This window comes from Burkholderia sp. LS-044, from assembly GCF_004803625.1.
Taxonomy (GTDB): domain Bacteria; phylum Pseudomonadota; class Gammaproteobacteria; order Burkholderiales; family Burkholderiaceae; genus Burkholderia; species Burkholderia cepacia.
Window position 1 is genome coordinate 226929 of the sequence record NZ_SSWO01000008.1, and the last position, 56571, is coordinate 283499.

The 56571-nt window shown below is 65.0% G+C and carries 54 protein-coding genes and 1 pseudogene (1 of these 55 cut by a window edge); 29 read left to right on the forward strand and 26 right to left on the reverse strand.

Annotated features, from left to right (window positions below; genetic code table 11):
* The 6 genes and pseudogenes from treS to E9536_RS22100 all read right to left on the reverse strand — a co-directional run.
* On the reverse strand, positions 1-1262 hold the 5' end (the start) of the coding sequence (gene treS, locus E9536_RS22080) for a maltose alpha-D-glucosyltransferase (RefSeq protein WP_060350146.1). It extends 2152 nt beyond the left edge of the window; the window shows 1262 of its 3414 coding nt (coding positions 1-1262); it begins with the start codon at positions 1260-1262; the stop codon falls past the left edge of the window.
* Positions 1262-4651, reverse strand: a complete 3390-nt coding sequence (locus E9536_RS22085) for a maltotransferase domain-containing protein (protein ID WP_136470641.1) — start codon at positions 4649-4651, stop codon at positions 1262-1264. Before E9536_RS22085 ends, treS begins: the two co-directional genes overlap by 1 nt.
* A 154-nt stretch (positions 4652-4805) precedes the next feature.
* The gene (locus E9536_RS22090) at positions 4806-5294 is read right to left on the reverse strand and encodes a phage protein NinX family protein (protein ID WP_027792545.1); all 489 of its coding nucleotides are present in this window, start codon (positions 5292-5294) and stop codon (positions 4806-4808) included.
* Positions 5295-5322: 28 nt separating this feature from the next.
* Positions 5323-5520, reverse strand: a pseudogene (locus tag E9536_RS42150) (endonuclease); the annotation flags it as partial.
* Between the two features lie 37 nt (positions 5521-5557).
* Positions 5558-5896 (reverse strand): hypothetical protein, encoded by a 339-nt coding sequence (locus tag E9536_RS22095; RefSeq protein WP_027792546.1) that lies wholly within the window; start codon positions 5894-5896, stop codon positions 5558-5560.
* Positions 5893-6588 carry an MgtC/SapB family protein gene (locus E9536_RS22100; protein ID WP_027792547.1) on the reverse strand — a complete coding sequence of 232 codons (696 nt, stop codon included), beginning with the start codon at positions 6586-6588 and terminating at the stop codon, positions 5893-5895. The genes E9536_RS22095 and E9536_RS22100 overlap by 4 nt, the downstream gene beginning before the upstream one ends.
* A gap of 191 nt (positions 6589-6779) precedes the next feature.
* On the opposite strand from E9536_RS22100, the gene E9536_RS22105 reads away from it, so the two are divergent.
* Entirely contained in the window at positions 6780-7022 is a 243-nt protein-coding gene (locus E9536_RS22105; protein ID WP_027792548.1) for a DUF6566 family protein, read from the forward strand.
* A 178-nt stretch (positions 7023-7200) separates the two neighbouring features.
* Here the strand turns inward: E9536_RS22105 and E9536_RS22110 are convergent, their stop codons facing one another.
* From E9536_RS22110 to E9536_RS22120, 3 genes are all read right to left on the reverse strand, one after another.
* Positions 7201-7605 carry a hypothetical protein gene (locus tag E9536_RS22110; RefSeq protein WP_080981938.1) on the reverse strand — a complete coding sequence of 135 codons (405 nt, stop codon included), beginning with the start codon at positions 7603-7605 and terminating at the stop codon, positions 7201-7203.
* A 2-nt stretch (positions 7606-7607) separates the two neighbouring features.
* Positions 7608-8762, reverse strand: coding sequence for a DUF6402 family protein (locus E9536_RS22115; RefSeq protein WP_247873491.1), 1155 nt, complete (start codon positions 8760-8762; stop codon positions 7608-7610).
* Positions 8763-9478: 716 nt separating this feature from the next.
* On the reverse strand, positions 9479-10153 hold the full coding sequence (locus E9536_RS22120; protein ID WP_021161534.1) for an HAD family hydrolase: 675 nt from the start codon (positions 10151-10153) through the stop codon (positions 9479-9481).
* A gap of 216 nt (positions 10154-10369) precedes the next feature.
* Between E9536_RS22120 and E9536_RS22125 the strand changes: the two genes are divergently transcribed.
* From E9536_RS22125 to iaaH, 4 genes are all read left to right on the forward strand, one after another.
* The gene (locus E9536_RS22125; protein ID WP_136470643.1) at positions 10370-11578 is read left to right on the forward strand and encodes a sugar transporter; all 1209 of its coding nucleotides are present in this window, start codon (positions 10370-10372) and stop codon (positions 11576-11578) included.
* Positions 11579-11797: 219 nt separating this feature from the next.
* Entirely contained in the window at positions 11798-12232 is a 435-nt protein-coding gene (locus tag E9536_RS22130; RefSeq protein ID WP_136470644.1) for a hypothetical protein, read from the forward strand.
* Positions 12229-12942: a helix-turn-helix transcriptional regulator gene (locus E9536_RS22135; RefSeq protein ID WP_136470645.1), complete on the forward strand. Its 714-nt coding sequence runs from the start codon at positions 12229-12231 to the stop codon at positions 12940-12942. The genes E9536_RS22130 and E9536_RS22135 overlap by 4 nt, the downstream gene beginning before the upstream one ends.
* A gap of 102 nt (positions 12943-13044) precedes the next feature.
* Positions 13045-14502, forward strand: coding sequence for an indoleacetamide hydrolase (iaaH, locus tag E9536_RS22140; RefSeq protein WP_136470646.1), 1458 nt, complete (start codon positions 13045-13047; stop codon positions 14500-14502).
* Between the two features lie 230 nt (positions 14503-14732).
* Here iaaH and E9536_RS22145 read toward each other — a convergent pair whose 3' ends face one another.
* The 3 genes from E9536_RS22145 to E9536_RS22155 form a co-directional block, all read right to left on the reverse strand.
* Positions 14733-15902: a helix-turn-helix domain-containing protein gene (locus E9536_RS22145; protein ID WP_247873492.1), complete on the reverse strand. Its 1170-nt coding sequence runs from the start codon at positions 15900-15902 to the stop codon at positions 14733-14735.
* Positions 15903-16078: 176 nt separating this feature from the next.
* Positions 16079-17206, reverse strand: a complete 1128-nt coding sequence (locus E9536_RS22150; protein ID WP_136470647.1) for an NAD(P)-dependent alcohol dehydrogenase — start codon at positions 17204-17206, stop codon at positions 16079-16081.
* 14 nt (positions 17207-17220) lie between these two features.
* Positions 17221-18693 carry a benzaldehyde dehydrogenase gene (locus tag E9536_RS22155; protein ID WP_124673670.1) on the reverse strand — a complete coding sequence of 491 codons (1473 nt, stop codon included), beginning with the start codon at positions 18691-18693 and terminating at the stop codon, positions 17221-17223.
* 974 nt (positions 18694-19667) lie between these two features.
* Between E9536_RS22155 and E9536_RS22160 the strand changes: the two genes are divergently transcribed.
* Entirely contained in the window at positions 19668-19901 is a 234-nt protein-coding gene (locus E9536_RS22160; RefSeq protein WP_009691834.1) for a hypothetical protein, read from the forward strand.
* A gap of 186 nt (positions 19902-20087) precedes the next feature.
* On the opposite strand, the gene E9536_RS22165 is transcribed toward E9536_RS22160, so the two are convergent.
* Both E9536_RS22165 and E9536_RS22170 read right to left on the reverse strand, forming a co-directional pair.
* Positions 20088-20513 (reverse strand): hypothetical protein, encoded by a 426-nt coding sequence (locus E9536_RS22165; RefSeq protein WP_136470648.1) that lies wholly within the window; start codon positions 20511-20513, stop codon positions 20088-20090.
* 139 nt (positions 20514-20652) lie between these two features.
* Positions 20653-21162: a DUF2199 domain-containing protein gene (locus E9536_RS22170; RefSeq protein ID WP_124817549.1), complete on the reverse strand. Its 510-nt coding sequence runs from the start codon at positions 21160-21162 to the stop codon at positions 20653-20655.
* A 509-nt stretch (positions 21163-21671) separates the two neighbouring features.
* On the opposite strand from E9536_RS22170, the gene E9536_RS22175 reads away from it, so the two are divergent.
* From E9536_RS22175 to E9536_RS22215, 9 genes are all read left to right on the forward strand, one after another.
* Complete coding sequence (locus E9536_RS22175; RefSeq protein WP_136470649.1) at positions 21672-22808, forward strand: muconate/chloromuconate family cycloisomerase; 1137 nt, start codon at positions 21672-21674, stop codon at positions 22806-22808.
* Positions 22809-22860: 52 nt separating this feature from the next.
* Positions 22861-23805: a catechol 1,2-dioxygenase gene (gene catA / locus E9536_RS22180; protein WP_136470650.1), complete on the forward strand. Its 945-nt coding sequence runs from the start codon at positions 22861-22863 to the stop codon at positions 23803-23805.
* 117 nt (positions 23806-23922) lie between these two features.
* Entirely contained in the window at positions 23923-25281 is a 1359-nt protein-coding gene (locus tag E9536_RS22185; RefSeq protein WP_027792558.1) for a Rieske 2Fe-2S domain-containing protein, read from the forward strand.
* Positions 25278-25766, forward strand: coding sequence for a benzoate 1,2-dioxygenase small subunit (gene benB / locus E9536_RS22190; protein WP_027792559.1), 489 nt, complete (start codon positions 25278-25280; stop codon positions 25764-25766). The genes E9536_RS22185 and benB overlap by 4 nt, the downstream gene beginning before the upstream one ends.
* A gap of 39 nt (positions 25767-25805) precedes the next feature.
* Positions 25806-26828, forward strand: a complete 1023-nt coding sequence (gene benC / locus E9536_RS22195; RefSeq protein WP_059693416.1) for a benzoate 1,2-dioxygenase electron transfer component BenC — start codon at positions 25806-25808, stop codon at positions 26826-26828.
* Positions 26825-27601 carry a benzoate diol dehydrogenase BenD gene (gene benD / locus E9536_RS22200; RefSeq protein ID WP_136470651.1) on the forward strand — a complete coding sequence of 259 codons (777 nt, stop codon included), beginning with the start codon at positions 26825-26827 and terminating at the stop codon, positions 27599-27601. The genes benC and benD overlap by 4 nt, the downstream gene beginning before the upstream one ends.
* A 110-nt stretch (positions 27602-27711) precedes the next feature.
* Positions 27712-28110 carry a RidA family protein gene (locus E9536_RS22205; protein ID WP_059693420.1) on the forward strand — a complete coding sequence of 133 codons (399 nt, stop codon included), beginning with the start codon at positions 27712-27714 and terminating at the stop codon, positions 28108-28110.
* Between the two features lie 236 nt (positions 28111-28346).
* Positions 28347-29159, forward strand: a complete 813-nt coding sequence (locus tag E9536_RS22210; RefSeq protein ID WP_136470652.1) for a creatininase family protein — start codon at positions 28347-28349, stop codon at positions 29157-29159.
* A 61-nt stretch (positions 29160-29220) separates the two neighbouring features.
* Positions 29221-30399, forward strand: a complete 1179-nt coding sequence (locus E9536_RS22215; RefSeq protein WP_211097482.1) for a YncE family protein — start codon at positions 29221-29223, stop codon at positions 30397-30399.
* A 57-nt stretch (positions 30400-30456) separates the two neighbouring features.
* On the opposite strand, the gene E9536_RS22220 is transcribed toward E9536_RS22215, so the two are convergent.
* Positions 30457-31167 carry a response regulator gene (locus tag E9536_RS22220; protein ID WP_136470653.1) on the reverse strand — a complete coding sequence of 237 codons (711 nt, stop codon included), beginning with the start codon at positions 31165-31167 and terminating at the stop codon, positions 30457-30459.
* A 671-nt stretch (positions 31168-31838) separates the two neighbouring features.
* Between E9536_RS22220 and E9536_RS22225 the strand changes: the two genes are divergently transcribed.
* The 9 genes from E9536_RS22225 to E9536_RS22265 all read left to right on the forward strand — a co-directional run bounded on the left by E9536_RS22225 (position 31839) and on the right by E9536_RS22265 (position 47072).
* A complete protein-coding gene (locus tag E9536_RS22225) occupies positions 31839-32351 on the forward strand; it encodes a low affinity iron permease family protein (protein WP_059693426.1) in 513 nt (170 codons plus the stop codon).
* 5 nt (positions 32352-32356) lie between these two features.
* Entirely contained in the window at positions 32357-32647 is a 291-nt protein-coding gene (locus E9536_RS22230) for a hypothetical protein (protein ID WP_136470654.1), read from the forward strand.
* Positions 32648-33123: 476 nt separating this feature from the next.
* Positions 33124-42270 carry a contact-dependent inhibition toxin BcpA gene (gene bcpA, locus E9536_RS22235; RefSeq protein WP_168799556.1) on the forward strand — a complete coding sequence of 3049 codons (9147 nt, stop codon included), beginning with the start codon at positions 33124-33126 and terminating at the stop codon, positions 42268-42270.
* A 67-nt stretch (positions 42271-42337) separates the two neighbouring features.
* Entirely contained in the window at positions 42338-42535 is a 198-nt protein-coding gene (locus tag E9536_RS22240) for a hypothetical protein (RefSeq protein WP_124817538.1), read from the forward strand.
* Between the two features lie 119 nt (positions 42536-42654).
* Positions 42655-44394: a ShlB/FhaC/HecB family hemolysin secretion/activation protein gene (locus E9536_RS22245; RefSeq protein ID WP_136470655.1), complete on the forward strand. Its 1740-nt coding sequence runs from the start codon at positions 42655-42657 to the stop codon at positions 44392-44394.
* A 197-nt stretch (positions 44395-44591) separates the two neighbouring features.
* Positions 44592-45446, forward strand: a complete 855-nt coding sequence (locus E9536_RS22250) for a DUF746 domain-containing protein (RefSeq protein WP_348772165.1) — start codon at positions 44592-44594, stop codon at positions 45444-45446.
* 56 nt (positions 45447-45502) lie between these two features.
* A complete protein-coding gene (locus tag E9536_RS22255) occupies positions 45503-45958 on the forward strand; it encodes a hypothetical protein (RefSeq protein ID WP_247873493.1) in 456 nt (151 codons plus the stop codon).
* Between the two features lie 488 nt (positions 45959-46446).
* Positions 46447-46815, forward strand: a complete 369-nt coding sequence (locus E9536_RS22260; RefSeq protein ID WP_136470657.1) for a hypothetical protein — start codon at positions 46447-46449, stop codon at positions 46813-46815.
* Positions 46812-47072, forward strand: coding sequence for a hypothetical protein (locus tag E9536_RS22265; RefSeq protein WP_226113495.1), 261 nt, complete (start codon positions 46812-46814; stop codon positions 47070-47072). The genes E9536_RS22260 and E9536_RS22265 overlap by 4 nt, the downstream gene beginning before the upstream one ends.
* Before the next feature lie 23 nt (positions 47073-47095).
* On the opposite strand, the gene E9536_RS22270 is transcribed toward E9536_RS22265, so the two are convergent.
* On the reverse strand, positions 47096-47635 hold the full coding sequence (locus E9536_RS22270; RefSeq protein ID WP_060317581.1) for a GNAT family N-acetyltransferase: 540 nt from the start codon (positions 47633-47635) through the stop codon (positions 47096-47098).
* Positions 47636-48006: 371 nt separating this feature from the next.
* On the opposite strand from E9536_RS22270, the gene E9536_RS22275 reads away from it, so the two are divergent.
* Complete coding sequence (locus E9536_RS22275; RefSeq protein ID WP_136470658.1) at positions 48007-49008, forward strand: AraC family transcriptional regulator; 1002 nt, start codon at positions 48007-48009, stop codon at positions 49006-49008.
* Between the two features lie 274 nt (positions 49009-49282).
* Here the strand turns inward: E9536_RS22275 and E9536_RS22280 are convergent, their stop codons facing one another.
* From E9536_RS22280 to E9536_RS22290, 3 genes are all read right to left on the reverse strand, one after another.
* Positions 49283-49825 carry a carboxymuconolactone decarboxylase family protein gene (locus E9536_RS22280; protein ID WP_136470659.1) on the reverse strand — a complete coding sequence of 181 codons (543 nt, stop codon included), beginning with the start codon at positions 49823-49825 and terminating at the stop codon, positions 49283-49285.
* Positions 49826-49964: 139 nt separating this feature from the next.
* A complete protein-coding gene (locus tag E9536_RS22285) occupies positions 49965-50186 on the reverse strand; it encodes a hypothetical protein (protein WP_021158205.1) in 222 nt (73 codons plus the stop codon).
* A 63-nt stretch (positions 50187-50249) separates the two neighbouring features.
* Positions 50250-50513 (reverse strand): HPr family phosphocarrier protein, encoded by a 264-nt coding sequence (locus tag E9536_RS22290; RefSeq protein WP_059693440.1) that lies wholly within the window; start codon positions 50511-50513, stop codon positions 50250-50252.
* A gap of 357 nt (positions 50514-50870) precedes the next feature.
* On the opposite strand from E9536_RS22290, the gene E9536_RS22295 reads away from it, so the two are divergent.
* Both E9536_RS22295 and E9536_RS22300 read left to right on the forward strand, forming a co-directional pair.
* Positions 50871-51215 (forward strand): zinc ribbon domain-containing protein YjdM, encoded by a 345-nt coding sequence (locus E9536_RS22295; RefSeq protein ID WP_021158207.1) that lies wholly within the window; start codon positions 50871-50873, stop codon positions 51213-51215.
* 40 nt (positions 51216-51255) lie between these two features.
* Entirely contained in the window at positions 51256-52092 is an 837-nt protein-coding gene (locus E9536_RS22300; RefSeq protein WP_136470660.1) for a spermidine synthase, read from the forward strand.
* Between the two features lie 44 nt (positions 52093-52136).
* Here E9536_RS22300 and E9536_RS22305 read toward each other — a convergent pair whose 3' ends face one another.
* Both E9536_RS22305 and E9536_RS22310 read right to left on the reverse strand, forming a co-directional pair.
* Entirely contained in the window at positions 52137-52322 is a 186-nt protein-coding gene (locus E9536_RS22305; RefSeq protein ID WP_021158209.1) for a ribbon-helix-helix protein, CopG family, read from the reverse strand.
* A gap of 96 nt (positions 52323-52418) precedes the next feature.
* Complete coding sequence (locus E9536_RS22310; protein ID WP_027792573.1) at positions 52419-53177, reverse strand: YoaK family protein; 759 nt, start codon at positions 53175-53177, stop codon at positions 52419-52421.
* A 251-nt stretch (positions 53178-53428) separates the two neighbouring features.
* Between E9536_RS22310 and E9536_RS22315 the strand changes: the two genes are divergently transcribed.
* Both E9536_RS22315 and E9536_RS22320 read left to right on the forward strand, forming a co-directional pair.
* Positions 53429-53779: a hypothetical protein gene (locus E9536_RS22315; protein WP_027792574.1), complete on the forward strand. Its 351-nt coding sequence runs from the start codon at positions 53429-53431 to the stop codon at positions 53777-53779.
* Positions 53776-53988, forward strand: coding sequence for a twin transmembrane helix small protein (locus E9536_RS22320; RefSeq protein WP_006489184.1), 213 nt, complete (start codon positions 53776-53778; stop codon positions 53986-53988). The genes E9536_RS22315 and E9536_RS22320 overlap by 4 nt, the downstream gene beginning before the upstream one ends.
* A 178-nt stretch (positions 53989-54166) precedes the next feature.
* On the opposite strand, the gene E9536_RS22325 is transcribed toward E9536_RS22320, so the two are convergent.
* From E9536_RS22325 to E9536_RS22345, 5 genes are all read right to left on the reverse strand, one after another.
* The gene (locus tag E9536_RS22325; protein WP_027792575.1) at positions 54167-54484 is read right to left on the reverse strand and encodes a hypothetical protein; all 318 of its coding nucleotides are present in this window, start codon (positions 54482-54484) and stop codon (positions 54167-54169) included.
* 73 nt (positions 54485-54557) lie between these two features.
* Positions 54558-54794 (reverse strand): hypothetical protein, encoded by a 237-nt coding sequence (locus tag E9536_RS22330; RefSeq protein ID WP_027792576.1) that lies wholly within the window; start codon positions 54792-54794, stop codon positions 54558-54560.
* Between the two features lie 261 nt (positions 54795-55055).
* A complete protein-coding gene (gene rpsU / locus E9536_RS22335) occupies positions 55056-55268 on the reverse strand; it encodes a 30S ribosomal protein S21 (RefSeq protein ID WP_021158214.1) in 213 nt (70 codons plus the stop codon).
* Between the two features lie 33 nt (positions 55269-55301).
* A complete protein-coding gene (locus tag E9536_RS42670) occupies positions 55302-55511 on the reverse strand; it encodes a hypothetical protein (RefSeq protein WP_136470661.1) in 210 nt (69 codons plus the stop codon).
* 47 nt (positions 55512-55558) lie between these two features.
* Positions 55559-55843, reverse strand: coding sequence for a hypothetical protein (locus E9536_RS22345; protein WP_027792578.1), 285 nt, complete (start codon positions 55841-55843; stop codon positions 55559-55561).
* Between the last annotated feature and the right edge of the window lie 728 nt (positions 55844-56571).

A 56571-nucleotide genomic window follows, 5' to 3' on the forward strand; every position in this document is an offset into this window, starting at 1 on the left:
ATGTTGTCGCCCATCCCGAGTTCGTCGCCGTAATAGATCACCGGCGTGCCGGGCATCGACAGCAGCAGCGAGTTGATCAGCTCGATGCGGCGCCGGTCGCGTTCCATCAGCGGCGCGAGCCGGCGCCGGATGCCGAGGTTCAGCCGCGCGCGCCGGTCGCTCGCGTAGGTCTGCCACAGCAGGTCGCGCTCGGAGTCGGTGACCATCTCGAGCGTCAGCTCGTCGTGGTTGCGCAGGAACACGGCCCACTGGTTGCTCGGCGCGAGCGCCGGCGTCTGCCGCATGATGTCGACGATCGGGAAACGGTCCTCGCTCGCGATCGACATGTAGATGCGCGGCATCAGCGGGAAGTGGAATGCCATGTGGCATTCGTTCTCGTCGCCGAAATACTCCTGCACGTCCTCCGGCCACTGGTTCGCTTCGGCGAGCAGCATCCGGTTCGGGTACTCGGCGTCGATCGTCGCGCGGATCTGCTTGAGGATCGCGTGCGTCTCGGGCAGGTTCTCGTTGTTCGTGCCTTCGCGCTCGACCAGATACGGCACCGCGTCGAGCCGCAGCCCGTCGATGCCGAGGTCGAGCCAGAAGCGCATCACCTGCAGCACCTCGCGCACGACGGCCGGGTTGTCGAAATTCAGGTCGGGCTGGTGCGAATAGAAGCGGTGCCAGTAGTACTGGCCGGCGAGCGGGTCGTGGGTCCAGTTCGACGTTTCCGTATCGAGGAAGATGATCCGCGTGCCCGCGTATTTCGTGTCGGTGTCGGACCACACGTAGTAGTCGCGGTGGTTCGAGCCCGGTTTCGCGCGGCGCGCGCGCTGAAACCACGGATGCTGGTCCGACGTGTGGTTGATCACCAGCTCGGTGATCACGCGGATGCCGCGCGCATGGGCTTCGCGAATGAAGCGCCGCACGTCGGCGAGCGTGCCGTAGTCGGGATGCACGTCGCGGTAGTCGGCGATGTCGTAGCCGTCGTCGCGGCGCGGCGACGGGTAGAACGGCAGCAGCCAGATCGTGTCGACGCCGAGTTCAGCGATGTAGTCGAGCTTCGCGATCAGGCCGGGGAAATCGCCGATGCCGTCGTTGTTCGAGTCGTAGAACGACTTCACGTGCACCTGGTAGATGATCGCGTCCTTGTACCACAGCGGATCGTCCGCGCAGAGCGCCGGTGCGCGGCGGCGTGCGCGGCGCCGGCGCGGCGTGCCGGCCGGCTCGAGCGACGGGAACTGTGCGCGACGTACGTCGTCGAGGGAATCTTCGCGTTTCATCATCCATGGGCTCCCGAAATGGGCCGGGCGTCGCCCGGTTCGCGCGCCGCCGCCCGCGCGGCGCCTGGAGACGGCGTGAGCCGCCAGATCGCATACGGCCGCACGTGCGGATCGAGCGAGACGTACTGGCGATGCCCGCGCCAGGTTTCCGCGTGCGTGGCGTCCTGTTCGAGCGCGTCGAGCGGTTCGCCGTCGACGAGCCCGAAACCGCGCCACAGCGATGCGTCGAGCGTGAAGTTCGCGACCTGCGGATGCCACGGGTCGGTGCTGATCGCGACGGCGACCACGCTGTCGAACGCCGGTGTCGCCTTCACGAACACGAGCACCGCGTCGTTGTCCGCGTCGGCGAACGTGATGCCGAGGTGCGTCTGCAGTGCCGGGTGAGCGCGGCGCGCGCGGTTCAGCCGCGCGATCTCGGCGCCGATGTGCGCGGCGCGGCGCCAGTCGCGCGCGCGCAGCTCGTACTTCTCCGCGTTCGCGTATTCCTCGCTGTCCGGCAGCGGCGCCGATTCGCCGAGCTCGAAGCCGGAGTACATGCCCCACGACCCGGCCAGCGTCGCCGCGAGCGCCGCGCGGATCACGAACTGCGTGCGCGGCGCGTTCTGCAGGTGGCGCGGGTTGATGTCGGGCGTGTTGACGAAGAAGTTCGGGCGGAAGAACTCGCGCGCGGGGCCGGCCGTCAGCTCGGTCAGGTAGTCGATGAATTCGCGCTTCGACTCGCGCCACGTGAAGTACGTGTACGACTGCGAGAAGCCGACTTTCGCGAGGCGATACATCATTCCCGGCCGCGTGAACGCCTCGGACAGGAACACGACGTCCGGATGCCGGCCGCGCACGTCGTCGATCATCCACGCCCAGAACGGCAGCGGCTTCGTGTGCGGGTTGTCGACGCGGAAGATCCGCACGCCCGCGTCGACCCAGAACAGGATCGCGTCGCGCAGCGCGAGCCACAGGTCGGGCAACGCATCGGGCGCGTAGAAATCGGGGTTCACGATGTCCTGGTAGCGCTTCGGCGGATTCTCCGCGAAGCGCAGCGAACCGTCGGGCCGCCACGCGAACCAGCCCGGATGCGCGGCGAGCCACGGATGGTCGGGCGAGCACTGGATCGCGAAATCGAGCGCGATCTCGAGCCCGTGACTGCGCGCGGCGTCGACCAGCGCGCGGAACGATTCGAGCGTGCCGAGCTGCGGATGCACGGCCGTGTGGCCGCCGTCCGGCGAGCCGATCGCATACGGGCTGCCGACGTCGTCGGGGCCGGCCGTCAGGCTGTTGTTGCGGCCCTTGCGCGCGGTCGTGCCGATCGGGTGGATCGGCGGGAAATACAGCACGTCGAAACCCATGTCGCGGATGCGCGGCAGGTGCGCGATCACGTCGTCGAACGTGCCGTGCCGGTCCGGATCGTCGCTCGCCGAGCGCGGAAACATCTCGTACCAGCTCGAGAAGCGCGCCGCGCGGCGCTCGACGTCGACCGGGAAGGGCGTCGTGTGCGTGACGAACGGGCGGTAGCGCAGCGCCGCGAACGCATCGGCGAGCGGCGCCGCGCCGAGTTGCGCGAGCCGCGCGTCGGCCGGCGCGTCCTTGAACCCGGCGGCCAGCTGTTCCATCCGCGCGAGCGCGCGCGCGTCGAGCGGGTCGGCGAGCCTGAGCGCGGTCGCGAGCAGCAGCTGCGCTTCGCGCAGTTCGAGCGTCACGTCCTGGCCGGCCGCGTCTTTCTTCGCGACATCGTCGACGAGCGACGCCCAGTCGTCGCGCCACGCGATCACGCGAAACTCATGGCGGCCGAGCCGGTCGAGCGTGACGCGTGCGTGCCAGCCGTCGTTCGGTTCGGCTTCGAACGGGATTTCGCGCCAGTCGTCGTCGCAGGCGGCGCGCCACTGCAGCGCGGCCGCGAGATGCGCGTGCCCGTCGGTGAAGATCGATGCATGGACGACGAGCGTCTCGCCGATCACGCGCTTGACCGCGAAGCGGCCGCCGTCGACCGATGGCTCGACGTGCTCGATCGCGATCCGGTCGGCCGCGAGCGCGGCGGACAGCGCGCCGCGCTCGCGCGCGGCGTCGGCGCGTGTCGTGGCGGGCGGGGCCGGCCACGCATGCAGCAGCGCGTATGCGCCGGGTTCGAGCGTGAACGGCTCGAGCGCGGCGGGCGGATTGGCTTGCGCACCGTCGTGCGTGACGACCCGCGTGAATCCGCCCGGCACACCGGGCAGGATCGTCGCGGGGTCGACCGTTGCCGCCGCGTCGAGATCGGGATTCAGGGCGATCAGCAGCGCGGCTTCGTCGTGTTCGAGCGACGGCCCGATGCCGCGCAGCAGCGCGGTCGCCGCCGCGCCGGGCGCGCTCAGCTGCACGATCTCGCCGCGCGCGGCCGCGACGGGCGTGGCGCGGCGCCACGCGTTCGCATCGGCGATCGCGCCGGACAGGTCGAAGCGCGCGCGCTCGAACGCGGCGCGGTAGCGCGCTGCATCGGCGTCGCGCGCCATCAGCGGCACCGTGACGCCGCGTTCGAAGCCCATCGGCACGAGCCAGCCGGTGCCGACGGCCGCGGCCGCCCACAGCGCGCGGCGATAGGCGCGGGCGACGGTATCGTCCGGCGCGTCGGGCCAGTCGTCGGCGAGGCGCTTGCCGTCGAACGCGTCGGGAAACGCGATCGGCGAGCCGATGCGCCGCAGCAGCCGGTGCTCGTCGACGAACCACGGCGCGCGCAGGTCCCACCAGCGTACCGATGAAAACACCGCGTCGAACCCGGTGCCTTCGAGCTGCGCGAGCGCGTCCCGCGCATGGCCGGGCACGCCCGCGAGCACCGCGACGTCCGGGCGCGCCCGGCGCAGCGCCGCGCGCCAGCCCGGCCACCAGTCGGCCGGCAGGTGATGCGGCGCGTCGACCAGGAAGCCGGCGGCACCCGCATCGGCGAATGCGCCGAGGTGCGCGCACCACCACGCGGAAAGCCCGTCGCGTACCGCGTCGCTGTCGAGGTTCGCGTGGGCGACGTCCAGCGCGTGCGCGGTGCCGCGCGGATCGATCAGCGCGTCGTCGTGCGTGCGCTCGACGTACCAGTCAGGATGTTCGGCGCGCAACGGGTTGTCGCGCGCGATGCGATCCGGCACGGCTTCGAGCAGCAGGCGCAGGCCGTGGCCGTGCGCGAGCTGCGCGAGCCGCGAGAAGGTTTCGAGTGCGCTTGCACGCGTCGCGAACGAGTGGGCCGGACGCCGGAAATCGGCCACGTGACGCGGAAAGCCGGCGACGCTCGCCGCCCAGAAGCCGCCGACCAGCACGTGATCGAAGCCCATGCCCGCGATGTGCGCGAATGTCTGCGGCCATGCGTCGAGCGGCCCGACGAGGCGGGCGTCGCAGAAATAGATATGCGGGGCGAAGGTCGGCGTGGAGTCCATGGCGTGGCGCGGGGCGGGTGGCGGCAGTCGATAGCGCCGATGTGCCGCAACCCGCGTGCCCGCCGGGCGGTGTCCCGCCGGGCAAGGCGCGTGCGGGAAGCCGGCCGGTGCCGGGACTGTCGTTTTTACATGAACGCTGGGTACAGGCATGCACTTACATGCGCGGTATCGAGCGGATGTCCGTGCTGTCGCCCGTGCCGCGATCGTCGTCCGCGTCGGGCAGCGGCACGCCGGGGTCGTAGCGCACCACGGCGCCGTGTTCGATCCGATGCGCGAACGGCGGCGGCGGGTCGATCTCGTCGCCGAAGCGCGCGCGGACGAACGCGCGCAGCAGCGCCACGCGGGCATCGCGGGCGTGCGCGCCGCAGGTCGACGGGCCGTCGGCGAAGGTGGCGTCGCATTCGACGTCGTCGCCGTGGCGGGTGATCCGCAGATCGTCGACGCGGTCGAGTACCGTGCCGGCGTCGGCCCACGATGTCGACGGCGTGAACGGGGCACCGAGGTGCCGGAACGCGTCGCAGGCGGCCGTCACGACGACGGTCGGCGTGACGGCGGTGAAGCGCAGCGTGTCTTCGTCGTCCACGCACAGTGCGCGGGCGCACCAGTAGTCGAGTGCCTGTCCGTCGAGGGCGTCGGTTCGCATGGGTGGGCTCCGTCCGGTCGAAACCGGCTCACCGCGCAAGCGACGTGCCCGCCGCGGGCGTCACGTGCATTCGCGCGACCGGCGGATAGTGGGCGAACGCATGCCGTGCGCGCACGCTGCGATGCACGGCCACGTCGGCCGGCCGCTCGCCCGGACGGGCCCGGGTCGGGGCCAGCGAGAACACCGGGCACACGGTCGGGAACGTGCGGGGCGCCGTCGGCCGTCGCGTCGGCGCGTGGCGCGTGTCGCGTGATCCCGCACGATCATCGCGCGTCGACGTCCCGGTCGCCGTCGATATGCTGCAGCAGCGCGTCGCAGCGTGCGCGCAGCGCCTGCAGTTCGGGCGAATCCGCATCGAGCCGCACGCGTTCGCCGCCGGCCGGATCGCCGTGCGCGACCGCGATGGCGTAGATGCCTTGCGCGATCGTCGTCGAGGCATCCGCGATCTTGATCCGCTCGAGCCATCCGCATTCGGCGCGATGGCAGGCGAGCCATGCGCGCAGCGCGTCCACGAGCTGGCGGGTCGAGAGCCATGCGCCGGACCGCATGCGCGCGGCCAGCTGGCACGACACGAGATGGGAGAGCAGGTCGGCGCGGGTCACGCGAAGCTCCTTGACGCGGTATCGGGTTGACAGGTCCGTACGCAGGCGATGCTTTGCAGCGTTTCGCAGATGGCGGCGAATTCCGGTCCGCTGGTGCGCGAGAACGAAACGGAAATGTCGTCGGTGTCGGGATCGTCGTCCGACTGCTGGACGATGAACCGCTTCACGCGCACCCGGCCCGGGCCGAGCGCTTCGTGCAGCGTGCCGAGCGTCAGGCCGCCGCGCTCGACCACGAGCTGCAGCGTGCGTTGCTGGCGCTGCGCGATGAAGCGGCGCTCGAGCGGCTTCACGCCCGCGAGGATCGCGAGCACGATCGCCGTCGCGCCGACCGACGCAACCACCATGCCGCCGCCCGCGGCAAGGCCGACACCGGCCACTGCCCACAGGCTCGCGGCGGTCGTCAGCCCGCGCACGACTTCGCCGCGCAGTAGGATCGAGCCCGCGCCGAGAAAGCCGATGCCCGACACCACCTGCGCGGCGACCCGCGACGGGTCGAGCACGACGCCGTTTTGCCCGCGCACGTCTTCGAAGCCGAACGTCGACACCAGCATCACGAGCGCGGAGCCCACGCACACGAGCATGTGCGTGCGCAGCCCGGCGGCCCAGTTCAGGCGTTCGCGTTCGAGCCCTATCACGCTGCCGAGCAGCGCGGCCAGCAGCAGGCGTCCGAGAAGTTCGAGGTGGCCGATCATGATGGGAAATCCTTGCGGCCCGCGCGAGGCGGCCCGGAGCGGTCAAGACTGTCGATACGGTCGATACGTAACGGGACGCAAGCCGCGTGCCGGCCGGGCACGGCGCGTGCGCACAAGGTTCGCCGCGCGCGCGGTGGTCACGCGGCGCGCATTTTTTGCATCGGAATCGCAGATAAGGACAGGAGGCCACCATGCAACATCAACAGGACGCACAGGTTCGCGACCCGTATCGCGGTCACGAAATCCTCGTCTGGGCCCGGCGCGACGAACGCGGCGCGTGGCGCGACGAGGTGCAGGTGTATGTCGGCGGCGCGCGCATCGAGCTGATCGTGCCGGAGCCGGCCGGCCCCGAGTGGCTGACCGAGGTCGACGCGCTGCGCGCGGGCGTCGAGCGGGGTCGGTACCTGATCGACAAGCGCGTGGACGACGACTGACCGGCTTGGCGGTTGCGGTGACGGGTGTTCATCGTTGCATGCGCGGCCCGCGTGGAAGGAACCGGTGAGCGATCCGCGCGCGCCCTTTATGTTTACCGCTACGACCCCGATCGAGACGTGCGGTCGTCCTGGCAGCGCTGCTGGATCGACGCGAGTCCTGACGATCGCATGCTGCTCGTCATGAAAATGACGCGATCAGTCGTTGCAGCAAAGGTATTCGCGCCGTCCACCCGTCCATCCTGGAAGGCGGCATGGCGACGAAGCGCAACGGAGACGACTTCGATTGGTCGTAGTAGAAAATATTGTCGTCGCCGTACTCTAGTTCCCGAGGGGCCGCATCGTTAATCGTGCGCACCGCGAAATACCGCTCCGCCAGCACATCCCCTGCCGGCCCTATCACTTGGAGCCGAATTTCGTCGCCGTCGCCAAACGAGCGACGTGCCCCACATAGCTCGATTTTGTATTTCTCGCCACCGAACTCTTTCGTTCCTCCGTTAAGAGCCCGAGTATAGCTTTCGCAACCCTCGTATGATTTCCGCAATGTAAGAGACAGAATCGCCAGCGCCAAAACGAGCGCGATCACGATTAAATTTTTTCTGGTGACCTGCATATTTCACCCAGGCTTAATTTAATGGGATTTGTCAATTTAAGATATCGTAATTCGGAATATATCACAAAATCCTCTCCGCGATTATGCTTGATTCGCCAGTCGTTGTAGGTTTTGTTGAAAACAGGATAGTACACATCACACGACCTGAATTTCTTGACTAGACCTTTTCGCGTGTCGATCGGTTTATCCAGGAAATCATCGATCAGATACTTCCATTTGATCTTCGACTCAACCTCGATGGAGTTGCCAAGATTCGAATTGACGCCGCCTCGATACAGAAGCTCCCTGATTCTTCCTCCGTTCGTAATAACCATGCCATTCTTATTCCAGTGTCCCAGGTACTGGCTACTCGATGGCGACTTCTCGTCATTGAAGGAATAGCTATCTTTTATGTACGCATAGATATGTGTTATGGATGCGGTCAAGTCGATGCAGTAGGATTTGGTTTTTTCATGATTATCGTATTTGTAATATCTGTCTCCGGAAAACTCCGCACGCCCAATGGCGGCATAGATGTTGAAGTTCGCCAGAGCAGCAGTCAAATCTGTCGGTGCATACGGGAGACCTCCTGTCGTGTCGAGGCTGGACACGTTAACGAGCTGAAATTGCCATTTTCTGCAAAATTCGACGAGATTACCTTTATCACCGACCGTCTGAAAATCGAAAGCTACCGAAGATGCGAATTTTTCTTTCACCACATGCCGCAGCATATCTCTCAACCTTGCTCTGGCATTTTCATTGTAGATATTTTTCGAGATAAGCTCGTCATACCGCTTTTTGACTTTCCCAAACTTGAGGGCCCAGTCAAGGGTGACGGTGGCATTGTCAAACGGCTGGTCCGTTTTGAAGCTGTTGTCCCAAACGTGCTTGGGGCCACTGAACCATCGTCTGGCGAGCCTGGCCGCAACAGGCCACTTCATTCGTTTCATCGCCTCAGGAACATCCAGCAGGTCGAAGGGAGGGGGATGCTCGCAATCTTCGGCGTCGGCTGGCTCGGACGACTTGCGAGGCGATGCTTGCGTGGGTGGAGGCATCGTTGCTGGATCAGGCGCTTTCAGCGCCTCGGGTTTTGCTGGCTTGGACTCGGGAGGCTTGAGGGGCTTGGGTTCACCCGGAGCAAGCTTGTCCATGCAAACCCCGTGCGGTGTATTCAAGGGAACACACCCGTTGACGCCAGCGTATTCCTTCCACTTCGGCAATGAGAATGGGATCGATGATGTCTTGATTTCATAATGCGGCACTTTCTTTACGTCCGGCATAGGGCTTCTGATAGTGATCTTTGAAATGGACGGGGAAAGAATTAATCCACACCCCAAAAAATCGAGCGGCAAAAAATGAAAACAACTGTCACATCATCCTGCGTACTAGACCGGCGTAAAGAAACGGACAGCCCTCGCAGGAGACGAACGGCAGCGCATTCCTGCTGTCTCAGCGTTTCCGCTTTGACTTGCTGATAGATGCAGGCGGCTCCTGTCAGCGTGTCGGCAACGCCTATTCGTTCATCGAAACTCGTCTAGTCTACCGGGATGCGGAATCGCGGCCACTGATGTCAGGGGAAGTGATCTTGTAATAGATCGGCGAATTAAATAATCGCGTCTACTCGCGAATCGCTAATTATGTTTCTCGCATGCGTGAAATTCACGGTTTCACAGATATTCGCGTGTGGTCATTATTTGTTGGCAAAAACGCGCAGGCGTCGCTCGCAGTGAGCGTTGATCCTGACGTTGTACGCATCACGCTCTTTGTGCCTACCGCGAAGCCCGACGTGAATGCCGGACAATTGTGCGCAATTGCTGCACCGCCCGTCGTGTAACCCCGTTGTCAGCGCCGACAGGCCGGCCGACGCCTACGGCCGCGCCGCGATCTCGTCGAGATGCCACAGCAGATCGGCCGGATCGTCGTACACGCGCAGCGCGCCCGCGCGTTCCAGCTCGTCGCTGCCGTAACCGCCCGACAGCAGTCCGACGCCGAGCGAACGGCAGCGGCTCGCGGCGAGCATGTCCCAGATGCTGTCGCCGACCACGACCGTGTGTTCGATCGGCACGTTCAGTTGCGCGGCGGCCGTCAGGAACAGGTCGGGGTCGGGTTTCGCGTACTTGACCTGGTCGCGCGTGACCACGACGTGCTTCGCCGGATCGACGCCGAGCGCCTCGAGGTTGATGGCGGCCGTTTCCATCCGTCCGCTGGTCGCGATCGCCCAGCGGATGCCCGCCGCCGACAGCGCGGCCAGCAATTCGCGCGCGCCGGGCAGCGGCCGGACCTGCGCGCGCAGCCGCTGGTACGCGGCCGCATGCAGGCGGGCAAGGCGCTCGACGCGCTCGGCGTCGAGGTTGCCCGACGTCTCCCGCAGCAGCTGATTCAGGAACAGGCCGCCGCTCATGCCGATCTTGCGGTGGATGCGCCACACCGACAGTTCGATGCCTTCGGCATCGAGCGCCTCCTTCCACGCGAGCACGTGCTGATAGACGCTGTCGACGAGCGTGCCGTCGAGATCGAACAGAAATGACGTTTCAATGCGCATGTGAATCTCCTGGCTCGCCGGGGGCGAGCGAACAAAGGTCGAGCGAACGGGTCGTGAAAGCGTGCCGCACATTATCGGCGCAAGGCCATGTCATGACCATGTCCCGCGGCCACCCCGCGCCGCGCCGTGTCAGGCGCCGCTGGTACAATCGCGGCGATCGCCGGGCCGGGTTCTCCGCGCCGCGCGCCCCCAACCCTCGTCTCGTCGAATCCACGTATGGCAACACCGGACGCAGTCAGTTCCAGGCACTCGTGGTGGGGCGTACTGGCCCTGGCCCTCACCGCCTTCATTTTCAATACCACCGAATTCGTGCCCGTCGCGCTGCTCAGCGCGATCGGCGACAGCCTGCACATGCAGGCGACCGACGTCGGCCTGATGCTGACGATCTATGCGTGGGCGGTGGCCGTCGTGTCCCTGCCGCTGACGCTGGCCACGCGCCATGTCGAGCGCCGCAAGCTGCTGTCGGTGGCGTTGCTGGTGTTCATCGGCAGCCATGTCGTGACCGGCGTCGCGTGGAATTTCGCGGTGCTGATGGTCGGCCGGCTGGGCATCGCGTGCGCGCACGCGGTGTTCTGGTCGATTTCCGTGCCGCTGGCCGTGCGCCTCGCACCGAGCGACCGGAAAAGCCGTGCGCTCAGCCTGCTGGCGATGGGCACGGCGATCGCGATGGTGGCCGGCATTCCGCTCGGGCGCGTGGTGGGCGAGACGTTCGGCTGGCGGGTCACGTTCCTGATCATCGCCGGCGCGGCGGCCGTCGCGTTGCTGCTGCTGCGCGCCACGTTGCCGGTATCGCCGAGCCAGGGCGCGGGGTCGCTCGGCAGCGTCGGCGTGTTCCTGCGCAGGCCCGCGCTGGTGGCGCTGTACGCGATCACCGTGCTCGTCGTGTCCGCGCACTTCACGTCGTACACGTACATCGAGCCCTTCGTCCAGAGCGTCAACCACGCGAGCAGCAGCCGGATCACGTATGTGCTGATCCTGTTCGGCATCGCCGGCATACCGGCGGCGATCTGCTTCAACCGCATCTATCCGCACCGTCCCGACGACTTCCTGCTCGGGTCGATCGTCGCGCTCGCGGGATGCCTGCTGATCCTGTTCCCGTGCGCGCTGAACATCGTCACGCTGTCCGTGCATACGCTGGTGTGGGGCGGGGCGATCGTCTGTTTCGGCCTGGCCATGCAGGCGTGGGTGCTGAAGCTGGCGCCGGAGGGAACCGACCTCGCGGTGTCGATCTTCTCGGGGCTGTACAACGTCGGCATCGGCGCGGGCGCGCTGATCGGCAACCATATCGCCGGCGACTTCGGGCTGCCGTGGGTCGGCACCTTCGGCGGCGTGGTCGGCGCGGTCGCGGTCGGGATCGCGTGGCTCGCGTTGCGCCTTCACGCGAAACGGGCGGACGCGGAGCCGACAGCGGCCATCGGCGGGTAGCGACCGCGGCCCGGCCCGGGGCATTTGCTTTCCGCACGAACAGGGATGGGCGAACCGACGGCACGCAGGCAAGGCGGCAAGTCGCGTGCGCGTGGCGCGGTTGCCCTGCCACGGGGGGCCGCGCCCTTCGTCGCAAGACACGCGGAACGCCGGCAAATTGCGGCATCATGGTGCCGCCGCACCCGCACGCGGTGCCCGATATTCGACTGGAGACCCTGCATGCCGATAGCCCGGATTGAAACGCGCGACGCGATGGGCGACCCCGACGAGGTCTATCTGAACCCCGGCCACGTGCTGTGGATGTCGCTGCCGACCGCCGCGCAGCGGCGGCCGGGCGGCATGGCCATCCGCGTGGACGACCGCGTGAAGGGCGGTGCGTTGCTGATGGCCGACCAGCCGCCGGCCGCCCGGCTCCTTCAGGAGCTCGGCCCGTTCGTGACGGTGACGCTCGCGAACCCGTCGTCCGACTATCCGGACGGTCTCGTGCATGTCCGCGCGCATGCGATCGTCAAGATCGCGACGGACGACCACGACAAGCCGCTCGCCGAGCGCACGCTCGGCTGGGTTCACGTCCGCGACGGCTCGGCGTTCAAGGTCAGGGATTACGCCGGCGTGGCCGCGTTATGGCAGGCGTCGGTCGCGGCGGCGTCATGAACCTGTCCGTCTCCGACATCACGCCGGAGGAGCTCCGGCTGTTCGGCGACATCGTCGCCCGCCTGGAAGAACTGGGGCCGGTCGTCGACGTGCGGACGGTCGTGCTGCCCGAGATCACGCAGCTGATCCGCGCGGATTTCGCCGCGTCGTTCGATTGCGACGAACACACCGGCCTGTGGCGCAACGGGTTCGCGTACAACGTCGATCCGCAGCAGATCGCACGGTACGAAGCGTGGTTCCAGCATATCGACCCGGTCACGTCGCAACTGCGCGCGCGCCGCGTGGCGACCTGCGTCGACGAGGTGGTGAGCCGGCACGAGCTGGAACGAACCGAGTTCTACAACGATTTCCTGCGCCGCGAAGGCATGCATCACGGCATCAACGTCTATGCGCTCGACGGCGCGACGCACGTCGGCGACCTGCGCATCTGGCGCGCGCAAGGGCGGCCGGATTTCACCGAGCGCGACAAGCTGCTGCTGAACGGCATCGAGCCGTTTTTCCGGCGCGCGCTGCTGCGGCGGCGCCACGCGTGCGCGGGGCTGACCGGGCGCGAGAGCGACGTCGCGCGGCTCGTCGCCGCCGGTTATACCGACAAGGACGTCGCGCGCACGCTCGGCATCGGGCTGTCGACGGTCCGCACGCATCTGCGGCGCGTGATGGCGAAGAAGGGCGTCGCCAACCGCGCGAGCCTGGCCGCCGCGCTGGCGTGACCGGCGGCGCGGCCGTCGGCAGGGGTCATCCATTGTGATGATGGCCGTCAAAATCGGCACACCCTACCTTGTAGCGATCCCCCGTGACGAGGAACGACGACGATGGCCACCCTGGAAACCCTGACGCTCACCGAAGCCCGGAACGCGATCCTGCGCCGGACGTTTTCCTGTGTCGAGTATGCGTACGCGCTGATCGAGCGGCACGCACGCTGGCGCTACCTGAACGGTTTCACGTGCGTCGACGATGCGCGGCTGCTCGCCGAAGCGGCCCGCTGCGACCGCGACCTCGCGACGTCGGCCACCCCGCACGCGCTGCTGGGCCTGCCGATCGCGATCAAGGACAACATCGATACCGCCTGCCTGCCGACCGGCAACGGCACGCTGGCGCTGCACAACCGCGTGCCGCCGCAGCACGCGCCGGTCGTGGCGCGGCTGCTCGCGCACGGGGCGCTGATCGCGGGCAAGGCCAACCTGCACGAGCTGGCATTCGGCGTGTCGGGCAACAACCGTGTCACGGGCGCGGTACGCAACCCGTACGATTTCAACCGGATTCCGGGCGGCAGCAGCAGCGGTTCGGGCGCGCTGGTCGGCGCGGGCGTGGTGCCCGCCGCGCTCGGAACGGACACCGGCGGCTCGGTCCGGATTCCGGCCGCGCTGTGCGGCGCCGTCGGCCTGCGGCCGACCGTGGGGCGTTACCCGTCGGGCGGCGTGGCGCCGATTTCGCGCACGCGCGACACCGTCGGCCCGATCGCGCGGTCGGTCGAGGACATCGCGCTGCTCGACGCGATCCTCTCCGGCACCGGCGCGCCGACGTCGATGCTGGCACGCAGCGCGTCGCGCCCCGTGCGCCTGGCCGTCCCGCGCACGACGTTCTGGCGCGGCCTCGCGCCGGACGTCGACGCGGTCGCGAATGCCGCGGTCGCGAAGCTGGAGCAGGCGGGATTCGAATGTGTCGACCTCGACCTGAACGACTATCCGGGGTTCTTCGACGACGAGCCGGCCGTCATCGCGATGTACGAATTCCGTTCGTCGATGCATGCGTACCTGGTCGAGAACGGCTACGACCTGTCGGTCGACGACATCGTCGCGAACGTGGGGAGCCCGGACGTCGCGAGGATCGCCCGCCATGTCACCGGCCCCGACGGGATCGGCGAAGCGGCCTACCGCACCGCGCTCGACCGGCGTACGCGTTCGCGTGCCGCGTATCGGCAGTGCCTCGCCGACAGCGGTGCCGACGCGCTGGTCTTTCCGACGACGATCGCCACCGCGTGCCCGATCCCGGCGGGCGACACGATGATGCTCAACGGCGAAACCGCTTCGGTGTTCTCGACCTACATCCGCAATACCGAGCCGGGCAGCAATGCCGGCGTGCCGGGCATGACCGTCCCGGCCGGCCTGACGGCTGACGGGCTGCCGGTCGGCCTCGCACTGGACGGCGCGGCCGGCACCGATCGTGAACTCATCGCGGTCGCGCTGGAGGTCGAGCGGGTGCTCGGGCGACTGCCGGCGCCGGACGACGGGTTCGGGGTCGAGGGCAGGTTGGGGGGGTATCCGGGCTGACGCCATGTCGCGGCGCCGGGAGGTGGACGTGGAGGCGGCTGAATTGCCGAAGCCGGCGGCGCTCGCCGCGAAGCCGGCTTCGGCATGCACGACCGGCGGATTCCCGTGACGCCGAACGGCCGTGGGTCGGCACCTTGGGCGGTGGGGTCGGCACGGTCGGGATCGTGTGGTTCACGTTGCGGCCGCACGAGAGGCGGGCGGGGGCGCAGGCGCCATCGCCGCACGCAGTATCAATGCGCGCCGGCGTTCGTGATTCCCGCTGCATCGAGCTGCCTGAGCTTCGCATACAGCGTGGTGCGCGAGATGCCCAGTTGCCGCGCGGCGGCCGACACGTTGCCGTCGTGCTCGTCGACCGCACGGCGGATCGCGTCGAGCGACTGCTCGTGCAGGCTCGCCTGCGGGCTGGCGGCCGGTGCGGTGCCGCACACGTCGGCGGTGTCGTCCAGCGCATCGGATTGCCGCCGCATCGTCGCCCGGTCGAGCGGTGCGCGCACGGCCCGCACCCAGATGTGGCTGCCGTCGTCGCGCGCGATCCGCTGCGGCGTACGCGCCGGTGTCAGCAAACGACGCTGCTGCGCGGGCGTCGCGCCGGGAAAGAGTTGCCGGAGATCGTGTGGTTCGATCGGCCCGGCAGGCGCGAGCTCGAGCATCTGCCGCGCGAGCCGGCTCGCCGCGCGCACGCGGCCCGCCGCGTCGAGTGCGACGACGCCCGCGAGCGGCGTGCCGAGCCAGCGCGGATCGTACTGCACCTGCAGCAGATGGCAGTCGCGCAGCATCGCATACAGCCGCTGCTCGGCGGACAGCGCCGCATGCCGGAACTGCTCGCGCAACTGCACGACGTTGCGCCGGCCGACGCCGGTGATGTCCAGCGCGCCGATCACTTCCCCGTCGAAACCGACCAGCGGCACCGCGAGACAGAACACGCGCGAGAATTCGTCGAGATAGTGCTGGGCGCCCGCGACGACCGCCTCGGTGCCGTCGTGAATCACGCAGCTCGGCGCGGTCGTGCCGATGTTCGGCTCGACGATCCGGCGCCCGGCGACGATCGGCGTCAGCAGCGTGTCGTCGCAATGCGGGCTGCGCCGCGCGTGGACGATCGTGCCGCGCGGATTGACGCAGAAGATCGTCCACTCGCTGCCGCCGAAAGCGGCCCACAGCTGCTCGATTTCCTGCGCGACGCAGCGGGTCAGCCGGCGGTCCGCGCGCGATTCGTCGAGTTCGCGCTGCATTTCGTAGCGGGCGGTTTGCCACGGCCGGAGCCCGGCGTCGCGCGAACGCAGCCACGAGCGCGCGACGCCGGCCGGCAACGCCGTTTCCGGCAGCGGTTCGCCCGCCGCGAAGCGGGCGCGGAGCCGGTCGAGGTCGACCGGCCGTGCAGGGGATTCGGGGGCTGTATTCACGCTGCGCTCCAGTTGGGTCGAAGGTTCGGGCCGGACGTGCCGGCCCGCGTGTCGCGCGAATGCGTAATATAGCCCGGCGCCCGCGGCGCGGTATTCTCGCGGCGGGTACGCCGCCGTACGAGATCCATGCGCGCCCCCGGTCGCGATTTTCCCCGCGACCGGGGGCGTGTCGCCGCTCAATGCGGCAAACGCAGGATCGGCTTGAGCGTGATGCCGCTGCTGCTGTCCTCCGCGGCCTGGTTGATCTGTTCGAGCGGATAGAACTTCACCAGCCGGTCGAACGGAAACCGCCCCTGGAGATGCAGCTGGACGAGCTGAGGAATGAACGTCTGCGGCACGCTGTCGCCTTCGACGATGCCGCGGATCGAACGGCCGCCGAGCAGCAGGTTGTTGACGTCGAATTCCGCCTTTGTCCCGAGCTTCGGCGCGCCGACGACGCCTATCGCGCCGCGCGAGCCGAGCGCTTCGATTCCCTGAGACAGCACGGCGGGCAGCCCGGTCGATTCGAGCGCGTAGTCGACCCCGCCGCCGGTGATCTGGCGGATCGCGTCGACGACATCGACTTCCTTGCTGTTGATCGTATGCGTCGCGCCCAGCTCCAGCGCCAGCGCGAGCCGCGACGGCACGATGTCGACGGCGATGATGGTCGTCGCGCCGGCGACGCGCGCGGCCATCACGGCGCTCATGCCGACCGCGCCCGCGCCGAAGCTTGCGAAGCTGCTGCCGGCACGTACGGCGAGTGAGTTGATCACCGCGCCGGCGCCGGTCTGGATCCCGCAGCCGAGCGGCCCGAGCAGTTCGAGCGGGGCTTCCGGCGGCACCTTGATTGCGTTGTTCTCGCGCGCGAGCGCATAGCTGGCGAACGACGACTGCGCGAAGAAATGATCGTGCAGCGGCTGCCCGTGTTCGTCGCGGATCGCGGTCTGTCCGTCGGCGTCGCCGCCACCGAAATTCAGCCCGAAGAAGTGCCGGCAATACGCGCCGTGGCCGCCGACACAGGACGGGCAGTGGCCGCACGCGCCGTAGGTGAGCACCACGTGATCGCCCACGGCGAGCGTCTTCACGTTCGGGCCGACCGCCTCGACCACGCCGGCGCCCTCGTGACCGAGCACGGCCGGCAGCGGCACCGGATAGTACTGGTCGCGCACGATCAGGTCGGTGTGGCACAGGCCCGTCGCGACGACGCGTACCCGCACCTCGTCGCCGCGCGGCGCGCGCAGGCGGGCGGATTCGATCGAGAAGGGCGCGCCGGCCGCGCGCGCGACGGCCGCGGTGACGGCGCGTGAATCGTTTTCGGTGTACATGTTCGGTCTCCTTGTCAAATCGGATACAGCGGCGCTTCACCCTTGATCGTCAGCCACTGCCACTGCGTGAACTCCTCCCAGTTGGCGGCGCCGCCGATGCTCGAGCCGTTGCCCGATGCGCCGACGCCGCCGAACGGGTTGATCACTTCGTCGTTGACCGTCTGGTCGTTGATGTGCAGCAGCCCGGTGTTCAGGCGCTCGCCGATCCTGAGCGCCCGGCCGACGTCGGCGGACAGGATCGCCGTCGACAGCCCGTATTCGGTACGGTTCGCGAGCGCGATGGCGTCCTCGTCCGTATCGAACGGCACGACGACCGCGACCGGCCCGAAGATCTCCTCGTCGAACGCCGGGTTGCCCGGCGCGACGCCGCTCAGCACGGTCGGCTCGAAGAACAGGTCGCGATGGCCGCCGCCCGTCTCGACGCGCGCGCCCGCGCGACGGGCCGCGTCCACCAGGCTCGCCGCATGGTCGAGCTGTGCGGCATTGATCAGCGGCCCGAGGCCGACGTCCGCGCTCGCGGGATCGCCGACGCGCAGGCTTCGCGCCTTCTCGACGAGCTTCGCGACGAAGCGGTCGTGAATGCCACGCTGCACGAGCACGCGGCCGGTCGCCATGCAGATCTGGCCTTGATGCAGGTACGCCCCCCACGCGGTATTGGCGACGGCGCGCTCGAGGTCGGCGTCGTCGAGCACGATCAGCGAGTTCTTGCCGCCGAGCTCGAGCGAGACCTTCTTCAGGTGGCGGCCGGCGGCTTCGCCGACCTTGCGCCCCGCCGCGGTGGAACCGGTGAACTGGATCATCGCGATGTGCGGATCGGCAACCAGTGCGGCGCCGGCTGCGCCGTCGCCGGGCAGCACGTGCAGCACGCCTTCCGGCAGGCCGGCGAGCTCGAACACGCGGGCGATCGCGACGCCGCCGCACACGGCGGTACGCGGATCGGGCTTCAGCACGACCGCGTTACCGAGCGCGAGCGCGGGCGCGACCGCGCGCATCGCGAGGTACAGCGGGAAGTTGAACGGCGAGATCACGCCAACGACGCCGCGCGGGCGGCGGCGCGCGAGCGACAGCCGGCCGGCCGCCGACGGCAGCACTTCGCCGGCCGCGCGCGACGGCAGCCCGGCTGCTTCGTGCAGCGCCTTGATCGTGACCGATGTCTCGAACGACGCCTTCGCGCGCGTCGAGCCGCTTTCGCGCACGAGCCAGTCGACGATCGCATCGAAGTGAGTTTCCGCGACGGTGGCCGCGCGGCGCAGGACGGCCGCGCGCTCGTCGTATGGCAGGCCGAACCACGCGGGCTGCGCGCGGTGCGCGGCGGCTGACGCTTCGGCCACCGCTGCGCCGTCCGCGAGGCCGAGGCGGCCGAGCGTATTGCCGGTCGCGGGTTCGATCACGTCGGCCGCGTGCGCGCTGGCGTGCCAGCGTCCGTTGAAAGTCTTGCCGTGCCAGATGTCGGCGTCGAACAGTGCCGTGTTGCTGCTGCTATCCATGTACGCTCCTGAGGAAATTCCGACCCGCCGGATCGGGCCTTGCATCGTCCCGACCGGCATGCGCGCGAGGGTAGGCGGGCGCGGCGAAGCGGGGCTATCCGGGTTTCTTCCCACCCGCGGAGGGTGCGTGGAATGGGGGGCGTCTGCGAATTTGTGTGCGGAAACTGAACAGTCGTTGTGCGGGTTGGTGCCGCACGCCGTCTGGGGACTCGGCAGGTTATGGCAGGTGTTGTGCGACGTGCGCTGCGTCTGAAGGCTCGGCGCGCAAACCTGTGGGAAGACACCTGAGCTCACGCTTCGTCGGAGCGGTAGTTGGCGACCCGCAAGGGGGTCGTGTTTGCGCAAAACGGACATTCGAAGCATTCGCCACGAACGTTGCACCGCATAGCGGTGCCTATCCCGGTGCTAGCGCGTTAAAGCTTCCATGGTTTGGACAATACGGCCAAACTTGTCATTGCCCTCAAAGGCCGCACAGGTCCGTGCGTATACCTGTTCCTTCCCGTCATTCTTGGAAAAAAATACTTCCGCGCAATCGCAGCGTAAGGTTGCCACCTTTGCATGAGTCCGGGTATCGCTTAACGTCGCGACCCAGCAACTATCGGCACATCCACAGCTACCGTAGGCAAGTACTTGATGGCGCCGGTGCCAAGGCAACGGCTCGGTCCTCACGCCTTGCGCTCCAACCTTTGACAAGAATAAGAGCGCGAGCAAACACACGGCCGTGCGCGTTCTATTGCGGTTCATGTCTATAACCATCGAGATTTGATTTTACTAATAGTGACCTGCGGCGGGATTTTGCAGCCACGCCCGATGAGTATCTTGGCCTCGGCGCGACTGCGGAATCCTTCCCGATTAAATCGCTTCTCCCGCAGCGTGCCGTTGGAACCTTCAGCGGAGTCGTTCTGCCAAGGGCGGCAAGAACGGACACAGCGTGTACGATCTGATCTTCAAGAAAACCATCCAAGGAGAGAGGAATGAGTCCGGAACAGGCCCGAGCCGAAGAAACCCAGGCGATGGAGCGCATGGTGGCCGCCACGCTGCGCGTGCAGAGTACGTTCGCCTCGATGCAGAAGCAATTTCCGCCGCAAGGCAGCGGCGAGCCTTCGCCGTTCGCGCTGCAAACCTTTGATGCCGCCCTGCAGGAACTTGAAGACGCACAGGCCGCGTTCGATGCGCTGCTGAACGATCTGATCGACGGTAACCGCTAAAGGCTACGCCCTTATCTGCACCGATTGCCGACGATCTAAAAAGCTGTGTCGAACGGCCGCTTGAATCCATCGCCGACGGCGGCCGGCCGCCGGTCTGTGACGCATGACCGGCGCAGATCGACCCGAAGTGGCCCGTCAGATTTCTCCGAAACGGCCATTTCGAGCCGTTCAAGTCTTACGCATCCTTCACTGACTTTGCTCGATCATCACCTCGCACGAAGCGCGTAACGACGGAAACACTCTCATTACCCTACGCAGATGTTCAATGCGGCTTGAACGCTCGATAAATGGATAAGCATCCTGATGCAGGGCGACCCAAACTTTACCGAAATCCGAGCATTCACTTACCCACCGTGTCAGGGTGCACATGATGCGCTGACCATTGTCGTTAGTTCGCCACGCCCACAGATTTAACAGGTCAGCAACATCCTGCAGGCAATAATTCTCCGGCAGGTCGGCCCAAAGCAATTCCGCCAAATCGCTGTTCTCTCCATAGATACTAAGCAGCTGGCGAAGATTCTCTTCGTCACCTCCAAAGTCTACGGCCCGTAGTGCTGCAACCTCGTCTAAGGTTGCGCGAACAAGTGCAATCCGGTCTGCCCTTTGGATCATGTATGTGGCAACGCTGCAAGCTTAAATTGTCGACGATTATGGAACTAGCAACGATTGACCAAAACTGGCCGGATGACGTCCATTTCATGATCCGGAAACCGCGCAATGCTGCTGCCAAAAGGTCCTCCTGACCGATTGTTTAGGCGTTGTCTCCATGAACCATAAGGGCATAAATTTCTGCCACACGTTCGACGGAAATTCCATTTCTTTGCTCAATCGCCAAAGAATGGTCGGTTGGCTCAAGTTCGATGTAGGGGCGAATTCCATCGTCACGCAAGTGAACCCGAGTTTTAAGATTCATGGTGTCGGGATATGGTTTTAGCCAAGCATTAAGCCATCCAAAGAATGGCCCGACATGAGAACGTTTGCGTTCTTCATAGCATTTCACCCATTCAACGTAGCTGGCCCGGCTAAGAGACACCCAGACTCCCCAGGAGAACGGCTCAGTTTCACCGTGAACGGGGATTTCGATGCAGCCGAGAACGAAGAAATATTCTTCGTCGATTACACAGTCGTCGCTGCCCAGATCACAACGCACCTCTCTCTCGGCGATCGGTATTTCGTAGTAGCTTAACGGTGCAGGAGCACCAAAGCTCGGCATGCCTTCGTGAGTTTGTCCGCACGTAGCGCATTGAAAGGCGAAGGACATAGTAGGTACCAGTGAAGGCGATGACCGAATTGTCGACGATCTAAGTGACCATGTCGACTGACCGTTCATGGCCGACAGCGCCCGTCAGCCTCTGATGAACAACGGACATCGACAACGAACGTCGACACCCGCTAACCCAATTCCTTCCGGTTGTTCGCGGAAACCGACGCCAAAGCTGAAGGCCGGACGGCCAGCCCCACCATTTTTCCCGTCAGGAAAACCCTGATCGACTCGGCAGGCCGTCGGTTTCAGGCCGTTTTCCCGCTGCCGCAAGCCGCCGCAGTGCGCCCCCGTCCAAACGGTACCCCGCACCCGCACGACCGCGCCCCATCAAGCCTCTCAGCCCGCATACCTAGCCAAAACAGGTATGGCGCACCGCAGTATTCAGTGTGATGAGCGTGAATTCAATACCTGTCAGGTATCAAAAATCCCGCCTAAAAGTATTGGACGCTCCATCTGGCCGGGACGTATAAATCGCCTCAAGAACTTCACCCCCCACGGCGTGCCCCATGTCCTCCGTCACCATCGAACGTATCGAAACCCGCCTCGTCGACCTGCCGACGATCCGCCCGCACAAGCTGTCGGTGGCCACGATGCACGGCCAGACGCTGATGCTCGTGAAGGTGTTCTGCAGCGACGGCGTGACGGGCCTCGGCGAAGGCACGACGATCGTCGGCATGGCCTACGGCCCGGAAAGCCCCGAAGCGATGAAGCTCGCGATCGACGCGTACCTCGCACCGGCGATCGTCGGCATGGATGCGACGCGCATCCAGACGCTGATGGCGTTCCTCGGCAAGCTCGCGAAGGTCAACCACTTCGCGAAAAGCGCGCTCGAAACCGCGCTGCTCGACGCGCACGGCAAGCGGCTCGGCGTGCCGGTGAGCGAGCTGCTCGGCGGGCGCCGGCGCGATCGCCTGCCGGTCGCGTGGACGCTCGCGTCGGGCGACACGGCTACCGACATCGCCGAAGCCGAGCGCATGCTCGACCAGCGCCGCCACAACGTGTTCAAGCTGAAGATCGGCGCGAAGGCGCCCGAGACGGATATCCGGCACGTGGCCGAGATCAAGAAGGCCGTCGGCGATCGCGCATCGGTGCGCGTCGACGTGAACATGGCGTGGAGCGAAACGCAGGCCGCGTGCGCGATTCCGGCGCTGGCCGATGCCGGCTGCGAACTGGTCGAGCAGCCGGTGGCCTCGGCCGCGGCGCTGGCGCGCCTGATGCGCCGCTTCCCGGTCGCGCTGATGGCCGACGAAATCCTGCAGGGCCCCGACAGCGCGTTCGAGATCGCGAAGCATCACGGCGCGGACGTGTTCGCGATCAAGATAGAACAGAGCGGCGGCCTGTTTGCCGCGCAGCGCGTGGCCGCGATCGCGGACGCGGCCGGCATCGAGCTGTACGGCGGCACGATGCTCGAAGGCGCGTTCAGCACGGTGGCGTCCGCGCACCTGTTCGCGAGTTTCGCGAACCTGCAGTGGGGCACCGAACTGTTCGGGCCGCTGCTGATCACCGAAGAGATCCTGACGCAGCCGCTCGATTACAGCGACTTCGAACTGACCGTGCCGGACGGCCCCGGTCTCGGCATCGAACTCGACGAGGACAAGGTCAGGCGTTTCACCCGCGATGGACTCACCCGCGTCGCGCGGTAGCCCGAGTCAGGCACAGCCGTCATTCCCCCCAAATACACGTGGAGACACCATCATGAGCGTCAAAGTTTTCGAAACCCGGGAAGTGCAGGATCTGCTGAAGGCCGCGTCGAACGCGGGCACGGACAGCACGAAGGGCGGCAACGCGCGCACGCAGCAGGTCGTGCTGCGGCTGCTCGGCGACCTGTTCAAGGCGATCGACGATCTCGACATCACGCCCGACGAAGTGTGGGCCGGCGTGAACTACCTGAACAAGCTCGGCCAGGACGGCGAAGCGGCGCTGCTCGCGGCCGGCCTCGGCCTCGAGAAGTTTCTCGACATCCGGATGGACGCCGAGGACGAAGCGCTTGGCCTCGACGGCGGCACGCCGCGCACGATCGAAGGGCCGCTGTATGTCGCGGGCGCGCCGGTGCGCGACGGCGTCGCGAAGATCGACCTCGATGCGGACGACGGCGCGGGCCCGCTCGTGATCCACGGCACGGTCACCGGTGTCGACGGCAAGCCGGTGGCCGGCGCGGTGGTCGAGTGCTGGCATGCGAACTCGCACGGCTTCTACTCGCACTTCGACCCGACCGGCAAGCAGAGCGACTTCAACCTGCGCGGCGCGGTGAAGACGGGTGCCGACGGCAAGTACGAATTCCGCACGCTGATGCCGGTCGGCTACGGCTGCCCGCCGCAGGGCGCGACGCAGCAGCTGCTGGACAGCCTCGGCCGCCACGGCAACCGCCCGGCGCACGTGCACTTCTTCGTGACCAGCGACGGCCACCGCAAGCTGACGACCCAGTTCAACATCGACGGCGACCCGCTGATCTGGGACGACTTCGCGTATGCGACCCGCGAGGAGCTGATCCCGCCCGTCACCGGCAAGACCGGCGGCGCCGCGCTCGGCCTGAAGGCCGATGCGTACCAGGACATCGAGTTCAACTTCGTCCTGACGCCGCGCGTCGAGGGCAAGGACAACCAGATCGTCGAACGCCTGCGCGCTTCCGCCACGGCCTAACCGCCCGACGGCACGGCGGCGCGCAGGCGCCGCCGCCGGCCGGGTTCCCGCGAGATTCAACCGATTACCGATGCGAGCGTGCTTGCAGGACGCGGCACGCGCATGGGAGGAGCCATCATGTCCGCCACGATCGACCAAGCCACCGACCTGGATCACCTGCTCGCCACCGCCGTGCAGGACGACAAGGAGGCCGGCGTATTCCGCTGCCGCCGCGACATCTTCACGAACGCCGAGCTGTACGAGCTCGAGATGAAGCACATCTTCGAAAGCAACTGGGTGTACCTGGCGCACGAAAGCCAGATTCCCGACAACAACGATTACTACACGACGTGGATCGGCCGCCAGCCGATCGTGATCACGCGCGACAAGACCGGCGAGCTGCACGCGGTCATCAATGCCTGCGCGCACAAGGGCGCGATGCTGTGCCGCCGCAAGCACGGCAACAAGGGCAGCTTCACGTGCCCGTTCCACGGCTGGACGTTCTCGAACACCGGCAAGCTGCTGAAGGTGAAGGACGAGAAGACGACGGAATACCCGGTGCAGTTCAACACGCACGGTTCGCACGACCTGAAGAAGGTGGCGCGCTTCGCGAACTATCGCGGCTTCCTGTTCGGCAGCCTCAGCGCCGACGTGCTGCCGCTCGAGGACTACCTCGGCGAGGCGCGCGTGATCATCGACCAGATCGTCGACCAGGCGCCGAACGGGCTCGAAGTGCTGCGCGGCAACTCGTCCTACATCTACGAAGGCAACTGGAAGATGCAGATGGAGAACGGCTGCGACGGCTACCACGTCAGCACCGTGCACTGGAACTACGCGGCGACGATGGGCCGCCGCAAGGAAGACGGCACCAAGGCCGTCGACGCGAACAGCTGGAGCAAGTCGGTCGCCGGCGTGTACGGCTTCGACAACGGCCACATCCTGCTGTGGACGCAGACGATGAACCCGGAAGTGCGGCCCGTGTACCAGCATCGCGATGAAATCAAGGCGCGCGTCGGCGACGTGCAGGCCGACTTCATCGTCAACCAGACGCGCAACCTGTGCGTGTACCCGAACGTGTTCCTGATGGACCAGTTCAGCACGCAGATCCGCGTGGTGCGGCCGCTCGGCGTCGACAAGACCGAGGTCAGCATCTTCTGCTTCGCGCCGAAGGGCGAGAGCGAGGCCGACCGCACGACCCGCATCCGCCAGTACGAGGATTTCTTCAACGTGACGGGCATGGGCACCGCCGACGATCTCGAGGAGTTTCGCGCGTGTCAGGCCGGTTATGCGGGCATCACGGCGATGTGGAACGACCTGTCGCGCGGCGCGCCGCTGTGGGTCGACGGCCCGGACGAGAACGCGAGGAAGATGGGGCTGAACCCGCGCATTTCCGGCGAGCGCAGCGAGGACGAAGGGCTGTTCGTGTGCCAGCACGAACACTGGGTGAACGTGATGCGCGATGCGCTGAAGAAGGAACGCGGGGAGGTGGCGGCATGAGCTTCGATTACCGGACTGTCTGCGCCGCGCTGTATCGCGAAGCGCGCCTGCTCGACGATCGCCAGTGGGACGAGTGGCTGACCTGCTACACGGAGGACGTCACGTACTGGATGCCCGCGTGGGACGACGATGACCGGCCGACCGACGATCCGCAAAGCCAGATCTCGCTGATGTATTACGCGGACCGCGGCGGCCTCGAGGATCGCGTGTTCCGGATCAAGACCGAGCGCAGCGGCGCATCGACGCCCGAGCCGCGCACCAGCCACAACGTGACGAACGTCGAGGTGCTGGCCGAACGCGAGAACGAAGTGGACGTGCGCTACAACTTTCACACGCTGAACCACCGCTACCGCGTGACCGATCACTTCTTCGGCACGATGTTCGTCACGTTGCGCAAGGCGGGCGATGAGCTGCTGATCTCGTACAAGAAGATCGTGCTGAAGAACGACTACATCCGGCAGGTGCTCGACGTCTATCACGTCTGACGCTGTTGTTTTGTCATGAAAGGAAGTGGAGGTGACACCATGTCCAGCTACAAGATTGCACTGAACTTCGAGGACGGGGTAACCCGCTTCATCGACTGCAAGGCCGGCGAGAAGGTTCTCGACGCGGCCTTCCGCGCGAAGATCAACCTGCCGATGGATTGCTCCGACGGCGTGTGCGGCACCTGCAAGTGCCGCGCCGAAAGCGGCCGCTACGATCTCGGCGACGACTACATCGACGACGCGCTCACCGAAGACGAAAAGGACGGCGGCCTCGTGCTGACCTGCCAGATGGTGCCGCAAAGCGATTGCGTGATCGCGGTGCCGACGTCGTCGGTCGCGTGCAAGACGGGCCAGAGCGGGTTCGCGGCCACGGTGACGAAGGTCGAGCAGCACAACGATGCGGCCGTCGTGCTCGAACTCGACGTCGGCACGGCCGCGCCCGTGTTCCTGCCGGGCCAGTACGTGAACATCGACGTGCCGGCGAGCGGCCAGCACCGTTCGTATTCGTTCTCGTCGGCGCCGGCCGATGCGAAGGTCAGTTTCCTGATCAAGAAGATTCCCGGCGGCGTGATGAGCACGTGGCTCGAATCGGCGCAGCCCGGCGACACGCTGGAACTGCACGGGCCGCTCGGCAGCTTCTACCTGCGCGACGTGCAGCGGCCGCTGCTGTTCCTCGCGGGCGGCACGGGGCTCGCGCCGTTCCTGTCGATGCTCGAGGTGCTCGCGCGCAGCGGCTCACAGCAGAAGGTGCACCTGATCTACGGCGTGACGCGCGATCTCGACCTCGTGCTCGTCGATGCGATCGAGGCGTATGCGGCGAAGCTGCCGAACTTCAGCTTCGCGACGGTCGTGGCCGACGCGGCGTCGAGCCATCCGCGCAAGGGCTGGGTCACGCAGCACATCCCGGCCGATGCGCTGAACGACGGCGACGTCGACGTGTATCTGTGCGGGCCGCCGCCGATGGTCGACGCGGTGCGCAAGTATTTCGACGACGAAGGCGTGAAGCCGAACAGCTTCCACTACGAGAAGTTCACCCCCAACGTCACGGCAAAGGCGGCATGATCATGCAACGATTCTCAGGCAAGGTCATCGTCGTCACGGGTGCCGCGCAGGGCATCGGCCGCGGCGTCGCGCTGCGCGCGGCGGCCGAAGGCGGCAGGGTGCTGTTCGTCGATCGCGCGGATTTCGTCACCGAGGTCGCGGCCGAAGCGACGGGGGGCGAGACGGCCGGGTTCGTCGCCGATCTCGAAACGTACGAAGGGGCGCATGCGGCGATCGCGCACGCGGCGCAGACGTTCGGCGGCATCGACATCCTGATCAACGGCGTGGGCGGCGCGATCCGCATGCGCCCGTTCGCCGAATTCGAACCCGCGCAGATCGATGCGGAAATCCGCCGTTCGCTGATGCCGACGCTCTACACGTGTCACGCGGTGCTGCCGCACCTGCTCGCGCGCGGCGGCGGCACGATCGTCAACATCTCGTCGAACGCGACGCGCGGGATTCGCCGCGTGCCGTACTCGGCGGCGAAAGGCGGCGTCAATGCGCTGACGTCGGCGCTCGCGATGGAATATGCGGAACACAACATCCGGGTCGTGGCCACCGCACCGGGCGGCACCAGCGCACCGCCGCGCCGCGTGCCGCGCAATGCGGCCGGCGACAGCGAACAGGAACAGGCATGGATGGGCGAAGCCGTGCGCCAGGTCACGGAATCGACGTATCTCAAACGCTACGGCAGCCTCGACGAGCAGATCGCGCCGATCCTGTTCCTCGCGTCCGACGAGGCGAGCTACATCACCGGCACGGTGCTGCCGGTCGCGGGCGGCGATACGGGTTGAGCCGCGCGTCGTCGCGCCGCCTGGCACGTGTTCAGGATGTTCGTCGACAACCCATCCACCTATCCACCCACCAACCGGCCGGCGCGAAGACGCCGGCCACGGAGACTTCCATGCGTGATCGCAAAGCCATCGTTCCGGCGGGAATGGAAGCTGTGTACGAGAAGATCGGCTACGCGCCCGGCCTGAAGGTCGGCGATACGCTGTACGTATCCGGCCAGATCGGCCGCGATGCGGCGATGCAGCTCGTCGAGGATCGTGAAGCACAGATCGTGCAGGCGTTCGAGAATCTGAAGCGGGTACTGGACGCGGCGGGTGCATCGTTCAGCCACGTGGTCGACCTGACGACCTTCCATACCGACATGCGCGACCTGCCGTTGTTCATGCAGGTGCGCGACCGCTACCTCGATGCGCACCCGAAGCCGGCATGGACGGCGGTCGGCGCGCACATGCTGGGCGGCGCGCCGGGCTATATCGTCGAGATCAAGGCGGTGGCCGTGTTGCCGGCGTGACGCGTGCGGGCGGGAGGCCGGCACGAGGCGACGTAGCGCACGCATCGAATCGACCCGACTCGCAGCGTGTCGGCATGGAGCGAGAGACTTCGCGATCCGCCGGGCAATCCTGACGAAATGCTTTCTCGCGACGTCGGGCGTGCGTCGTTGCGCCGCGGTCGGCGACAAGTCGCGCGAGTTCGTTTATGGTGCGAGGGAACGCAGCGTCATCTCTTTCCTTCCGTCGAGAATCCGCGATGAAATGCCTGCCACGCGTCGCCTTCGCCGCCCTCGCTTTCACCGTCGCGCAAGCCGCGTTCGCCCAGGTTCCCGCCACGGTGCGGCTCGAAGACATGACCTGGACCGAGCTGCGCGACAGCATCCGGGCCGGCAAGACCACCATCCTGATTCCGGTCGGCGCAACCGAGCAAAGCGGGCCGTACGTCGCGCTGGGCAAGCACAATGCGCGGGTCGCGGTGCTGTCCGAGCGGATCGCGCAAGGCCTCGGCAACGCAATCGTCGCACCCGTCATCGCTTATGTGCCCGAGGGCGGTTATGCGCCGCCGACGTCGCACATGCGCTTTCCCGGCACGATCACCGTGCCCGACGACGTCTTCGAAAAGACCCTCGAGTCCGCAGCCAACAGTTTCCGGGTCCATGGATTCACGAACATCGTGTTCCTCGGCGACCACGGCGGCTACCAGAACGACATCCGGCAGTCGGTCGCGCGGCTGAACAAGTCGTGGGCCGGCACGGGCGCGCGCGCGTTCGTGCCGGCCGAGTATTACGGCACCAGTTCCGACGGTTACGACCGGATCCTGCGCGAGCACGGCGTGCCGGCCGCGGACATCGGCACGCACGCGGGGCTGGCCGATACGTCGTTGCTGCTGGCGGTCGCGCCGGGCATGGTGAGGGTCGACAAGCTGCGCAACGCTTCGAAGCCCGGCGCCGCCGACGGCGTCTACGGCGGCGATCCGCGTCATGCGAGCGTCGAACTCGGCCGGCTCGGCACCGACGCGATCGTGTCGCGCACCGTCGACGCGATCAGAAAGGACACCGCCGGCCGCTGACGCCGCCGCGCCATTGCGCCGCCTTTGCCGCCGTTCCATTCCATCGAACCGGGACATCGTCATGCAACCGCGCCTTCGCCGTCACATCCGCTTCCCCCGTCCCGCGATCGTCGTCGCGGCTGCGCTGGCCGGCTTTTGCGCCCAGGGTGCGATCGCGGCGTCCGCCGTCGCGGCCGTACCCGGCATGCCGCCCGTGATCAACCCCGACAACCTGTACGGCGAGGCACGGGCCGGCCGCATGAGCGCGGCGGTGGCGGGCGCGCTGCCGCGCATCTACGTGCCGAACCTGCGATCGAACGACGTCTACGTGATCGACCCGGCCACGTACAAGGTCGTCGACCGGTTTGCCGTCGGCCGCAGCCCGCAGCACGTCGTGCCGGCGTGGGACCTGCGGACGCTGTGGGTCGCCAACAATGCGGAAGGGCGCACCGACGGCAGCCTGACGCCGATCGATCCGAAGACGGGCAAGCCCGGCCCGGCAGTGCGCGTCGACGACCCGTACAACATGTATTTCACGCCCGACGGCAAGGAGGCGATCGTCGTGGCCGAGGCGCATGCGCGGCTCGACTTCCACGACCCGGGCACGATGGCGCTGAAATCGAGCCTAGAGGTGCCGCAATGCAAGGGCATCAACCATGCGGACTTTTCGATCGACGGCCGGTATGCGCTTTTCACGTGCGAGTTCGGCGGCATGCTCGCGAAGATCGACCTGGTGAATCGCAAGGTGCTCGGCTACCTCGAACTCGACCGGAAAGGGATGCCGCAGGACATCCGCGTGGCGCCGGACGGCAAGGTGTTCTATGTCGCCGACATGATGGCGGACGGCATATACGTCGTCGACGGCGACCGCTTCGCGAAGACCGGTTTCATCCCGACCGGCGTCGGTACGCACGGGCTGTATCCGAGCCGCGACGGCACGAAGCTCTATATCGCGAATCGCGGCTCCAATCTCGTCCACGGGCCGCGCCACGGCAAGGGCAGCGTATCGGTGCTCGACTTCGCGACGCGCAAGGTGGTCGCGACCTGGCCGATCCCCGGCGGCGGCAGCCCCGACATGGGCAACGTCAGCGCGGACGGCAAGACGCTGTGGCTGTCGGGCCGCTTCGATGACGTCGTCTACGCGATCGACACCACGAGCGGCGCGGTTCGAGCGATTCCCGTCGGCATGGAGCCGCACGGCCTGATGGTGTGGCCGCAGCCGGGGCGCTATTCGCTGGGCCATACCGGCAACATGCGGTAGGGCGGCGGACGGTAAGGGCGCCCGTTCGTGCGTTCGCGTGTCACGACCGGCGGTGCATCACTCCCACGCGTGCTTGCTGAACTGATAGCCCTTGCAGCGGATCGTCTTGATGCGCTTCGGTTCCGTCAGGTCGTCGCACAGCTTGCGGCGCAGCTTGGAGATGCGGCCGTCGATCGAGCGGTCGAAGCCGTCGAACTCGATTCCGCGTAACAGCTGCGTCAGGTCTTCCCGGCTGACCACCTCGCCGGCGCGGCAGACGAGGGCCCACAGCAGGTCGAATTCGGTCGAGGTCAGGCGCGGCGCGCTGCCGTCGGGAAGGCGAATCTTGCGATCCGCCCGGTCGATCGAAAACTTGCCGAACTCGAATCGCTGCGGCGACGCCGACGCGCCGTCGACCGGGCGCAAGCGCATCCGTCGCAGGTGGGCCTTGATCCGCGCGAGCAGGATGCGCGGCTCGACCGGCTTGCGGAGAAAATCGTCCGCGCCGAATTCCAGGCCGAGCAACTCGTCGAACTGCTCGTTGCGGGCCGTCATCATGATGACGATGCCGTCGTACTGCATGCGTGCGTCGCGGCAGATCTCGAAGCCGTCCTTGCCCGGCAGGTTGATGTCGAGCAGCACCAGGTCGGGGCGGCGCGCGACGATCGTGGACACGGCGTCGGTGCCGTCGAACAGCGTGTCCACCTCGTACTGATGCATGCGCAGATAGTCTGCGATCAGCGAGGACAATGGGACGTCGTCTTCGACGAGCAGGATTCGGATGGGCATCGCTAAACGAGGGGGCGAAACGGGAAAGTGGCGAGCGCTCAGGCCCGTCCGAACATGGGGAAGCCGAAGAGACGCGCATGATACTGAGAAACATTCCGGCAGAATGTGGCGAAATCTGCATCGTTCGGTGAGCCTCGCCGCGGGTGGGGCGTCGCCGCGTTGCAGGAAGGCGGACGCACGAAGATGCGGCGTCGTGTTTAGTCGAACGACGCGATGTACGCGTCAACACGTTCGGAGCGGTATCCGGCGTGCAACCGGCTGAAATACCGGGCGGGATGTCGTTCGTGCGGAAACGTTTGCGAAAGCGCCGCGCATGCGGGTATCGCGCACGCTCGCCAGAGCAAAACCGGTAAAGATTGCTCTACATATCATTACAAAATATTACCTGCCGGGTGGCGTGCGGCCCGCCGTATCGCCGCGGGAGATTGCCTTCGCGCTACCGTCGGATCGCCTTGCGCAACCGCGACACCTCCTGCTCCGACACCGGCGCCGCACGATTGCCTCACGCGCTGCGTACACCTGACCACCGATGGCGACGCGCGGGCGCGACCGTCGGGCACGCACGTTGCTCGGCTGTGGGCGGCGCCCGCCTGCGGGCGCGGAACCGCGTGCCGTTGCGCACGGCGGGCCCGCGCGTGCGCCGATATCGACATTCGTATCCGGGAGGCGCCATGCGTGAATCGAACGATCCATCCCGCGCCAGGACGGGCCCGGGCGGCCGGGCCACGACCGATCCCCGGGCCGTCACGGTCAGGCACCCCGTCACGCGCGCGTTCGAACGCTTCGCGTCGCACGTGACCGTGTGGGCCGGTTCGCCGGTCGCGTTCGGCAGCGCGGTCGCCATCACGGCGCTGTGGCTCGTCACCGGCCCGCTCTTCCACTATTCGGATGCATGGCAGCTCGTCATCAATACCGGGACGACGATCGTCACGTTCCTGATGGTGTTCCTGCTGCAGCGAAACCAGAACCGCGACAGTGTCGCGATGCACCTGAAGCTCGACGAACTCGTGGCCGTCACGCACGCGGCGAGCGACCGGCTGATCGGGATCGAGGACGCGTCGGAGGAGGAGTTGCGCGCGATGGCGCAGACTTACCTCGACATGGCGAAGCGGGTGGCCGCCGGGGACGGCAATCCGGATGGCGATCGCGATCGCGAGCCGGCGGAGCCTTCGCCGGAATCCTGACGGACGTGACGCTGCACGGCTGCACGCGATCGGCTCGCGGCCGGCGGACGATTTTTCAACCGCTTGTCATTTCTGTCCATGCGGCGCGGCATGCAGCGCATTCGCGCGATGAGCGCATCGTGGCGTGCCGTCTGCCGCCGGGCGGAACGCGCGAAGCGGGCGGCATCCAGCACGCGCGTGCGGCCGAAGTGCTTCGATGCGATGTCGGCAGCGGCGCTGCCGACGGTGTGCAGTCGAGCATGCATCCGGCAAAAAACGTTTGTGGAATTCCGCTGTCTCAAACGCCGCCTGTGTGAGTCGAAGCCCCGCCAGGCATCCCACAAAGTAAAGTCCTGACATGTGCCCCCAATGAAAGCCCGATGATTCCGCAAGACGACCTGTCCGAGAGTCTGACTTTACTTTTCGGGGATGCGAACTGAATTTCGATCTTGTTGATGGCGCAAAGCAAAGTCGAAACTCTGCAGAGACATGGTGGTGGACGATTGCAGTCTGGCTGATACCGCCGGGCGCTCTGTTTCTCTGTCGAATATGGCGTTGAGCCTTACTGGGCGGGCAGCTCGCGTCGGATATCGATGGCTATCCAATCGGATCAACGAGATAAGCTGTCTTGGCCACAATTAGATGAGGGCTGCATTCGTCAATCAGACGCATCCGAAAAGCAGAATTTGTGGTTTTCCATCAACGACTTGGCAATTGTTGACAGTCATTTCTCGGGGTTTCGGTAAGGTCGCGTTCGATAACCAACGAATGGACGCGGGCCGCGTCAACGAGAATGAACAAGAATACGCATCGCCTGGTGTATTCCAGGCTTCGGGGTATGGTGGTGGCCGTCGCGGAGACGGCGACGGCTGACGGGAAATCAGCGACGGGCGAGGCACGTGTGCGGCGGCGCTCGTCGACGTCCGGCGTTCGCGTTGTGATGGCGGGCGTCGCCGCGCTCGGCATGCTACCCACCCTGTCCGGTGCGCAGATCGTTCCGACGCCCGGCACCAGCACGCAGGTGATCCAGACGCCGAACGGCTTGCCTCAGGTCAACGTGGCCAAGCCTTCGGGCGCCGGCGTATCGGTCAACACCTACAACCAGTTCGACGTACAGCGCGCTGGCGCGATCCTGAACAACTCGGCCACGATGGTTCAGACCCAGCAGGCGGGCTGGATCAACGGCAACCCGAATTACGGCGCAGGCCAGGCCGCGCGGATCATCGTCAACCAAGTCAACAGCCCGAACCCCTCTCAAATTCGGGGCGCTTTGGAGATCGCAGGCGCTCGCGCCGAGCTGGTCATCGCTAACCCGTCCGGGATTTTCGTGGACGGTGGAACCTTCCTGAATACCAGCCGCGCAACCTTGACGACCGGCGTGCCGTACTACGGCGCCGACGGTTCACTCGCCGGTTATAACGTTAACCGCGGGCTCGTAACCGTGTCAGGCGCCGGCCTGAACGCAACCGGTACCGATCAGGTTGACCTTATCGCCCGTGCCGTACAGGTGAATGCAGCGGTCTATGCGAAGAACCTGAACGTGATCGCCGGGGCGGCCCAAGTCAACCACGACACGCTTGCCGCGACGCCGATCGCCGGCGACGGCCCCGCTCCGGCGGTCGCGATCGACGTGAGCCAGTTGGGCGGAATGTATAGCAATAGGATCTTCCTCGCATCGAATGAATTCGGCGTGGGGGTGGCCAACGCCGGTACGATCGCTGCGCAGGCGGGTGATCTCACATTGCAGTCGAACGGCCGACTTGTGCTGACGGGCAAGACGACCGCGAGTGGCAACCTCGCGCTGTCGGCGGCCGGCGGCATTCAGAACAACGGCACGACGTACGCGCAGCAATCGCTATCGGCCAGCACAAGCGCCGACCTCACGAATAGCGGCACGTTCGCTGCGCAGCAGAACACGACCGTGAACGTCGGCAGCGTCAATTCGACCGGCACGCTCGGCGCGGGTGTGAACAACGACGGTTCCGTCGCGCACAGCGGCGACCTGAATCTGACGGCGTCGGGCCAGCTCACCGCGACCGGCCAGAATGTGGCGGGCGGTAACGCGTCGCTGACGGGCGGCAGCGTGAATCTCGCCGGCAGCCAGACGGCCGCAAACGGCAATCTGTCGCTGAACGCGACGGCCGGCGACATGAATCTCGCAAATGCGACGACGAGCGCACAAGGCGCCATTCAGGCGAATGCTTCCGGCACGGTGATCAACGATCACGGCAGCTTGTCGAGTGGCGGCAGCACGACGCTGACCGGCGGCAACCTGTCGAACCAAGGCGGCAAGGTCTCGTCGCAAGGCCCGCTGTCGGTCAACGTGGCCGGCCAGATCGCCAACCGGTCTGGCGAGATGGTGTCCGAAAGTACGGCGGAGGTGCGTGGTGGCGCCATCGCAAACAACCAGGGCACCGTTCAAAGCGCGGCCGGGATGACGGTGGCCGGCGCGTCGCTGGACAACACGGCCGGCCGGATCACGTCGCTTAACGGCGACGGCCTGTCGGTGATGACCACCGGTCAACTGACCAATGCGGCGGGCACGACCGCGAACGGCGCGCACGGCGGCGTTATCGGCGGCAACGGCGATGTGTCGGTCCAAGGCGCAAACGTTGTCAATCGCGGCGTGATCACCTCCAATACGAATCTGCGGGTATCGGGCCAGTCGGTCGACAACGGCAGCGGCACGCTGCAGGCCGCGCAAAAGGTGGTTGTCGACGCAGGCGTGCGCCTGGTCAACAACGGCGGCTCGATCGTCGGTCTGACGGCCGCGCTGACGGGCACGACCCTCGACAATAGCGCGGGTGCCGTACAGGCCAACCAGGTGTCGTTGAATGCGACCGACCTCGTGAACCATGGCGGCACGATCACGCAGACGGGCGCTGGCGCGATGGCCGTGAACGTGTCGGGCACGTTCGACAACTCGAATGCCGGCACGCTGCAAACCAACAGCACCGACCTGGCGCTCACCCCCACCGCACTCGTGAATGACGGCGGCACGATCACGCATGCCGGCAACGGCACACTGACGCTCGGAGGCGGCTCGGGCTCGATATCGAACGTAGGCGGTTCGATCGCGAGCAACGGACGCGTCGCCGCCCAAACCGGCGCGCTAAACAACGCGGCGGGCTCGATCAACGCGCAGAGCGGACTGACGGCAACCGTTGCCGGCACGCTGAACAATGCGAGCGGCAAGCTGTTGTCGAATACGGATCTGAGCGTCACCAGTGGCATGCTGACGAACGATGGCGGCCAGATCGGTGCGGGCACGAACGCGGCAATCCACTCAGGCTCGATGACGAACCAGAACGGTTCGATCGTCGCGCCGAACCTGTCGATCACGGCCGACTCGACGCTCGACAACAGCGGCGGCAAGCTCGAGGCCAATCAGATTGCGCTCACGGCAGAAAACCTCGTCAACCACGGCGGCACGATTACGCAGTATGGGTCGTCAACGATGGGCATGAATGTCAGCGGCACGCTCGACAACTCGGCCGCTGGCGTGATCCAGACCAACAGCACGGATCTGACGCTCAAGCCCGCCGAGCTGAACAACGCAGGTGGCAACATCACACATGCCGGCACGGGCACGCTGACGATCGCACCGGGCAATGGCTCGAGCGCGCTGAACAACACGTCGGGCACCATCGTGACGAAGGGACAAGCCATCGTCAACGCGGCCGCCTGGAACAACGCGAGCGGTATCCTCGCCGCGCAACGCGGCATCAATGCGACGATCGCAGGCGATGTGAACAACGCGCAGGGCCTGCTGCGATCGGACGCGTCGCTGTCGTTGAAGAGCGGCGGTGCCTTGTCGAACCAAGGTGGCCACGTCCAGGCCGGACAATCTACTGCTGGTGACACCAGCACACTCGACATTCAATCGGCTTCGATCGACAACGCGGACGGCGCCATTGTCGACCTCGGTGCTGGCAAGATGACGGTGCAAGGCGACAACCAGATCGCGAACAGTCATGCCGGCGGTGTGTCGGGCATGGGTGCGATTACCGGTAACGGCGACGTGACGGTCAGCGCGGCATCGATCAGCAATACGCAGGGCGGTCAGCTCAGTGGTGCATCGCTGCATGTCCAGGGGAACTCGCTCGACAACAGCGGCGGCTTTATCGGTAACGTCACGAATTCGAACGGCAACGTGAACGTTACGACGGCCGGCGCGGTCACGAACACGAACGGCCAGATCGGCTCGACGCACGACCTGTCGGTCGCAGCGGCCACGTTGCAAGGTGGCGGCACATACAGCGCAGCGCACGACGCCAACGTGAACCTGCAGGGCGACTACACGGCGGCATCCGATACGCAGTTCAACGTCGGTCACGATCTCGCGTTCACGTTGCCCGGCACCTTCACGAACAACGCGAACCTGCAGTCGGTCAACAACCTGAGCGTCAATGCGGGCAACATCGTCAACGCGGGAGCCCTGACGGCCGGCGGCTTGCTGCGTACGCAGTCGACCGATCTGACCAACACGGGGGCGCTGGTCGGCGCCAGCTTATCGCTCAACGCGACGAATACGATCTCGAACCTTGGACCGACCGCGTTGATCGGCGGATCGGACAGCAACGGTATGCTCGAAATCCTCGCGCATGACATCGAAAACCGCGACGACACGACGGCCACCGACTCGATGGCGACGACGGCGATCTTCGGAATGGGCAAGGTCGTGCTGGCAGGAGGCAAGGACGCAAGCGGCAATTACACGAACGCCGCGCTGGTCAACAACGTGTCCGCGCTGATTCAGTCCGAAGGCGATATGGAATTGCATGCGGACAAATTGACGAGCACGCGCCGCGTGATGAAGACCTCGACGAGTTCGATCGATCCATCGCTGCTCGGCCAGTTCGGTATTCCGATCAGCGGCCGTACTGGCCAGGTTGGCGTGAAGGATCCGTACAGCATCGGCGGCGTCTACACCGAGCCGCCTCACGGCGGTCAGTGGAACAGCACGTATCAGTTCACGACCTACTATGCGGACAGCGCGACGGCGACGACCGTAACGGACATCAGCCCGGCTGCCCAGATCGTGTCGGGCGGCAAGATCGACGCCTCTTCGGTCGGTACGCTGCAGAACTACTGGAGCAACATCGCGGCGGTCGGCGACATCAAGATGCCAGCCCGCTACGACGCCGACGGCTGGGCGGCGTCCGGCCAGAAACTGCCGGGCGTGTCGGTTTCCTACTCGGGGCAATATCACTACAACAATTACGATAATTCCGAATATGACTGGAAGCTTCCGTTCGGCAATGCGCCGTTTGTCGGCTCTCGGCCGGGTGGCTACACGCAGGCGGCGCCAGCATCGATCAAAGACTACAAGCTGCCGCGTTACGATGCGACGTTGAATTCGAACGGCACGATTTCCGGTACTGGAGTGAGTGTCAACAACTCGGCGGGCAATGCATCGATTCCGTCGCTCGGCTTGCTGCCGGGACAGTCGGTGCCGGGTCTCACGCCTACCAATCTGAGTGGGAACGCGAGCGGTGCGAAATCGGGGGCGTCGTCCGTGCACGGTGGTGCGCCCGCGCCGGTCGATCCGATCATCGCCAGCGCGACGGCGCTGAACGTGCTGAACAATCTCGCCATTCCGCAGGGCGGATTGTTCAAGCCGACTACCGCGCCGAACGCGAGCTATGTGATCGAGACGAACCCTGCGTTCACGAACCAGAAGAATTTCATTTCGAGCGACTACTTCTTCGGCCAGCTTGGCGTCGATCTCACGCATATTCCGAAGCGACTCGGTGACGGCTTCTACGAGCAGCAGCTTGTGCGCAACGAAGTCACGTCGTTGACCGGCAAGGCGGTACTCGGGCCGTACGCCGACCTGGAGACGATGTACCAGTCGTTGATGGCGGCCGGTGCGAGCCTGTCGAAGTCGCTCGATCTTCCGATCGGCGCGAGCCTGTCTGCCGATCAGGTATCGAAGCTGACCAGCAACGTAATCATGATGGAAACGCGTGTGGTCGACGGTCAGTCGGTGTTGGTGCCCGTCGTGTATCTCGCGAAGGCCAGCCAGCAGAACATCGACGGCCCGCTGATCAGCGCAACGAACATCGATTTCCAGAACGCGCAGTCGTTCACGAACAGTGGCACGATCAAGGCGGACAACACGCTGGCAATCCAGGGCAAGCAGATCGACAACGCATTCGGCGCGCTGCAAAGCGGTGGGCTGATGTCTCTGAAGACGGAGAACAACATCGATCTGACGTCGGCGAACGTGAAGGCGGGCAGCCTTCAGCTTGATGCCGGCAAGGACTTGATTCTCGACACGGCGACGAAGACGAATGCGCGCGTGAGTCGGGACGGCGCGACGAGCGTGGTGACGACGCTCGGGCCCATTGCCAAACTGGATGTCGCGGGCAACGCGTCGATCGTCACCGGCGGCAACTTCCAGCAGAACGCGGGCAACCTGTCGGTCGGCGGCAACCTCGGGATGAACGTCGGCGGCAACTGGGATCTCGGCGCGGTGCAGACGGGCGAGCACAAGATCGTGCAGCGGGCGAACGGTGTGTCGAACACCGACATCAACAAGGTCACCGGCAGTTCGGTGACGGTTGGTGGGCAGTCGAGCATCGGCGTGGGCGGTGATTTGACGGCCAAGGGCGCGCAGATCGACCTCGGCCAGGGCGGCACGATCGCCGCCAAGGGCGATGTGACGCTCGGCGCGGCGAGCGCGACGTCGACGGTCAACAGCAACAGTTCAGGCAGTGATAGTCACGGCAGCTACGCGGAAACGCTGCACACGTCCGATCAGGCACTGTCCGGGACGACGCTCAAGGGCGGCGATACCGTTACGTTGGCGTCAGGCAAGGATCTTACAATCAGCGGTAGCACGATCAGCCTGGATAAGGGTAATGCGAACCTGATGGCGGCCGGCGATGTGAATATCGGCGCCGCAACCGAAACGCACGAGTTGAATTCGCACGAAACGCATAGCCATAGCAATGTGGTGAGCGGCGTGAAGGTTGCGAGCGGTATCGATCAGACGATGACGCTCAATCGCGGCAGCCTGGTATCGGCGGACCGCGTGAACATTGTCAGCGGGAAGGACGTCAACGTTCAGGGCAGTACCATCGTCGGAACGAATGACGTAACGCTCACGGCAGCGCGTAACGTGACGGTGACGACGTCGCAGGATACCTTGCAGTCGTCGAGCTACTACAACAAGAAGGAATCCGGGCTGATGTCGGGTGGAGGACTGTCGGTGTCGGTGGGCAGCAGCTCGCTGAAGACAACTAGTCAGACGACCGAGGTGTCGAACAACGGGAGCACGATCGGTTCGCTGAAGGGCAACCTGAGCATCACGGCTGGAAACGACCTGCACGTGACGGGCAGTGACCTGATCGCAGCGAAGAATCTCAGCGGGACAGGCGCGAACGTGACGATCGACGCAGCACAGGACAAGAACCACCGCGGTGAAACGCAGGAAGTCTCGAAGAGCGGCCTGACGCTGGCACTGAAGGCGCCGGTGATCGACGCGGTGTCGAATGCCGTGGGTCAATCGCGTGCGTCCAGCAATAGCCAGGATGGTCGGGCCGCGGCGCTGCACGGGATGGCAGCGGCGAGTGCGGCATGGGATGCGAACGTTGCCGCGGGCGATGTGGTTCGAGCGCTGGGGGCGAGCGAAACGCCTCAGTTCAAGGTCGAGGTCAGCGTCGGCAGCAGTCATAGCAAGAGCGCGTTCTCCGAAGACAGCGTGATGAATCGCGGTTCGAATGTGAACGCGGGCGGGACGGTGGCGTTTGCGGCGACCGGCAACGGTCAGACTGGCAGCGGCAATGTGACGATCGCTGGCTCAAACGTGAACGCGAACGATGTGATTCTGGCGGCGAAGAATCAGGTCAATATCGTCAATACGACGGATACGGATTCGACTCGCAGCACGAATGAATCGAAGAGCGCGAGCGTGGGCGTGTCGGTCGGCACGGGCGGGTTCGGTGTTTCCGCGGCGATGTCGAAGGCCAACGGCGATGGTAACAGCGATCTGGCCACGCAGAACAACAGCCATGTGAATGCTGCAAACGGCGTGACGATTATCTCGGGCGGCGATACGAACATCATCGGCTCGAATGTGAAGGGCAATCAGGTGAACGCCGATGTGGGCGGGAACCTGAACATCGTCAGCGTGCAGGATACGCTGACGAGCGCGGCGCATCAGTCGAGTTCGGGCGGCGGCTTCAGCATCAGCCAGGGCGGCGCCAGTGCGAGCTTCAGCCAGAGCAAGGGCAACGCGTCGGGCAGCTATGCGGGAGTCAATGAACAGGCTGGGATTCACGCGGGTGACGGCGGCTTCAATATCAACGTCACCGGCAATACCGACCTGAAGGGCGGACTGATCGCGAGCGGCGCGGATGCGTCGAAGAATTCGCTGACGACGGGTTCGCTGTCCTTCTCGGACGTCCAGAACCAGTCGCACTACGATGCGAGTTCGAGCGGCTTCAGTGCGGGTGCGACGACCGGCGACGGCGGAATGAACTACAGCACGCATGGCAGCACGTCGGGCAAGAATACGGGTGGCGCTGCACCCATGCTTGGCCAGAACGACAGCGGCAGTGATAGCGCGACGACGAAGAGCGGCGTGAGTGCGGGGACCGTTACGATTACGGATTCGGCAAACCAGAAGCAGGATGTGGCCAGCTTGAACCGCGATACGACGAATACCAACGGGACGGTCGCCAAACTTCCGGACATGCAGAACCTGCTGGCCAATCAGTCGGACATGATGGCTGCGGCCAGCGCGGCCGGTGAAGCGGTGTCGCGCCGGATCGGAGACTACGCGGACGAAATGAAACGGCAAGCCGAGAAGAATGGCGATCAGGCCGGTGTCGACGCGTGGAAGGAAGGCGGAGCGAACCGGGCGCTGATGCAAGGCGCCGGTGCGGCATTGGTAACAGGGTTGGCGGGGGGCAACGCGGTAGGCGGCGCAGCCGGTGCGGCGATTGCGTCGATCGCGTCGGGCAAGCTGAACGAGCTGAGCAGCGCGATCGCAGGCAGCGATCCGACCGGCAACGCCAATATGAATCAGGCGCTGGGCAACATCGTGGCGAACGCGCTTGCGACCGGGGCGGGTGCGGCGGTGGGCGGTGAATCGGGGGCGTTCTCTGGGTACAACGTTGATCGGTTCAATCGGCAGCTCCACCCTGAGGAAAAGACGCTTGCGAAGCAGCTGGCAGATAAGAGCAAAGGAAAATATACCCAAGCGCAGATCGAAGATCAGATGCGGATTATGGGTGTGTCCGTGAATGGGATCCACGAATCCGGCGCGCCGGCGACGCTCGTTGGCACGACACCGACTGACATGGGTGCGCAATGGGTCGGCGCACCGGCTACGGCCGATGGCAAGATGGTTTTAACTCAGAAGACGGCTACCGCAAATCTTGAGTTGCAGTCTTATATCGTGGCAAACGCGGATTCAGCTGCGCCTAGTCAGGTGCCGAGTCAGTTCAGCTACGATCAGCCGGCGAAGCCAGATTATCATTTCACGTTGACAGGGCCATTTACTCGTCTGCCGAACCAAACCGACGTGAATTACGTCAAGTCAACGACGGGCGATTTGGCGTCGGCCACGTCAACGACTGCCGGGTGGGTTGGGTCGACGAGTGGCGCACTGGCGTCTGCTCCGTCTCCCTTTGCTCCATTGTTTGCGCAAATTGCATTCGGGGCGACGGCCGTTGGTGTCGGCGCTGATGCTATCGGGCAGATGGTGAGTCCGAACTTTGGGCAGTACGGGGTTGGCGGCATACTGAACGTGGTGTCGAATGCAGCATCGGAGAAATATCCCCTTCTCGGCCCGGTTATCAATGGAGTGTCGAATACTATGAACGGCAGCGATATATCAAATAAGGTTCAAGAGATGCTCAATTCTTATTGGCAAGGTGTCGTGAAATCGACAACGGGAAATTCTGGAGGGAATGGTGCGAAAAATTAAGATGATCGAGGATGGGAATTTTCCTCGATGGGTCAGGTTTAGTTTGATTGTGATAGGAGTGTTGGCGATGTATGTCGCAGTCAAATTCATTCCACCATCAATTTTCGGAGGGATTGTGTTATTGGCTGGTTTCGGGGTGGCTTTGATCGGGGGCTTTACAAGTCGCGCCGCGATGTTGAAGATCAAACCCTTCGATAACAGCTACAAAAAGGCGCGCAAGAGCTATGAGGTGAAGAACGACGAGACGGAAAAGCCACGGCAATAATATAGTGCATTATTATTGCAAAATAATCATTAATATATATTTATAAATTTTCATGAAATAATGCACCTATAACATGCTCGACTGAATTGTAGTTAACGATCAGATATCTAGAAAAACACATGAGAACTATTCGCCGGGGGAATTCTGCTGCGGCAGCGCTGCTGCTTATCGCGACCAGTGTGTCCGCACAGGAAGCGCCGCGCCTGACCGTTCCGGGCAATGACCAGAAAACCCGACAGCAAGAAGAGGCACGTGAGCGCGAGCGAACCGTCACCGCGCCTGGGGTACGATCGAACGTGACGGCAAGCGCAGGGTATCCCACGCTGCCGTCGGAGATGCCCTGCTTTCGGATCGAGCGTTTCGCACTCGACGTACCCGATGCGCTGCCCGCTTCCCTGAAATCACAAGGCGCGTCGGCGTTGCCGATGGATCGTTTCGCATTCGCGCGCGAATGGCTCGAGCACTACGCCGGCCAGTGCGTCGGCAAACAAGGGCTCGACGTGCTCGTCAAGGGCCTGTCGCAAGCGATCCTGGCGCGTGGGTATGTCACGACGCGCGTGCTGCTGCCCGAACAGGATCTGTCGACCGGCACCCTCAAGTTTTCTCTGATCCCCGGTGTGATCCGCCACGTGCGTTTCGCCGACGAGAAGCTCCGAGGCACCTGGAAAACCGCCTTCCCGACCGGCGACGGCGAACTGCTGAACTTGCGCGACCTCGAGCAGGGCCTCGAGCAGATGAAGCGCGTGTCGAGCCAGGACGTGTCGATGCAGATCGTGCCGGCCGACGTGCCGGGCGAAAGCGACGTCGTGCTCGACGTGAAGCGCGCCAAGCCGTGGACCGTCGTCGCGTCGATCGACAACTCGGGTACGCGAGCGACCGGCCGCCTGCAGGGCAACCTGTCGCTCGGCATCGACAACCCACTCGGATTGAACGACATCTTCAACATCGGCGTGAGCCAGGATCTCGAGTTCGGCGACAAGCGGCTCGGCTCGCACGGCTGGAACGGCTTCTATTCGATCCCGTGGGGCTACTGGACCGCAACGCTCTCGGCGTATACGAACACGTATTACCAGCAGATCGCCGGCGTGAACCAGAACTTCATCGCGAGCGGCAATTCGAAGACGGTCGACTTCAAGCTGAATCGCGTGCTGTCGCGCAGCCAGAACGATGTGTTCGGCGCGCAGTTTCGATTGTCGCGGCGGTTTGGGCAGAGCTTCATCGAGGACACCGAGATTCCGCAGCAGCGCCGTAACAACACGTTCGTCGAGTTCGGCCTGACCGATCGCCACTATTTCGGCAACGCGCAGTTCGACGGCACGCTCGCGTATCGGCAGGGCATCGGCGCTTTCGGCGCGCAGGACGACATGTTGGCGGCCGACGGCGGCCCAACCTATCGCTACAAAATGGCAGTGCTCGATGCGAACCTATCGGTGCCGTTCGCGATTGCGCAGCAACCGTTCCGCTACGTGACAACGTTCCACGGCCAGTACACCGGCAACACGCTGTATTACATCGACGACCTGACGATTGGCAGCCGCTACACCGTCCGTGGCTTCGACGGCGAGACGATGCTGGCGGCGTCTCGCGGCTTCTACTGGCGCAACGAGTTGCAGGCGCCGATTGGACAGATCGGGATGGCGGTCTATGCGGGCCTGGACTACGGCCGTGTGTGGGGCCCGCAGCCGGTCGCGCTGGTCGGCACGCAACTGGCGGGCGCGGTGATCGGCGTGAAGGGCAGCGTCGCGACGCGTTTCGGCGGCTACGGCTACGACCTGTTCGCCGGTACGCCGGTGTACAAACCCTCCGGCTTTCCGACGAACCGGGTCACGCTCGGATTCCAGCTAACCGCCCAGTTCTGATGAACGCCCGATCGAGCCACCCGACACTTCGCCGATCCGATACCGCCGGCGAGGACAAGGAACTGACGGCGTTTCTGACCGCCCAGCTCGACAGGATCTTGACCGCGAGTCACGAACCGCGTCCCCGCTGCCCGCGCTGTGGCGGCGGCCACATCATCAGTGCGGGATTCCGAACGCGCCCCATCGGTCGGCTGCCGATGTTCGAGTGCCAGACTTGCTGGCGTTACTTCAGCCGCACGGCCGACACCCCGCTCGGCGAGAAGCACCTCAAGAAACTCGATCTGTTCGTGTCCCTGCTGTCGCAGCCGATTTCGTGCGTTGATGCGGGCGAACAGATGGGCAGCCTGTCGACCGACATCAGCCAACGTGTGGTGGCCTGGCGCGCGTGGCTGTTGCAGCTCGACCCGAGCAGCAAGTGGGAGCGCCGCGTGAGGCTCGGTGGCCGCCCCACCGAACTGGAACCTGTGCCGCTGGCCTTCGCCGAAATCGGCGCGCGCGAATACCTCACCTTGACAGCTCGTCTGACGCGCGAATTCGACGAACTGAATTCACTCAGCCATCGACCTCCGCATTGCCCGGACTGCGGCAGTCACCAGACGCGTTTCGATGAATGCCCGAACGGCGCCTTCCCGCGGTTCAAATGCGCGAATTGCGGGACCAAATTCACGCGGCGCCGCGGCACCCCGTTCGTCAACACGAAGATGAGCTCGCTCGAGCGCATGCGCCTGTTCATTCGGCACCTGTCGCTGCCGTTGTCGGTCATGCAGGTGGCGGACTTTGTCGGCACGAGCCATGGGATGGTCCAGAAATGGCACAACATGTTCACCGATTTTGCGGATCGGCTCGAACCGAGTGGCAGTCTTTCGGCGCGGATCCGGTTGGGCATCGAATCGACAGCAGCGACGCCGTGTCCGTTTTGCGGTCGCGTCGGCAGTGCGCAGCAGGTCGATGGCCGCGGGTGGGCGTGTGCAGGCTGCGGGCGGCTGTTTTCGATGCGGCGCGAGGTGGCTGACCGCAACGGCCGGTTGCAAATCGTGGCCGATGAAGCGTAACGTACCGGGGCGCCTGGCCATGCCGGGCTGATTGAAAGAACGAATCGTTTTGATCGATGAGCAAGCAACCTTTATCCCGACCCCCGCGGCCACCGCGCACGAAGGAAATGCTGTTGCCGCTGGCAACGGCCAAGGTGCGCGCGCTATCGTTGGAAAACCATCTCGCCCTGGCGACGGTCAGCGCCGGGCGCGGTGATTTCGACCAGATTTGCTGCCTGATCCGGGTCGTCTACCTCGCGTACTTCATGTGGGGCGAGACTGCGGCAGGTGATGGTCTTGAGCCCTACCGCTGTGCGGACGCCGCGCTCGACGCGTGTATCAAGCGCATCGAGCAGGATCAGCCGTGCCTGTTGCTCGACCATGAGCAAACGGTGGTCGAACGCGTGCTGGTGCTGCACGACGAGCAACTGGCGGCCGCGCCCAAGTTTCGCTACCTCGAGGCGTGGGAGCAACTGCAGCGCTTCAACGCCAGCGGCAAACATTCGCCGATTCCGGCGCCCGCAGCCGGTTAGCGCCCACGATGGCAGAGAAGGGTGCGGGTTTCGGCGGGTGGCCGCGAGATAATCTCTCTTATCATGACGGCACGATTATCCATTCAAACTCGGGTTCCGCGGAGCGCGTGACCGCGACTGCCGGCGCTGCAACGGGCACGACAGTGAAATCAGGCGTTCGGTGGGTTCGAACTTTCCGATCGTAACTGCCCCGGAAAAGGTCCAACTTTACTTCCCAAATCAACTCATATCATTGATTTGCAAAGGGAACGTTTCGCGCGCACCGGGGCAAATTTTTGAAAAAACGCCCAAGTTCAGACTTTACTTCGCAAAACGCACCAACTTTACTTCGGCTGACGCCAGGCAAGGTTACTCGACATTTCATTACAAACTATTACCGATGTCGCCGCGTATCGTTCCCTACAATTTCGCTTCCTGATGCGCGCGCATGATGCGCCGCGAATTCGTCCGTCATGCGGACGGTGACAGGCAACTGACGGGAAGGCGACATGATGCCGTGGCAAGTCGTGCAGAGTCTCGAAACGCTCACGAACGCGATCGAAGCCGCGGTGGCGCGGGCCGACTGGGCCGGGGCCGTCCGCGCCGCCGAGACGCGTTCGCGGTTCGTGCTTGCGCTGGCGCCCGATCAGCCGGACGAGGTCATGTCGGCGCTCGGGAGAATGCAGGAGACCGATGTCCGGATCTCCGTCGTCGCTCGCGAAACGTTGCAGGCGCTCGTCGCCGAGGGCTGGGCGGCGTTGCGCGACACGCGGGCGGCGACGCATGCGTTGAAGGCCGGGCAGCGCGCGCTCGACGCGGACGCTGCGGCATCGCGATGCGCGCCCCGCGCCGACACGCGATTCGCGCTTCGTCATTGAGCGCGACGCTGATATCCGCTTTCTTGGGTGGCAGGATGAGATTCAGAAAACGTACCGCCTACGTCGATGCCACACGATGGTTCGTCGATGGCGACCATGACCGGGTGGCGCGGCGCCACGACACGTGGGCAGTCGCGACGCCGGAAGGCTGGCGTCCGGTAAAGCCGGGCGACTGGATTCTGCTCGACGAAAGCGGGAACTGCTGGCCGATGGACAACGGCCTCTTCCTGCGCTTTTACGAACCGGCCTTGGACTGACGTGACCGACGAACCACGCTCGCCTATCGGCGCTTGCGCGAAAACAGCAACGAATCGGCGTCGTTGAAGCGGATACGCTGCGGCTCGCCATAACCCGCCTTCTCCGCGACGCGAATCGACGCCACGTTGGTCGGCGCGATCACGCATACGCTGCGCTCGAACCGTTGCTGCCCGTCGAGCCATGCAAGCGCCGCCGCGAGCGCCTCGGTCGCGTAGCCCTTGCCGTGCGCCCACGTCGCGAGAGCCCAGCCGGCTTCCGGCACACCGCGAATCGACGGCTCGATGAGCCGGTGGAAATCGGCGAAGCCGAGGTCGCCGACATAACGGCCCGACGTCTTCTCTCGAATCGCCCAGTAGCCATAGCCCAGCAGCGGCCACAGCCCGCGATACGCGAGCATACGCATCCACGAGTCGCGCGGCGCGGACGGCTCGCCGTTGAAGATGTGCTCGACGACCTTGGGCTCGGCCCACATCGTGGCGAGCGCATCGAAGTCGCCGAGCGGATGGCCTTCGAGGATGAGGCGCGGCGTGTCGAGAACGGGCGGGGAAGAGACAGGCGGCATCGTGGTTTCCGAGAAAGAAGGGGGCGCATGGGACGGCCGGGCCGTCGGCACGTCGACGCCGCGCTGGTCGGGGCCCGTTCACGCGCTCGCCGGCAGGTCGGGCGGCGGTGTGGGTCGGTGAGCGGCGGCGTGCGATCGGCGGTACGCGAGCGCGGCACGCTGCGAGCGGGCATGTCCATTTCGGCAAGACAGGGCGCGGGAATGATAGCAAAACCCTTGTCGCGGCGGGCGTCGCGTCCGGCGGCCGCGAGTGACGCCGGTGCATCGACGGCGTCGAACCGGAAACGTGCGCGATTGCAGCGGCTGGCCGCGCGATAATCGAACTTTCATGCGGCGCACGCCGCACTTCCGATGTGCGTTCACCCCTCGACATGACACTCGAATCCGACTGGCTGAGCCGCTTCATGGCACTCGTCACGGTTACCGGGAAGCTCGAAATCCGCTGCGCGTTCGGCGCGCCGTGGGCGGTCACGTATGAACGATCGCCTGCGTGCGAGATCCCGTATCACGTGGTGCTGCGCGGCCGCGCGATCCTCGAGAATCCCGACGACGGCTCCGTGCGCGAACTCGGCGGCGGCGATCTCGTGCTGTTGCTGCACGGTTCCCCGCATGTGCTCCACGACGGCAGCGGGTTGCCGCCGGTGCCGGCGGTCAAGCGGCCCGGCGGTCACGTCTTCATTGGCGAGAACGCGGGCACCGGCGAGCGGCTGGACATGCTGTGCGGACGTTTCGTGGTCGCGCCGCCGCACGACCGGCTGATCCGGCGCCACCTGCCGGCCGATCTCGTCGTGCGCGCGGTGGCGGACAGCCGCACGGCGGACGCGCTGGCCGCCACCGCGCGGCTGACCGCCCTCGTGGAGCTGATGCGCGCGGAATCGCTCGAGCAGCAACTCGGCGGTCTCGCGATCCTCGACGCGCTGTCGGCGGCGCTGTTCGCGCTCGCGCTGCGCGCGATCAGCGAATCGGGGCAGGCGCCGACCGGCCTGCTGGCGCTGGCCGGCCAACCACGTCTCGCGCCCGCGATCGTCGCGATGCTCGACGATCCGGCAAGGCCGTGGACGCTGCCCGAACTGGCCGCGCTGTGCAGCATGTCGCGCGCGACCTTCATGCGTCATTTCCAGTCGAAACTCGGGCACTCGGCCGCCGATCTGCTGACGGATATCCGGATGAGCCTCGCCGCGAATGCGCTGCGCCGGCCGTCGGCCAGCGCGGAGGCCGTTTCGGCCGACGTCGGTTATCAGTCGGTGGCTGCGTTTCGCCGCGTGTTCACGCGCTGGGCGGGGATGACGCCAGGTGAATGGCGGCGCCAGTCGTTCGGTGGTTCGCGCGACGCGGTGGCATCGGACGACGGCGTGGCCGGCGATGCGGAGTAAATGCGAAGGAGGCGGCGCCTGCTGCGGTTCGATGCACTCGCAGACGGATCGGCCAGATGTCGACGCACGGTTCGATGCCGGGCCCGTCGCTACGGTTGTCCGGCTCGACGAACCACTCGGCGACAGCGCGGCACTTCGGTTTTTTCGATCCCCCAAGCAGCGCCGTGGCCGTCATCCAGACGGCACGCCCGCCGCGGCAATGGAGCCGGCGACGGGCGCGATCGGAACGGCAGCGGCACCGCATGCCGTCCCGATGCTCTTGCAGCCGCGCGACTTACTTCACGGGCGGGAAATCGACGACCGTGTCGTTGATGCGGTTGAACGTGTTGGTGAAGATCGTCAGCGCGATCGCGAGCGAGATTTCCGCGAGTTGCGTGTCCGTGTAGCCGGCATCGCGGATCGCCGCGAATTCGTCGTCGGTGATCGTGCCGCTCGTCCGTTGCAGGTTCAGCACGAAACGGATCAGTGCGTCGCGCTTCGCGTCGCCGGTGTTCGGCTCGCGCGAACGGATCGCGCGCAGTGCGTCGGCCGACAGGCCGGTCATCTTGCCGAGCAGGTTGTGCGCGGCGACGCAGTAGTCACACCCGGTATCGGCGCTGACGAGCAGCTTGATCGTTTCGAGATCCTGCCTGGTCAGCGTGCCGCCGGCGAGCACACCTTCGGCGTCGAGCACGGCCGCGAGCGCGTTCGGCGCGAGATGGCCGACGGCGGCGAACAGGTTGGGGACAGTGCCGCCGGCGACCTTGCGGACTTGTGCGTACACGTCGGCGGTTGCGCCGGTGGCGGTTTCGATGGCGGGGATGGCGATGCGGCTCATGACTGGCTCCTTGATCGGAAAGTTGACGCCCGTTCGTTCGGGGTGACTCCACTTTAGAAGCGCAGGGTGATCCTCATAAGGCGCAAAATCGCCATTGTGATGCTCAAAAGGATCAAGTCGATCCGCCGCCGCCGGCGGTCTACTTCCGGCTTTTCAGGAAGGTCCGCCCTTCGGCCGTGATCGACGCGCCGGAGCGGCCGTGCGCGGAATGGCTGACGAAGCCCGCGCTGACGAGTTCCCGCGCGATCGACCAGCCGAGCGCGGGCGCATCGCGCCCGTAGCGGACGTCGGCGAGGCGCTCGAGCGCCCAGATGGCGGAGGCCGACAGGTTCGGGGTGTTGGACGTGAAGTTGTCGCTCATCGCTTCCTCGTGAAAAGGGGATTCGGGGTGGGCGGGATGCCGTGACGCCGGGTGGTGCGCAAATCAGCGCGCTTGCAGCACGGGCAGCAGCGCCTGCAGCGCCGCCTCCTCGTCGGGGCCGGTGGCCAGCACTTGCGCGGACGCGCCGCCGTGCACCTGCAGCGCCGCGATGGCGGCGCTGTCCTTCGCGTTGCTGCTGATCCCGTTCGCGATCAGCAGGATGTCGCTTTCGAAGCCGCGCGCCGCGTCGACGGCTGCTTTTCGTGCGGCGCCGCCGCGGTTGCGGTTCCAGGCGGGGCCGATTTCAACGTACACGACGGTTGCCACGATGTCGGAAAGCCTCTGAACGGAGAATCGGTGTGCGGTGCCAGGCCGGCGGTGCGCCTGGCGCGCGTGAAACACGCTTTCCCGCGGAACCCGGAGCAGCCGTCGGCGAGGCCGGGGTGTGTGCATCCTGCTTGGATGTGCCGGCATTCTCGTGGAAACGGGTTGCAAATCCGGCGAACGGCGCGAAAGCGGTGATTATAATACAGCGGTCAAGATATGTGAATTGCATTATAATGCCGTGTGCGCCGACGGCGGTCCGCCGATCCGTCGGCGCGTGCCGTCAGGCCGGCCGGGCGACGCTGCCAGCGCGCCCGGCATTTTTATCGACGACCCAACTCCTCCTGAATGGAAGCTGCAATGAACGCCGCCCCTGCCTGCCCGCAATGCGCGATGGAAAACACTTACCCGGACGGCACGCTGACCGTATGCGCGGACTGCGGCCATGAATGGTCGGCCGGTGCCGGCGCCGAAACCGGTGACGAGCCGGCCGGCGACGTCGTCAAGGACGCGAACGGCAACGTGCTGTCGGATGGCGATTCGGTCGTGCTGATCAAGGACTTGCGCGTGAAGGGCTCGTCGATCACGCTGAAGATGGGTACCAAGGTCAAGAGCATCCGGCTCGTCGGCGGCGATCACGAGGTCGACTGCAAGACCGACATGGGCGGCTTCATGCTGAAGGCCTGCTACCTGAAGAAGGTCTGAGTGCACCCGCGCCAATCGACTGCTTGATCGACAGCCCACCATGGCCGAGGAACGATTTTCCTACGATGCGTTCGTCAGGTTCCTGGCGACGCCGCTGAACGACGGCCGGCCTTTCGTGCTGGAGACGCAGCACGCACTTTCGCTCCATTTCGATCATATCGGCACGCAGAGCTTCATGTCGCTCCGGGATCCGGGCCGGCTCGAACTCGGCTATACACGCGTGATGATGGGCTTTCTGCTGCTGCAGCCGGAGCCTGCGCACATCTGCATGCTCGGGCTCGGCGGCGGTTCGCTGGCGAAGTACTGCTACCGGCACCTGCCCGGTGCGGCGATCGACGCGGTCGAGATCAACCCGGACGTGATCGCGCTGCGGGACGTATTCAGGATTCCTGCTGACGACGGCCGGTTCACGGTGGTGTGCGCCGACGCCGCGGATCACCTGGAAAGGGCGGATGTCCGGACGGACGTGATCCTGCACGACGCGTTCGTCGCGGACGGCGAGCGTGGCCGGTGCACGGGTGCGGCATTCCTCGCAGCATGCCGGGCGCGCCTGAGTGATACCGGCGTACTGGCGATCAACTTCATGGACGACGATCCGGAATTGCCGCAACATCTCGAGCAACTGCGAGCGGTGTTCGGTGCGTCGTATACGCTGGTGCCGTGCGGCGACGACAACAACTACATCGCATTTGCGTGGAAGGGTGGCCAGCGGTTGCCGTCACTCCGCATCCTGCTCGAACGCGCACTTGCGTGCGCACAGGCCGGCGAGCTCAAGCTGGCGGCCACGGCGAGACGCATGAAGGCCGGGGAGTGCATCGAGCCGCAGCGGCTGGTGCAGCGTACGCAGCCTAAGGGGCGGTGGGAGATTGGCGCGTAAGTGGCGTCAAGCGGCGTCAAGCGCCGCCGCGTGCGCGGCCGCGCTTACTTCACGCGCTTGCCGAGCGCGCTCTTGGTCTTGTACGTCACGCCGTGACGGTCGAGATACTCGCGGATCAGTTGCCGCACGACTTGCGAAGGCGTGAGGTCCTGCTCTGCGCAGAGCATCTCGAATGCTTCCTTCTTCGCGGGATCGATCAGGACGGTCAGGCGGGCGGTTTTTGTTTCCATTGCGGGGCGAGGGTGGTCGGTATGTTAATCAAATTATAATCGATGAGCCTTCGGCGCTACTACCGGGCACGCGGGGAAACGCGGCCGGGTGCGCGCTCAACGCTTGCTGCGGACCAACGCGAGCAGGTCGTCGATCACCGGTACGATCGCCAGCGTGACGAGCACCGCGGCGAGCGGCACGGTCGATACGTAGCCGACATGCTTGAAGCCGATTGCGCCGGCCAGGCCGCCGATGAAGAACGACGAAAGCATCGTTGCATGAATCCGCAGCTTCGAGCGGTTGGCGACCACCGCATGCGCGTCGACGTCGATCGCCGACCGGTTCCAGTAGAACAGCTTCCCGAGTTCGATGCCGAGGTCGGTCACGATGCCGGTCATGTGTGTGGTGCGGATCTCCGCGCCCGACAGCTTCGTGATTGTCGCGTTCTGAAGCCCCATGATGAAACACAGCAGCGTCACGGTCACCGGTACGAAGAAGGTTTCCCACAGCGCGAGATGGCTGCCGAGCAGCCCGAACAGAAGCAGCAGCGCGGCCTCGACCAGCAGCGGCAGCATGAACTGGCTGTGCAGGCCGCGACGGCGGCCCCAGTTGACGAGGATCGCCGAGCAGCTGGCGCCGATCAGGAACGACCCCAGCGAGCTGATGCCGGCCAGCGCGAGCCGCACGTCGCCGAGCGCCGTCTGGTCGGCGATCGCCGATACGATGCCGCTCATGTGCGACGTGTATTGCTTGACCGCGAGGAAGCCGCCGGCATTGGCCGCGCCGGCGACGAACGCCAACGAAAACCCGAGCTGACGGTTTGCGTTCGCGCTGCGGTGTTTTCCCGTCAGGTTTCGAAAGTACTGCGCTGGCATGGTGGCTTCGCTCAATCGCCGCGGATCGCGGGCACGGACATGAAAACCGGCGCCGGGCGGCAGGGCGGGAACGCCGCATGCGTGCGGGCGCCGGGTCTCTTGAATCATGTGATGAACATGATAATGTCATTATCATACTCTGTCAGCCGTATGGGGCTGACAGTACAATGTCGTGCTGCGCGGACCGGCCGCGGCTTCGCTGCCGCATTGCCGTGCCGCCCGCATTCGCGATCACTTCTGCCCACCGTTTCATGACCCCGATCAAGTTCATCCTTCGCTACACTGCGATCCCGTTCACGGCCATCGTGGCCGTGGTGATCTGGACAGTCATACCATCGTCGAAAGAGATCGATGCGAGACAATATGCGGCGCTGTCGCGCGCATACGCGAGTTTCCCGCTGCCGTTCCGGCGCGAGATCTCGGAAACGATGGACCACGGCCGGATCAACGACCGGCGCTACCAGGCGCTTGTGCGCGATTCGCTGGGCAACGGCGTCGCGCTGGACTGGCCGGCGTCGGGCGTCGGCGCGCTCGCCGACGAGCGGCAAAAACTGGCCGAACTGATTCAGGCCGATTCAGATCTTCAAGGGCATCACCAATGAAAACTCTGCTGGTTTCCGTGGCATTCGCGATGATCATCGCGAGCCTGATCTTCGCGCTGTATTTCATGAATCACGATCGCGGCAAGTCCAAGCGGATGGCATGGTCGCTCGCGGCACGCGTCGGGCTGTCGGTCACGCTGTTCCTGTCGCTGCTGATCGCTTACAAGCTGGGCTGGATCGAGCCGACGGGGTTGCCGATCGGCCGCTGAACGACGGGTGCCCCGTTGCAGCCGGGGCGTTCGCGGAAATTCGCGTTTTTCGAGGCGAGTGACGATGCGATTGCGTACGCGACGTGACGGGCGGAGGGATGGCCGGGTCGTTCAATCCGGCTGAAGGCAAAGAAGCGGTGGCGCAACTGCGGCTCGAGCTTCGGGCATCGTGGATGCGTTACTGCCTGGGGTGCTTCATTTCCTCGGCTTCCATCGCGGCGAGTCGTTCCTCACGTGCGGATACGGACTCCATGGCTTCGTCGATCGAGGCCAATGCATATTCGCAGGCCAGTTTCACTTCTTCGACGGTAGCCTCTGGCGTCTGGTCGTCGCTTGGCGGAGGGGAAAGCATGTCTCCGAGCATCATCGCCAACTCAGGGGTGTCCCACGCTTCGCCCTTTTGCGCCTTTTTCTTTATATAGTGCCGGATTTCCGCATCCTGCTCGGGCGAGAGTGGAAGGTGTCGAAACGTGTTGCCTGGGTTGGCGTCGATCATGATGGTGCTCCTGGGATTGCTCCCTGCAATGCGCGTGCACCCGGAAAAAGAGGGGCGAAGAAGGAGTCGGCTCCTATCTTCGGGAGCGTGAGTCCTGAATGCGTTCGAGGCGGGCCAGGAGTTCGTCCACCTGGAGTGAGAGAACCTTGTTGCGCTCGGATTGCGTGCGGAGCTTGTTGAGCTTGACTCTCCAGTACGCTGGATCGTTGACGGTCGATCTGTTGATGAACGCGTGTTGCGCTTGCTCAAGCAGCCCGATTGATCGTCTGATATGGGCCAACTCGCGTTCCGCGTCGCAGTACCAGCTCATGTTTTTCGCCTTCTGATTATGGTTTTCATTTTGACTTGCTGCACGGCGAGCGCACGTGCGCTCGCTCGAAAGGCGATGCTGGAGTCAATTTCGGGCAGCACCACGGCTGCGCGGCGTGACGGGCGTACTGATCATCCTTCTTGCGGCTGCGGAGGCGGCCGGCCGGCTTGCAGCCTGCGTCGTCCGGCCACCTTAATTCATGCCGGGGGCCGGGATGGCGACGCAAGCGGGCTCCCGGCCGGAACGGCGTGCACGATGTTCCTAGAACATTTTGCGGGGCGGCATCAGGCGCTTCGTCCGCAAGCGCTGCCTGGCAACGGCGCTGGCCTTTTTCCGCTTGCGCTCCGTCGTGGGCTTTTCGTAGCTGGTGCGACTGCGCAACTCCCGAATCAACCCGGTCTTCTCGATACTGCGCCGGAATCGTCGCAGCGCGACATCGATTGGTTCGTTGATCTTCAGTGTGATGGTTGTCATGTAACTCCTGGTTGAAAACGGTCGACGGGAAAACTAGCCGAGTCGTGTCATGACGGTGCTTGCGATCTCGTCAGATTCGAATTCCGAATACCCGGCTCCGATTGAAAATGCGCGCACAGCCGCGAACATCTGCAGCTCCTGTTGATGACATAGCGCGGAATGGGTTATTCCAGCGGGCAGGACAGCGTCGCTCCGAGTGACCTTGCACCCTCTGATCAGGTCAAGAAGTTCGTCGACGATCATTTCGTCCTCCAAATTGCTGGAAAGTTACTTTGCCATCGTGAGTCGCGTCAGACGGCGCTCGAAAAGAAGCCCTGCTTTTCGCGATTTTCGTCGATGACGCTTTCGGCATAGCGCAATGACGCACGACGTGCGTCACCGGCGGTATCGAACGGACTGTCGTCGAGAAGCCTGAAAGTCTGGCTCTGCGTCAGCGTATCGGTGGTGCCGCGAAGACAAATCTTGACCGCTGCGTCGAAGCCGGCATCGTAGTTATGCGGGTTGCCATCCAACGCAGGCACGTGTGGGTAAATCAGTGGATAGATCTCGAATCCACGGTAAATATGCATGCTCATCATGAACTCCCGGCGATCGATTGCGGCGACTCGCAAGGACGAGCGTATGCAGCCAGCATCGCCTGATGCATGGCGCGGCGGGTCGGTGTGAAAGGGACAAACGTTGCGAGCGAGGCGGTACGCGACGCAACACGGTGGCGAGTGGAGGGCGAGCGGGCAAACAGCAAACGGGCGCTCGAATGAAACCATCATACGCGCATCGTCGATCGGGTGTCCATCTTATTTCGACCGCGCCAAGGCAACTGCCTCGACAACCGGCCGACGCCGACCATTCATGCCTTATACGGAAAACGACACCTCTCCCGATTCCGCGACATGGGGCAGGGGGGATGCACCTGACGTTGCTTGCCGAAATTGTGACAGCCGTCGAATCGACAGGGGGCCAGCGTCTGGACGTCAGTGCGAAGGCGGCGTCAGTCGCCAGCCGATGCACGCCATTCCGTGATGCGCGCGGTAAGCCGTTGCGATCATTCGATTGGCGTTCCACGAAACGGGATTCGGCACGAAGCGCGCATGCACTCGCAGCCGGGCGTAGACAGAAAGGACGTTGTCACCGGCGAGGCTGCGCAAAGGCTCATGCCAACCTTCGACAGGGCCGTCACGACGGGGACGCTCGTGGTCGCGTGTTGCCCGGATCGCAAGTTTGATCTATCTATAGTGGTGTTGTGATAAGAAAACTTATCCCGATGATTTTGATCGGAATGAATCCCATCGGAGGATGGCAGCAT

Bases quoted from the DNA above. Each gene is read 5' to 3' on its own strand.
- E9536_RS22215 (WP_211097482.1), top strand. From the start codon at position 29,221: ATGCAACCGCGCCTTCGCCGTCACATCCGCTTCCCCCGTCCCGCGATC.
- E9536_RS22150 (WP_136470647.1), bottom strand. From the start codon at position 17,206: ATGTACACCGAAAACGATTCACGCGCCGTCACCGCGGCCGTCGCGCGC.
- bcpA (WP_168799556.1), top strand. From the start codon at position 33,124: ATGAACAAGAATACGCATCGCCTGGTGTATTCCAGGCTTCGGGGTATG.
- E9536_RS22210 (WP_136470652.1), top strand. From the start codon at position 28,347: ATGAAATGCCTGCCACGCGTCGCCTTCGCCGCCCTCGCTTTCACCGTC.
- E9536_RS22255 (WP_247873493.1), top strand. From the start codon at position 45,503: ATGAGCAAGCAACCTTTATCCCGACCCCCGCGGCCACCGCGCACGAAG.
- E9536_RS22275 (WP_136470658.1), top strand. From the start codon at position 48,007: ATGACACTCGAATCCGACTGGCTGAGCCGCTTCATGGCACTCGTCACG.
- iaaH (WP_136470646.1), top strand. From the start codon at position 13,045: ATGGCCACCCTGGAAACCCTGACGCTCACCGAAGCCCGGAACGCGATC.
- rpsU (WP_021158214.1), bottom strand. From the start codon at position 55,268: ATGACAACCATCACACTGAAGATCAACGAACCAATCGATGTCGCGCTG.
- E9536_RS22310 (WP_027792573.1), bottom strand. From the start codon at position 53,177: ATGCCAGCGCAGTACTTTCGAAACCTGACGGGAAAACACCGCAGCGCG.
- E9536_RS22345 (WP_027792578.1), bottom strand. From the start codon at position 55,843: ATGAGCATGCATATTTACCGTGGATTCGAGATCTATCCACTGATTTAC.
- E9536_RS22125 (WP_136470643.1), top strand. From the start codon at position 10,370: ATGGCAACACCGGACGCAGTCAGTTCCAGGCACTCGTGGTGGGGCGTA.
- E9536_RS22165 (WP_136470648.1), bottom strand. From the start codon at position 20,513: ATGATCCAAAGGGCAGACCGGATTGCACTTGTTCGCGCAACCTTAGAC.
- E9536_RS22220 (WP_136470653.1), bottom strand. From the start codon at position 31,167: ATGCCCATCCGAATCCTGCTCGTCGAAGACGACGTCCCATTGTCCTCG.
- E9536_RS42670 (WP_136470661.1), bottom strand. From the start codon at position 55,511: ATGATCGTCGACGAACTTCTTGACCTGATCAGAGGGTGCAAGGTCACT.
- E9536_RS22105 (WP_027792548.1), top strand. From the start codon at position 6,780: ATGCAACATCAACAGGACGCACAGGTTCGCGACCCGTATCGCGGTCAC.
- E9536_RS22250 (WP_348772165.1), top strand. From the start codon at position 44,592: ATGTTCGAGTGCCAGACTTGCTGGCGTTACTTCAGCCGCACGGCCGAC.
- benD (WP_136470651.1), top strand. From the start codon at position 26,825: ATGATCATGCAACGATTCTCAGGCAAGGTCATCGTCGTCACGGGTGCC.
- E9536_RS22315 (WP_027792574.1), top strand. From the start codon at position 53,429: ATGACCCCGATCAAGTTCATCCTTCGCTACACTGCGATCCCGTTCACG.
- E9536_RS22245 (WP_136470655.1), top strand. From the start codon at position 42,655: ATGAGAACTATTCGCCGGGGGAATTCTGCTGCGGCAGCGCTGCTGCTT.
- E9536_RS22330 (WP_027792576.1), bottom strand. From the start codon at position 54,794: ATGAGCTGGTACTGCGACGCGGAACGCGAGTTGGCCCATATCAGACGA.
- E9536_RS22295 (WP_021158207.1), top strand. From the start codon at position 50,871: ATGAACGCCGCCCCTGCCTGCCCGCAATGCGCGATGGAAAACACTTAC.
- E9536_RS22280 (WP_136470659.1), bottom strand. From the start codon at position 49,825: ATGAGCCGCATCGCCATCCCCGCCATCGAAACCGCCACCGGCGCAACC.
- E9536_RS22090 (WP_027792545.1), bottom strand. From the start codon at position 5,294: ATGCGAACCGACGCCCTCGACGGACAGGCACTCGACTACTGGTGCGCC.
- E9536_RS22100 (WP_027792547.1), bottom strand. From the start codon at position 6,588: ATGATCGGCCACCTCGAACTTCTCGGACGCCTGCTGCTGGCCGCGCTG.
- E9536_RS22175 (WP_136470649.1), top strand. From the start codon at position 21,672: ATGTCCTCCGTCACCATCGAACGTATCGAAACCCGCCTCGTCGACCTG.
- E9536_RS22085 (WP_136470641.1), bottom strand. From the start codon at position 4,651: ATGGACTCCACGCCGACCTTCGCCCCGCATATCTATTTCTGCGACGCC.
- benB (WP_027792559.1), top strand. From the start codon at position 25,278: ATGAGCTTCGATTACCGGACTGTCTGCGCCGCGCTGTATCGCGAAGCG.
- benC (WP_059693416.1), top strand. From the start codon at position 25,806: ATGTCCAGCTACAAGATTGCACTGAACTTCGAGGACGGGGTAACCCGC.
- E9536_RS22135 (WP_136470645.1), top strand. From the start codon at position 12,229: ATGAACCTGTCCGTCTCCGACATCACGCCGGAGGAGCTCCGGCTGTTC.
- E9536_RS22285 (WP_021158205.1), bottom strand. From the start codon at position 50,186: ATGAGCGACAACTTCACGTCCAACACCCCGAACCTGTCGGCCTCCGCC.
- E9536_RS22305 (WP_021158209.1), bottom strand. From the start codon at position 52,322: ATGGAAACAAAAACCGCCCGCCTGACCGTCCTGATCGATCCCGCGAAG.
- E9536_RS22240 (WP_124817538.1), top strand. From the start codon at position 42,338: ATGTATGTCGCAGTCAAATTCATTCCACCATCAATTTTCGGAGGGATT.
- E9536_RS22270 (WP_060317581.1), bottom strand. From the start codon at position 47,635: ATGCCGCCTGTCTCTTCCCCGCCCGTTCTCGACACGCCGCGCCTCATC.
- E9536_RS22130 (WP_136470644.1), top strand. From the start codon at position 11,798: ATGCCGATAGCCCGGATTGAAACGCGCGACGCGATGGGCGACCCCGAC.
- catA (WP_136470650.1), top strand. From the start codon at position 22,861: ATGAGCGTCAAAGTTTTCGAAACCCGGGAAGTGCAGGATCTGCTGAAG.
- E9536_RS22260 (WP_136470657.1), top strand. From the start codon at position 46,447: ATGATGCCGTGGCAAGTCGTGCAGAGTCTCGAAACGCTCACGAACGCG.
- E9536_RS22155 (WP_124673670.1), bottom strand. From the start codon at position 18,693: ATGGATAGCAGCAGCAACACGGCACTGTTCGACGCCGACATCTGGCAC.
- E9536_RS22300 (WP_136470660.1), top strand. From the start codon at position 51,256: ATGGCCGAGGAACGATTTTCCTACGATGCGTTCGTCAGGTTCCTGGCG.
- E9536_RS22185 (WP_027792558.1), top strand. From the start codon at position 23,923: ATGTCCGCCACGATCGACCAAGCCACCGACCTGGATCACCTGCTCGCC.
- E9536_RS22160 (WP_009691834.1), top strand. From the start codon at position 19,668: ATGAGTCCGGAACAGGCCCGAGCCGAAGAAACCCAGGCGATGGAGCGC.
- E9536_RS22320 (WP_006489184.1), top strand. From the start codon at position 53,776: ATGAAAACTCTGCTGGTTTCCGTGGCATTCGCGATGATCATCGCGAGC.
- E9536_RS22325 (WP_027792575.1), bottom strand. From the start codon at position 54,484: ATGATCGACGCCAACCCAGGCAACACGTTTCGACACCTTCCACTCTCG.
- E9536_RS22120 (WP_021161534.1), bottom strand. From the start codon at position 10,153: ATGCGCATTGAAACGTCATTTCTGTTCGATCTCGACGGCACGCTCGTC.
- E9536_RS22205 (WP_059693420.1), top strand. From the start codon at position 27,712: ATGCGTGATCGCAAAGCCATCGTTCCGGCGGGAATGGAAGCTGTGTAC.
- E9536_RS22170 (WP_124817549.1), bottom strand. From the start codon at position 21,162: ATGTCCTTCGCCTTTCAATGCGCTACGTGCGGACAAACTCACGAAGGC.
- E9536_RS22225 (WP_059693426.1), top strand. From the start codon at position 31,839: ATGCGTGAATCGAACGATCCATCCCGCGCCAGGACGGGCCCGGGCGGC.
- E9536_RS22115 (WP_247873491.1), bottom strand. From the start codon at position 8,762: ATGGACAAGCTTGCTCCGGGTGAACCCAAGCCCCTCAAGCCTCCCGAG.